This is a genomic window from Bacteroidota bacterium (assembly GCA_016722375.1).
Taxonomy (GTDB): Bacteria; Bacteroidota; Bacteroidia; order Chitinophagales; family LD1; genus Bog-950.
The window spans coordinates 288358-346028 of the sequence record JADKJG010000002.1 but is presented as its reverse complement, the minus strand read 5'-3'; the positions used below and the strand labels follow the sequence as shown (position 1 = coordinate 346028).

Genomic DNA, 57671 nt, shown 5'->3' with positions numbered 1-57671 from the left:
AGATCAGTATTAGAATAAAAATAACTACCAACTGCGCTCCGCAGGTTTCTGTTGTAGGGAATATACCGGCTATTTCCCAACGCATGATAGGCAAACCGTGTATGGGTACCATACCTAATTCCTGAAAAGAATGAATTCCCTTTCCAGCCAAAACAACAGCTAAAATACCCATCACCATAGATGAGATTTTGAAAAGCTTAGGAATAGGCAACCGAGTGGAGAATCTCAAAACAAAAAAAGCCAACACAATTACGGTTATAAAAGCAACCCAAACCCCCATAGCAATAGCCTGACTTTGAGCGCCCCCGACTCTATATTCAGTGCAGAGAGAAACAACACCGACTCAAACACTTCGCGAAAAACGACGAAGAAAGAAAGACCGGCTAGTCCCCATAAACTTCCACGCTTTAGCGCGCTTTGCACCATCCGGTTCACATAGTCTCGCCACTTATCCATCTCGCTTTTTCCGTGTAGCCAAAAGCCGATATAGAGCAACATCCCTACTGCCAAAAGCGAAATACTTCCTTCCAACAGCTCTATGTTTTTCATTTGATATTGCAGCAGAGCGCCACCGCCCATCCACAACAACACCCCAACCAAAACTGCCGCTATCCATCCTCCATGAACCCAAACCGAGGCATACTTTATTTTTGCGGCTTTGATGATGGAAAGAATGACCATGATAACAAGAAAAGCCTCTAACCCTTCGCGAAGCAAAATACCCATCGCCATAAAAAAAGCGATCTCAAAAGAATATTCCTTTTTCTTTAAAATTTCTGCGGCGGTCAAGATGCTCTTCTTTGCGGCCTCTAAAGTGGCGGTCACTTCTGCTTTGGGCCGCTCTTGCTGAAAGGACTTTCGGACCTGCTGCATTTGTTTTTCCAGCAACGAAGCCAAAGCGGGGTCGCTCGATTTTAAATGTATTTCTATCGGCTCTATACCTTCCAAATAGGCCAACACCGAGCGCTGTGCCGCCTCCTTAGGTTTTCCCTGCTCGTATAAAGCCATCGCCTCATCCAGATATTGCAGAGTAATATTTATAAAACTACTTTGCGTGGTTTCGGGCTGATGCAAACGAATAGCCGCCAACATTTTTTCGGCTTCTTCGCTTTTGTCAGTTTCAAAACGTTTTCTAAATTCCTCATCAATAGTTGTGGCTATTTTCTCCAAAGAGGTAGTATCCAATAAGGCCTTCACTGGTTCTGATTGCAGGAAAGAAGCGCCCTTATATTTTTCATACCGAAGGGAGAGAACATAAAAAGCTACATCCCATACCTCATTGTCATTCAGTTTCTCGTGAGCGCCCATGCCGGTTCCCGGAATGCCCAAACGGATAGTATTGAAGGCGAAAAAGGGAGACAGCACCTTCATTCTTTCTTCATTAAAAAAATCACTGGGTTTAGGATTAAACTGCGCCCCGTCCTTTCCATCGCCGTGCCCTTCAGCACCGTGACAACTGGCACAGTTGGCTTTGTAAATGGTTTTTCCATTTTCTAAACTGGGATATTTGGCAGGGCTAATCTTTAAACCGGAAGCGGCCAAAACCAAGCCCCGGGCTTCAACGGCGATAGGAGAGACTACTTCAAAAGCTGCCTTTTTTCCAATCAGGCTGTCGAGCCTATAAATCAAAGCCCCAATAACCAGCGTGTCCGCCCCTTTCCAAAAAGGAGCGCCCTCATGAAAATATTTCACTGCTGCTGCGCCAAACTCTTTGGCTTCGCCATATTCTATTTCGTTAATCACCTGACCGTCTTGAACGGCAAACTGGTAATCATGGCTGATGTAGCTGAGCGTATGAACCAAAATTCTCGATGTTTCTTGTTCCTGCGAAAACAAAGGCAACGCCATTTGAAGTGAGCAGAAGAACAGAAATATACGTTTTGCCTGTTTGAATGAGTTCATTTGACTTATTTAGTATGATTCTAAACAGGCGCGAATGTAGGATGTTAGGCCAAATGAAGAAGAACTGAAGCCCAAAGTTTATATATAAATGGCAGAACAAGCCGGTTTGGGGCAAAAGGTTGCCTATATAACTCAGCACCCCTATGAAAAAATCAACTAAAATACTATGCACTTTTAGTGCATAGTATTTTAGTTTCGGATAGCTACCAACAATGCAGCCGAGTCAAGCGGCTTTGGTTCATGGATCTCTTGTCGCACTAACTAAATTGTTTTAGACTTTTCTTTTCAAGCTATACCTAGATGTACCTCTTTCAATATCCATCGGTAATTAATCTTTTCTTTGCCGCGTATGTTACATTTCGGAAAATATCAGGTATTACAAATTTCGCGGAAAACAGATAATGGATTTTATCTGGCAGAAACAGCAGGAGAGGGGCTTCTGGAAGAAGTTCTTTTACCCAACAAGTTCATAACTCCCGACATGAAGGAGGGCAAAGAACTAAAAGTTTTTGTTTATAAAGATTCGGAAGATAGGCCAGTGGCTACCACTCAAACCCCTTTGGCCATTGCTGGCGAAGCAGCTTACTTGCTCGTGAAAGAGGTGAATAATGTGGGGGCCTTTCTCGATTGGGGTCTTGATAAAGATTTATTCCTCCCTTTCCGCGAACAGGCTGAAGAGGTAGAGCAGGGCCGGCACTATTTGGTCTACGTTTATTTTGATTTTGCCTCCAAGCGGGTTGCGGCCACCACCAACATGAATAAGTTTATCAAAAACCGTGAGGTAGATTTGCTGCCAAATCAAGAGGTGGATTTGCTGATTACTTATGAAAATGAAATTGGCATTCGCGTAATTGTAAACCAAATGCACTGGGGCATCTTATTTAAGAATGAAATTTTCCACCCTATCGTAAAAGGGACGCACATCAAAGGCTTTGTTAAAAAGATTCGTGAGGATGGAAAGATTGATGTGGCTTTGCAGAAACAAGGTATCGTAGCGGCCAAAGAGGTGAAAGATATTCTTCTCCAAAAATTACAAGAACAAAAGGGAATACTATCGCTTAGCGACAATTCAACTCCTGAAGAGATTCACCGGCAGTTGGGCATGAGCAAGAAGGTATATAAGAAAGCGGTTGGGATGCTATATAAAGAAGGAAGAATAGAACTGGGAGATGATTTTATTAAGCTGAAGAAATAAAGGCACGGTCATAAAAAGAAAAGCCGCTTCCTTCGAAGCGGCTTTTCTTTTTTGCATGAGATAAGGAGGATCTTATTCGGCTACAGCAAATCTTTTTGTGACAGAGCTGGTGCCGTCAGACAGAGAAAGAAAATAGATTCCTGCGGGAAGTCCATTTCTGAGAATAGTTTCTTGGTGTGAACCTGCATTGGTTTCAATAGCTCTTTGGCTCATGATTTTTCCGGTCAGGTCTGTGATGCGCAAAGTATAATTTCCACCTTTGAGGCTGGTAAAAGAAAGAACAGATTTACTGTTGACCGGGTTGGGAACCAAGGTGATAGAAGAAATCGTTTCAGATAGGTTATTGACTCCGGTTGCGCAGTTGGTGGGATTAGTACTCAGGTTGTGCGCACTCGAAGAAGTATCTACTGGGTTGCAGGCACCGGCAGGCGTTTTTACGCGGATAAACAATTTTATCCCCGCATCATCTACCATATTGGCAGCAACAGGAATTCCAGTAGGCGTATTATTAATCCATGCCTTGAGATTGATATTGAATTTATACTGCCCGGCAGCATCGTTAGAGGTTCCTTTAATACGGATACATCCAAATTCGTTTGCGCTGAATCGGTTGTTCGATTTGTTAGTGCTCCAGCAAAGCCCGCATGGCAGGCTGTCTAACTTCAAAAACTCAATACTATCTACCTGCGCTTGGCTTCCGACAACGTCGAACAGATCATACATTTTAAATTGAATAGATTCATCATAAGCCTGTCCTTGAACAACACATGCTAAAGAATCTGGGTGCATAAAGCCAGACTGAGTCATGGTTCCTGCTGGGGTACATTCTGCCGACGATGAACTGCCGCAGTATTGAGCCGAAAGAGATCCACAAACAAGAAGAGATAATAACATTAGGAGAGAAGAGTAAGTTTTTTTCATAATGGTTTTTAGGTTTAGTGACGTAAAAATAAAAAAGTCTTTCCCAGAGGAAAGACTTTTAAAAGAATTTGTGTTGATAAGCCTATTCAGAAATAACGATCCGCTTAGTTATATTGGTTTTGCCATCGCCGATGGAGTAGAAGTAAATACCCGGGGAGAGATCATTTCGGTTGATTTGAGAAACGTTATTTCCGGTCTTCACATCAATCTGCTTTCTGTAAACTTCACTTCCTAACATATTAGTCATCCGTTCAGTCATCACGCCTGATTTAACTGAAAAAAAGTTGACCTGCGTTTTGGTGTTCATTGGATTGGGAGTTACACGAAGAGTGGTGATAGAGCTCGTTGGTTCGTTGATAGCCGTATTGCAACCGGTAGGCCCTCCACCATAAGCAAAGAAAGCTCCTTGAAGCGTATCTACTGCAATGTCGGCATCTCCGTCATTCTTCACCCGAAGAAAATATTTTAGACCTTGACTTTCTGCATCCACAGTCAATGCGCCATTTAAGGTGATGATAATTCTAAGTTTATACTGTCCCGGAGGGGCGCATGCAATCCCTGATAACTTGATACATCCATTCTGCTGATTGGCAAATGTGTTGTTAGATAAGTTGGAAGACCAACATACCCCCGAAGGAAGATTATCAATGGTATCAATACGAAGACTGCTGACCGTGATAGCTCCGTTGGCAACTTTGTCATAATTTTTAAAATAGAGAATGGTCGGGGAATCTAAGCCGTTAACTAACGGCGGCAAACTGTCCCTAGAAGGGCTGAACCCGGGTAAAGTCAACACCACTGAGTCACAGACACTCGCACCGGAGTTGCCACAATACTGCGCATCGGCATTGGCAAAGAACAGACCCACAGAAAGAAGAGTAAAAATTATCTTTTTCATAGTTTTTATATTTGGTTTCTAATAGTACAAAAGTAAACAATTATTTTGTCATTCAAGCCAGATATTCACGCTTTGGTCTTAAGTGGATTGTTTTCTGAACATTTGGGAACCAAGTTGGAAAGTATCGCAAATTCCTTTTTTATGAAACTCTTAACTTTTTGATTTTAGGATGATTCGCGGAGCTAATTACTTTTGGCGCCATGAAAAAACAGATTTTACTCCTCGCGGCATTATTTATTGCTGCCTTTAGCCAAGCTCAGGAAGCCAAAATGATGCGTTTCCCAACCATTCATGATAACCTGGTGGTCTTTACTTACGCCGGTGATTTATATTCAGTGGATAAAAGTGGTGGCATTGCCCGCAAGTTGACTTCCAACATAGGTTATAATGTCTTTTCTAAATTCTCACCTGATGGAAAGAACGTAGCTTTCACGGGCCAATATGACGGAAATACAGAAGTTTGTCTTATTCCTGCCGAAGGGGGTGTTCCTAAAAGGCTGACCTATACTGCCACCTTGGGCCGAGATGATGTTTCGGATCGTATGGGGCCTAACAACATTGTGATGGCTTGGCGCGATAACGAGCATATTGTTTACCGCAGCCGCAAGCAATCGTTCAACGATTTCACCGGCCAGTTGTTTGTAGCCAATGTAAATGGAGGTTTGAGTGAAGAGTTGCCTCTGCCTGCTGGCGGTTTTTGTTCCTATTCTCCAGATAAAAAGAAACTGGCTTATAACCGTATTTTCCGTGAGTTCCGCACTTGGAAGTATTATAAAGGCGGAATGGCCGATGATATATGGATCTATGATTTCGACACTAAGAAGGTAGAGAACATCACTAACAATCCCGCTCAGGATATTCAGCCCATGTGGTTTGAAGGCAAAATCTATTTTCTGTCTGACCGCGACAGAACGATGAATCTTTTCTGTTACGACCTTGCCAGCAAGCAGGTAAAAAAGGTGACGAACTATACTGATTTCGACATCAAGTTTCCTTCTTTAGGCAACCAGGCCATTGTTTTTGAAAAGGGCGGACAACTATTCGTGATGGATTTGCCTTCGGAAAAGGTTTCCCCAATACCGGTGCAAATAAAATCAGACGAAATCTACAGCCGTTCAGAGTTGGTAGATGCTTCAAAGAATATTGAGTCTGCTTCTCTGGGTTCTGATGGCAACCGGATGGTATTTGTAGCTCGCGGAGAAGTATTTACGGTTCCGGCAGAAAAAGGCCTCACCCGCAATCTTTCCCGTAGCAGTGGTTCGCACGAGCGCAACGCTATATGGTCTCCTAATGGAAAGCATGTGGCGTATATCAGCGATCAGTCTGGTGAGGATGAAATTTATATTCAGGTTCCCGATGGTCAAAGCCAACCTGTTCGCCTGACGAACAACGGGGATGTATATAAATATGCCATCTCTTGGAGTCCGGACAGTAAGAAAATTATGTGGGCAGATAAAAAGATGCGTCTGCAGTATGTGGAGGTAGCTACTAAGAAAATTACAGAGATTGATCATTCTGGTGTTTGGGAGTTTAATGATTATGACTGGAGTCCTGATAGTCGTTGGGTGGTTTACTCTCGTCCCGAAAGAGATTCCAAAGGCATTATTTATATCTATAATCTCGGCGACGGAAAGAAGATACCTGTCACCGATGGTTGGTATGATTCCGGCAACGGAACTTTTAGTGCTGACGGCAAATACCTATACTTAGTTTCTAATCGCGATTTTAATCCGACCTTTTCTAATACCGATTTTGAGATTGCCTATTTGAATATGTCGAAAGTCTATCTCATTCCTCTTTCCAAAGAAACAGCGAATCCCTTTGCCCCGGTGAACGATGAGGTTGCAGTTGGTAAAGACACCGCCGATACTAAGGACTCTTCCAAAACAGCAAACAAAGGCAAAGGAGAAAAATCTGATTCTCTTAAACTGGTAAAAGTAGATGCCGATAACATCATTTCTCGTCTGCTAGCCCTGAATGTAGATGCCGCCAGCTATTATGGTGTTACAGCCTTAGAAGGGAAGGTTTATTATATGAAAAGTGTGCAAGGACAGGGCAAAGCCAATCTTTGCTTGTTTGATTTGAAAGATAAGAAAGAAACTGTTCTGGGTGAGGCAAATGGTTTTGAAATCAGCGCCAACCGAAAGAAGATTCTTATTAAGAAAGCCAATTCTTATTATGTGATGGATGTTCCATCCGCCAAATTTGAATTGAAAGACGCGGTCAATCTCTCCGAAATGAAGACAACGGTGAACAAGCGCGAGGAGTGGAGCCAGATTTTCAATGAAAGTTGGAGGCAGATGCGCGACTTTTTCTATGATCCGAACATGCACGGGGTGAACTGGAAAGCTATGCACGATAAATATGCTGCTTTGCTTCCTTATGTGAATCACCGTGCCGACTTGGGCTATCTGATTGGCGAAATGCTTGGCGAACTCAATGTTGGCCATGCCTATGTGAACGGTGGCGATATGCCGAAGGCCGAACGAATCAAAGTGGGCCTGCTTGGTGCCTCGCTTTCCCGTTCTTCTAATGGCTACTTCCGAATTGATAAAATCTTAGAAGGCGCCAATTATGATGCGTCCACCCGATCTCCTTTGACCGAAGTGGGAGTGAATATCAAAACGGGTGATTACATCATCAGTATCAATGGCATTTCGGTGACCACCACCAATGACATATATTCTTTGCTTATAAACACTGCCGACAAACAGGTAGAAATGATGGTGAACAGCAAAGCATCACCAGATGGTGCGCGTAAAGTAATTGTGATTCCAACTGGTGATGAAAAAAATCTTTATTACTATAACTGGGTGCAGCATAATATCCGCTTTGTAGATTCCGTCAGTGGTGGAAAGATCGGTTATCTGCACATTCCCAATATGGGAGTAGATGGTTTGAATGAATTTATGAAGCATTTCTATCCGCAAATCAGAAGAGAAGCGCTCATCATTGACGACCGGGGCAACGGTGGTGGATTTGTTTCGCCGCTTATAGCAGACAGATTGGCCAAGCAACTAGTCTATTTTAATATGACTCGCAACACCACAGAAGGCAGTCCTAACCCCGAAATGCACCTCGGACCCAAGGTTTGTTTGGTGAACGAGTACTCTGCCTCTGATGGAGATATTTTCCCTTACCGTTTCAAAACATACAAGTTGGGCAAAGTAATCGGCAAGCGCACCTGGGGCGGTATAGTTGGCATTCGCGGCTCACTTCCTTTTGTGGACGGTGCCTCGATGACCAAGCCTGAATTTACATCCTATAAAGAGAATGAATTTGTCATAGAGGGATATGGTGTAGATCCGGACATTATTGTAGATAACGATCCGGCCCATGAATACGCCGGAACCGACGATCAACTTAACCGGGCTATTGACGAATTGTTAAAGGAACTGAAATCAAATCCTCCTAAAATTCCGGCCATTCCACCATTCCCGAATAAGAGTCATTGAAAATGGCAATTGGAGTAATTACCTATTATCAATAGCGAACAGATTTATACCTGATTTTGATTTTTCTACGAGTAAATAATATTTTCTCGACCGTGAAAAAGATTTTTACACGCTTGGATTATATTTTTTCAGGCATCAAATAGATATTTCTAAGAGTGGAAAAGATTTCTTGAATCATGAAGAAGATTTTTTCTTGTATGGTTTTGATTTTTTCAATCATGAAAAAAATTATTCCAAGCCTAGAATAGATTTCCCCAATCATCAAAATGATTTTTTCTTGGGTGTAATTGATTTTTCCTCTCTCCAGAAAGAGGGAAATGGATAAATCCATTAATCCGAACTCATCTATACGATAGTCCACGGTTAAAACCGCGCCCGCCTGCGGATTTATCCGTGGGTAATAAAATGTCAACCCGTTGCGAAACCGTTTTAACGGTGTTTTGAGCAATAAATCCCGGGCGCGGCAGAACCCCACACCCCGCCGAACTTGGGTAATGCCAACCCGTTGCGAAACCGTTTTAACGGTTTTTTTTAGCTCGGGAAAAATGACAATAGAATTTCAGAGCGGATGCAATAAAAGAAATGGTGTTTACGTTTATCATTTAAACAAGCCGCATTTTGCGGAATAGAAACAAAAAAAATAGAACGCATGAAGCAGAGTAGCAGATAAAAATTCCGGACGTTTCCGAAATATGAAATCAGCCGGGACGGGTTAATGGCTCTTCGCCTGAAAATAGCAGGGAAGGATAAAGGCACCTCGTCACAACAACCTTCGATGGCATTTATTTTTAACATTTCTAAATCTATGTTTTATGAAAACAGTTAAAAAGCACTCGAAAAAAATGAGCAGAGTGCATAATCAAAACCGGGTAAACCGGAATAGAAACAAAGTCAGGAGGGCGCAATTATTAGCCAACCCTTTGATGATGTTGGTCACTATCACTTTTGCTTTCCAAGAGCTGAGCACACCAGAAAAGGTGCTGGCCAGAATCCGAATGCATATTATGAAACTGACCGGCAATGCTTACTTTCCTTCGGTTGACCCCACCTTGGCAGATCTATTGCTTAAAGCCGACCAGTTAGAGGCCCTGATTTCAGCAGCGGCCAGTGGCGATCATGATTTAATCCTTCAGCGCGACGAAGTCATCCGGGAAATACTGGCGATGATTACTCTTTTGGGATATGATATCCAGAAGCAAAGCGGCGGAGACCGGATTAAGATTGAGAGCGCAGGCTTTAAAACCCGTAAAGTTGCTGGCACTACCCAGCCTTGCACTAAAGTGGTAATCAAGACGGTGGAGTCACTCGAAACCATCGAGATATTGCTGGAGTGGGGTAAAGTCAAAGGCGCCAAGGTTTATTGGATTGAAATCAAAACAGAGCCGACTGGTAAATGGAAGGTAATAGACCTTGCAGGGGTGCTGAATTATAAACTCAATGGCTATTTGATGGATGATGAGTTTATTTTAATTCAGCCTGGACTGCGTTACTTTTTCCGTATCCGAGCTTGGAATAATTTGGGCTTTGGCGAATACAGCGAGATTGTAGATGCTATTTGCATAGACTAAAATCGAGTTTCTTTTTAAGGGCGTTCCCAGATACCGGGAACGCCCTTTTTTTATTTCTATCTGGTTTGGAACTGGTAGTGTTCTGTGAAATAAAAGCGCATAGAGTAACCTATAAACAGAATTGCCGGAGATAAATGCTTAAGATATTTTTAGAGTTGACAGTTCTATACAGACAAAGAGCCTATACAGTATCGGATTCAAATGCTTCTGTATTATAATTAACATTATGTAAAGTATAATAGTAAAAAGAACGGGTACCCAATTGAGCACCCGTCCCTTTCTAACTTCTCTTAGTCCTTCGTGTAAAGTTCTATCTGTTTAAGAATCCTTGAAATCTGTTCATCTTCAGGAGCGATTATTTTTGCTCTTTCAAGGTACGGCTTTGCTTTAAGATATAACTCGCGGCGTTGCTTTTTATATTCCTCATACTTTTTGGTGTCATCTGTGCTGTTGCCTAATTTGTTCATTGCATCAACCATAGCATTTGCCTTATTGACATATATAGCGCCCAGATTGTTCAGGGGCTTCACATTTTTAGGATTAGCGGCGGCAGCCTTTTCATAATAATAGATAACTGAATCTTCCTTACCTAACTTATCATAAGCCAGACCTTTAATAAATAGAGCACCGTCGTTATTTGGCTCCACCTGCAACAAATTATTGACAAAAGTGAGCGCTTCAGCGTATTGAGCGCCTTCCAGAAAGAAATTTATCTTCTCAACCAAGAGGTTGGCATCATTTGGATATTTGATCAATGCCTCATCAACCACCTTCTTGGCCTCCTCTGTTTTGGAGCTATTTTTAAGCAAGATTGCATAGCTTCTATACGCAGATGCCTCTGGTGCAATAGCGATCCACTCTTTATAAACCTGAAGTGCTGCTTCATTGTTGCCTGCATTTTCAGCACTAATAGCAGCGTTCTTTAGCGCAGTAGCCAAATCTATGTTTGGGGTTTTCCCTTTTGCTTCCATGACCATGTTAATGTCTTTAATAGCATAGAAGAACTTATAAGCATCGGCATAGTTCTTGGCTTGAAAAGCATCTACTCCAGCATTGAACGTGTTGGTGCTAGTGGTATCATATATTTAAAGGCATCTTCCCAATCGCGGAACTTTGGCTCGGCGAGATCGTATATCTTCTTGAATGCTTTAACCGCTTCAAGCAAGGCAGTTGGGTACTTTGTTTTAAGTACTTTATCGGTCGAAATTGTAGTGAATAGCTGCCCCCTGTAAAGCCAGGTTTTAGACTTTAGTGAAGTCCCCTCATGGACTGAGGCTTCGTCTGAACATTTGATGGCAGTTTCCAACTCTTCGGGTCCTCCCCCAGTATTATAGTTGTTCATTGCGTTCCAGACACAGATGTTGTTGCCTTCTTGAGCATGAACAAGGGTCAAAACAAGGGAAAAGATGAATAAAACAATCGGTTTTTTCATATTAATGGTTTAAATGTTTAAGATTTAAGTAGTTGGTCCTTCGGTGTTTCCCGTTTCTTCGGTAGCTCCTAAATCACCATCTTCTTCCGGGTTATAACTCAATTTGCCGTTTTCTATCTTGGCTACCGCCGCTATGGCATCTTTAGCATCCAGTTTAATGATGCGGACTCCTTGGGTAGCACGACCCATCACTCGTAGTTTGTCCACAGCGATACGTATTGCAACTCCCGATTTGTTAATCACCATTACGTGGTCATCGTCGGTTACGTTGAGAATGGCAATCAGACTTCCCGTCTTATCGGTTACGCTGATGGTTTTTACACCCTTTCCACCTCGGTTAGTGATCCGGTAATCTTCAATATCGCTTCGTTTGCCATATCCTTTGGCCGACAAAACCATGATAGTTTCTGCCTTGTTTTCTGGATGAACAGTAATCATTCCAATCACCTCATCCTTTTCATTTGCTAAGGTAACACCCCGAACTCCGACTGAGTTTCTACCTACTGAACGAACTGTTTCATTGTTAAAGCGAATGGCCTTACCAGCCTTTGTCGCAATGACTATCTCGCTGTTACCTGAAGTAAGAGATACCTGTACTAGTTCATCTCCTTCTCTTATATCTATGGCGATAACCCCTCCTGCCCGAACGTTGGAATAGGCTTTTAAAGTGGTCTTTTTGATGGTTCCTTTCTTGGTACAGAAAATCACGAAATTACTATCCAGATATTCGTCTTCTTTTAGGTTTTGAACCGGGATGTAGGCCATAATCCTATCCTCCTTCGGGATACTGATCAGGTTTTGGATGGCTCTTCCTTTACTCGACTTCTCCCCTTCAGGGATTTCATAAACCTTTAGCCAGAAACATCGGCCAAGTTCTGTGAAGAAAAGAATGTAGTTGTGGTTGGTGGCCAAGAAGAGGTGTTCGATGAAGTCTTCATCGCGGGTGGCGCTACCTTTGCTACCTCGTCCTCCCCTGTTCTGGGTCTTGTATTCGCTTGAGAGAGTGCGCTTTATGTAGCCTAAGTGAGAAATAGTTACAACCACTTCGTCGTTGGCAATCAAATCTTCCATATTGAAATCACCGGCGGCATATTCAATATTTGTTCGGCGCACATCACCATACTTCTCCTTCACCTCAATCATCTCATCCTTGATAATCTGCATCCGCAAAGGCTCTTCGTTCAAAACGCGGTTCAGCCAATCTATTTTCTCCATCAATTCCTTATGTTCGGCTTCAATCTTGCCTCTTTCCAGACCAGTAAGGGTCTGTAAACGCATTTCGAGGATGGCTTTTGCCTGAATTTCAGACAAATGGAACTCGCTCATCAAACCTTCTCTGGCAATATCGCGGTCGTTGGAGGCGCGAATCAACTTGATTACTGCGTCTATATTATTGAGGGCAATCAAAAGCCCTTCTAATATATGGGCACGCTCTTCGGCTTTCTTCAGTTCCCACTTAGCTCTTCTTATGACCACCTCATGGCGAAACTCCACAAAGTGCTTAATCATATCCCTGAGATTGAGCAACATAGGGCGGCCATGCACTAGGGCCACATTATTAACACCAAAAGATGTTTGAAGAGAGGTCAATGCAAACAACTGGTTCAAGACTACATTGGAAATAGCGTCGCGCTTCAATTCAATCACCACCCGGATACCGTTTCGGTCTGATTCATCGCGAACCTCGCTGATACCTTCTATCTTCTTCTCATCTGCCAATTCAGCAATCTTTTTTACTAAATCGCTTTTCACTACTTGGTAAGGAACTTCGGTAATGATGATCTGTTCTCTCCCGTTATCCTGTGTTTCAATCTCAGCTTTTCCGCGAAGAACTACTCGTCCTCTTCCGGTCATAAAAGCCTGCCGCACACCGTCGTATCCATATATGGTTCCACCGGTTGGGAAGTCAGGAGCTTTCACTACCGTCATCAGTTCGTCAATCGTAACATCTTTGTCGTCTATATATTTAATGACACCTTCCACCACTTCCGTCATGTTGTGCGGCAACATATTTGTTGCCATACCTACGGCAATGCCCGAAGCGCCATTCACCAAAAGAGTAGGGATTTTTGAAGGCAGAACAGTAGGCTCTTCCAAACTATCATCAAAGTTCAGACGCATGTCCACCGTATCTTTTTCAATATCGGTCAAAATGTCTTCTGCCACCCGGCGCAATCTGGCCTCTGTATAACGCATGGCCGCTGGTGGGTCATTATCTATACTTCCGAAGTTACCCTGTCCATCCACTAAAGGATATCGAAGACTCCAATCTTGAGCCATACGAACCATCGCATCATAAACCGAACTATCGCCGTGGGGGTGATACTTACCTAGCACCTCTCCCACTATTCTCGCCGACTTTTTATAAGGTTTGCCCGGACTGAGACCCAGTTCGTTCATGGCGAACAAAACCCGGCGATGCACCGGCTTCAGCCCATCACGCACATCGGGGATAGCGCGAGAAACAATCACCGACATTGAATAATCAATGTAGGCGGTTTTCATTTCCTCTTCTATATTAATAGGTATTATCCGGGGTTGATTGCGCAGATTCTGGTCTGCCCCCTCATTGGGGTTGTCTGGTGTTAAATCGTCACTCATTTTTTGGTTTTAGCTATTAGCCGTTTTTTTAAGCGCCCAAATATACTCTTTCGACACCCCCCTTACAAAGTATTGCGGCATCAAATTTTCAACATTTAACGCAGAAATCTGGATTCAATACCCACAAGTTGGCGAAATCAATAAGGCGGGGATGGGGAGATTAAACTATTTCCTTTAAATTAATGAGTTCGCCGACGCCGTCCGACACTTTCAAAACAAACTCACCATCCGTAAGTGGAACGGAAATGCTATCCACCAAAAATATGACATCTTCTCCCATATTTATCGTGGTTTTACCGTCCTTATAGGCTAAAAACACAGCTATTGTGTCTGGTTCCAATTTAGTTTTGCTGCTACTCTCCATTGCTGACCATTCGGGGTTTGGAACGAAATAAAGGGTTCTCGGAAACCGATAGTTTCTAAATTTCCTCTTGGTCAGAAACTTCTCTATCATCACTACAAATTCTCTAGTCATACTGCAAATGTAACAAGTGAAGCAATTTTAGAAAGAAAGCCTTTTTTCTATAAGGGTTCGAAATATTGAACGCCTACAGCCTATCCGAACAAAAATACCCGGCTTGAATCCTATTCAGGAAACAACGACCTACGGAGGAATAATTATTAGAACTTCAGCAACAACCTTACCCCATCCCAAAGGTTATGAAGAAAACCTAATCGAAAACAAGCCTCCTATTCTTTATGCATGTGCTACTTTTCATTTTGAAGTAGCTCCTTTTCTTTCTATGGTAGATACTTTTCTTCGTGGGGTAGCTCCTTTTCTTTCTATGGTAGATACTTTTCTTCGTGAAGTGGCTCCTTTTCTTTGTAGAGTACCTCCTTTTCTTGCAGAAGTAGCTCCTTTCTTTGTAAAGTATGTCCTTTTCTTAGAAAAGTAGCTCCTTTTTTTCGAATAGTAGATACTTTTCTTTGTGATGTAGCTCCTTTTCTAAGAAAAGTAGCTCCTTTTTTTCTTGTATGAACTACAGGGTAGGATATTTTTTCACTCCATCCGGCTCCGGTACCTGTTCCGATTATACATATAATACAAACCAGTGGAATATTGCTGACCGGTACCGGTTCTGAAAATATTTTTCGTATTTCGTGTGACCTTTTTCTAACCGGCTCGTTTACTATGGCATCTTCGGTACGCAACCGGTCCTAATCGGTAGCGCAGCAGTTATATACCAGCCGCGACGTGATCAGTTGCATGAATGGCAATCCTAATTTCGCTACACCCCTCCCAACCTTGGTAGATGCCATCCCACGACTGTAAGATGTCATACCTTGCTTGTAAGCTGCCATTTTGTCTGTTCGGCTACTTTCTCAGCACGGGCTTAGAGATTTTCGTTTTATTACCAGCCAGAGCCTCATTCCTTCTCCCTCCCCCTTTCCTTCCGAATCAATTCAAAAGCATGTTGCACCTCGCGGAATTTAGCATGAGCCTCAGCATCTGTGGTGCGGGCGGCATTTTTATCGGGGTGCGTTTGCAAAATCATCTTGCGATAGGCGCGCCGCACCGTTTCCCAATTGGCGGTTTCATCAATTCCCAGAATACTATAAGGATTATGATGATGGATAAACTGCTGTTTGATTGCTGCAAAGCCCTTTTCGTCCACACCCAGATAGGTCGCTATCCGTTGTAAACACCGCGTTTCTTTTGCATTCACAAAATCGTCCGCGCCCGCCACATTGAATAGGAACTGAACAATAGACAAAAGCGATTCATCGGTGGTCAGCATCTTCAATTGCTTGCAAGCTATCTTGATGAATGGTTCGGTGCCCGCTTGCAGATGAGAATGGACCTGTTTCATTCTTTGTTGCACCCCCTGCTCACCAAACTGCTCGCCGAGAAACTTCTGCAACTGAGTTTCTGTTTCAGAAGTATAATTTCTATCACAACGAATCACCGCCGAAGCCAGAACCAAGATGGCATTTTGTATCTCCTCGTCATGCGACTGTTGCTTCGGACTCTTTTGCGCCTTCTTCTCCACCACATCCTCAGCCGACATCATGTTGGCTATAGTGTTGCGCAAACGCTCCAGAGGTTTTTTTCTTGTCGTCATATAAATACCTCGTGCTTCACCGAGCAGCTATTTCACGCTCATTTTTAAAATCTCATTCCACTCCTCTTTGCTCACCGGTTGAACACTCAGCCGGCTGATACGCACCAAAGCCATCTGGCTCAGCTTCTTATTGGCCTTCACTTCTGCCAAAGTCACCGGTCGTTTCATGTCTTCCACATACTCCATATCTACATATACCCAGCTATCCTCTGTAGTCGGGTCCTGATAGTATTCTTTCGCCACCTTCACTATTCCAACAACGGAGGGCAAACCATTCATGCTCTCATAAAAAAAGCAGAGGTCACCCTTCTTCATCGCCTTCAAATGATTGCGAGCTGCATAGTTTCGCACGCCATCCCAGAATGTTTTCTTTTCCTTTTTCATGCGCTCAAACGAATAGGTTTCGGGATCAGATTTAATCAGCCAGTGGTTCATGATTTAGAGTTTAAATTACTTGTCAGCTATTTGGTGTACGATTTTAACTTCGCTGCACAAATTTAATATCAATCAAGAGAATCACTATTCAATCAACTCATGCTTTAATTATGTCAGACTTGAAACCGCGCTTTATCGAAACCATTTCGCCAGACAAAAGAAGGACTTTGGTGGCTATTGATGAAATAGTCACAATTGAAGAAAATGAAGTGCCATCTCAAACAATCATTACCCTAAAAACAGTTCTAAGATCACCGATCGAAGAATGTATAATCAGTTCATTAAAATCTTGGACGGTATCAAGGATATTTTGGATTAATTTATCATTACCATCCATTTCCATTCTACTTTATAACGTGCAGGACATTCACCGCATACTGAAACAATATTGGGGCTTCGATTCCTTTCGTCCGGGGCAGGAAGCAATCATCCGTTCGGTGTTGGAAGGAAGAGATACTTTGGCGCTACTACCCACCGGTGGCGGAAAATCCGTATGCTTTCAGGTGCCGGCTTTGCTTAAAGAGGGGATTTGTCTGGTCATTTCTCCCTTGATTGCCCTGATGAAAGATCAGGTCTATCAACTCAACAAGAAAGGCATTAAGGCTTTGGCTATTTATACCGGGTTGTCGCACCGACAAATTGATACGCTGCTCGACAATTGCATTTATGGAGATTATAAGTTTCTATACATCTCGCCGGAGCGCTTAGCTACTGAAGATTTCAGGGTGCGCATGGAGAAGATGAAGATTTCGCTGCTTGTGGTGGATGAGGCACATTGCATTTCACAGTGGGGTTATGATTTTCGTCCCCCATATTTGAAGATTGCAGAGGTGCGCGACCAACTGAACAATATACCGGTCATTGCTTTGACTGCCACCGCCACCCCGGGCATTGTAGATGATATTCAGGAGCATCTGCATTTCAGAAAAAAGAATGTATTTCTCGAAAGTTTTGTGCGGCCCAATCTGAGTTACGTAGTGCGCAAAACAGACAGCAACAAAGAATTGGCGCTGTTGGATGTATTGCAGAAGGTGAAGGGTACGGCTATTGTGTACGTGCGTAGTCGCCGCAAAACCAAAGAACTTTCTGACTATTTGAACAAACATAAAATCAAAGCCGATTTTTATCATGCCGGTTTGGAACCCAACCAGCGCTCACTGAAACAGGATAACTGGACTAAAGATAAAACCCGCGTCATCTGCTGCACAAACGCTTTTGGAATGGGTATTGACAAGGCAGATGTTCGTTTGGTGATTCACGCAGATATTCCCGATACGGTTGAAGCTTATTTCCAAGAAGCCGGACGCGCGGGAAGAGATAGAATAAAATCTTACGCTGTTTTACTGTATGATGAAAGTGATTTATTTCAACTGGAAAGGAAGATCAAAGAAGGCTACCCACCGATTGATTTCATCAAAGATATTTATGAATCGCTTTGCTCCTATTTCCGGATTGCATACAACAGCGGCTTGAATGAGACTTATGGTTTTGATATCATAGATTTCACGAAGCAGTTGAATCAACCAACTCACCTAGTGCTTACTTCCCTCAAAATTCTGGAACAACAGGAACTGCTCTACATGACAGAGGGTGTTTATGATTCATCCCGGATAAAGGTTGTTGCCACTAAGGATGTTCTGTTCAAATTTCAGGCAGAAAACAAAAAGTTGGAGCCGATGGTGAAGTTCATATTACGTAGTTCGCCAGGAGTATTTGAAGATTTTGTGACGATAGCAGAAGAAGCCGTTGCCCGTAGAATGAAATTAGACGTTGAAGAGGTAGTACATCAGTTGGAGACACTAAGCCGGTTTAATATTTTCCAATACCAGACTCGCCGGAACACACCGCAAATCATTTTGCTTCGACCGAGGGTGAAAAAAGAAAACTTACTGCTGGATCGTGACTTCATTAAAAAACGAAAAGCTATTTATGATGAAAAGCTACGCTCCATTCTGCAATATATTACCAACAAGAAACTGTGCCGCAGTCGACAACTAGTGGCCTATTTCGGGGAAACAACTACGAGCGACTGCGGTATTTGCGATGTGTGTGTGGCGAAAAAGAAAAGCAAATTGTCGGTTCCTGAATTTTCCGCCAATGTGTTGAAGATTGAGCAAGAGTTAAAACAAATACCTCAGGTATTATCGCTACTCCAGCAAAAGACAAAGTTGCGTTCAGAAGAATTTAAGGAGGCGATTGATTATCTTTTAGATTCTTCCAAAATCAGAAGAAACGAAAAGGGAGAAGTGGAGTGGGTGAACTAGAAGGCTTTAGGCTTGCACCATACTACTTTATATACGACAAGAAATATTGCAATTGAATCTCTATTAAACGCGCTATACTACCTCCGCATTGGGATTCGTCCAATACTTCCTCCATTTTTCCAGCACTTGCTGAAATTCTTCGGGCAGGGGAGATTCAAAGAATAACTCTTCGCCGGAAGTGGGATGAACAAAACCGAGTGTAGCGGCATGGAGCGCCTGGCGAGGCATAAGTTGGAAACAATTTTCTACAAACTGTTTGTATTTGGAATAGATTGTTCCTTTAAGAATTTTGTTGCCGCCATATCGGGCATCATTAAAAAGCGTGTGTCCGATATATTTCATGTGTACGCGGATCCTGGTGTGTTCGTCCGGTTTCTAGTCTACATTCCACCAGAGTTACATAATGCAGCCGCTCTAACACTTTATAATGCGTAATAGCATGTTTGCCTTTGTCGCCTTCCGGGTAGGCTTCCATCTGCATTCGTTCGCGGGTGTCGCGCCCAATGTTTACTTCGATTCTCCCTTCTTCATCGGCCACATCACCCCATACCAAAGCCAAGTACTTGCGCTTAGTGGTGCGTTTGAAAAATTGCTTGGCGAGATGATTTAGCGCAAATTCTGTTTTGGCTACTACAATCAATCCACTGGTGCCTTTATCCAACCGGTGAACCAAACCGGGACGGAAATCTTCTTTAGCAAATTGTGACGCTTTCAAATATCCCAAAACAGCATTCACCAAGGTGCCGCGATAATTACCCAAACCGGGATGCACCACCATTTCGGGGGCTTTATTGATGACCAATACATCATCGTCTTCATAAACAATATCAATGGGAATGTCTTCTGCAACCAGATCAAAGTTCTCTTCATGTTTGGGCATGATGAGTAGAATTTCATCGCCTGGTTGAATTTTGTAGCTGCACTTGGCCGGGACTTTATTGACAAGTATGTTTCCCACATCGGCAGCATCTTGAATTTTGGTGCGGCTAATGTTGTGCCCTAGAAAGGCGTGTAAGAATTTATCAATTCTTATCGGAGTCTGCCCCTTGTCCACTGTTAACTTTATTTGCTCAACCAGATCTTCACCTTGGTCCGCAGCACCGGTCAGCAATTCATCGTTTTGTAGGATTTCTTTTTCATTTTTTGGAGGCTACGAAAGTCCTTAAGACTATCGTGAATATTTATTGAATGGAACTCATGTGCGACTTGAGGCTCACGAGCACATCAATCTCTATGGGGTCATAACCTTGCAGCATGGCTAGATGGTAAGAAAGCCAGTCGCCAATATGAACAAGATAGAAGTGCTTTTCAAAGGTGTCACTTCCTTTTGCATTAATTTCATACACGTTTTCAGAAACTTTCAACACCACATCTTTCTTGAAAAGAATTCGGGCAGTATTGCGGTGGTATTCATCTAAGGAGCGAAGAATAATAACTGCAATATTGTTAATTGGTTCACGCCAGCCCACCAACTCATTGTGATTCATTTCTGGAACTACATTATACCAGCAGTGCATCTTCGAATTCTCATTAATTTGCTGCTTTAGGCGCAGAGCGGTACTTTCATATTTATCCTCCGTGTAGAGAATTAAAATTTTGTTCAACAGTTTACCGGCTAAGAATTCGGCATCAGCCATAATCTTGTTCTGTTCCATCTCCAGAAAAGATGCGGTACGAAGGATAGACTTTTTAAACTCGTCTCCGATGAGCCCAAAATGCTTTAAAACAAAAAATAATTGTACGGTTGAATAACCCAGCGCAGAGCGTGGAGGGAAACCAGCGGGGATCTTTATCAAATTCCAGTTTTGCTTATCTGCAATAGTCGCCAAGGTGCCGCCTGAAGTAATACATACTGCGCTCATCCCCTTTTTAGCGGCATCGTTGGCACAGGAAATTGTCTCTTCTGTATTCCCGGAATAAGAAGAAAGGATCAGCAGGGTAGATTCGTCTACAAAAGCAGGAAGAAAGTAGCTTTTATTGACGATGACCGGGATTTTTAATTCCCCACGGAATAATTCAGAAAGCAAATTACCGCCAAAGCCCGAAGCGCCTAGTCCGCAAACCACAATGTTTTTTATTTCAGCTTTGGCCTTGTTCTTGAACTTAGCTTGCTCGCCGATTTCCACAGCGCGCAACAACTGGGAAGGAAATTCTTTAATGAGATCGTACATAATAAATGGAATAGACGTGAAGCGACAAAGAAAGATAAATTTTTCTATCGGCTGATGCTCTGTTGTGTTCCCCTGTAGCAGACCCGTTTTTTGATACATTTGCCGCTCAATAAAATTTTAATGGAGACATTCATTCGCGTTGCCCAGTTCTTGCTTAGCCTTTCTATCTTAGTTGTACTCCATGAATTTGGTCATTACATCACCGCTCGTATGTTCAAAACACGGGTGGAGAAATTTTACTTGTTTTTTGATTTTCTCTTTCCCTTTCCAAGTGTGCTCAATTTTGCTTTGTTCAAAAAGAAAATAGGCGATACAGAATACGGACTAGGTTGGTTTCCCTTAGGCGGCTATGTCAAAATTGCCGGTATGATTGACGAAAGTATGGATGAAGAATTTCTGAAATCGGAACCTAAACCCGATGAATTCAGAAGTAAGAAGGCTTGGCAACGTTTAATTATCATGTTGGGAGGGATTATCGTTAATGTGTTGTTGGCCTTTTTCATTTATTCCCAAATGCTGTACTGGTGGGGTGAAAGTTATCTGCCGGCTGAAAATGCCAAATATGGATATGCGGCTGACTCCACTGCGCGCAAGATTGGCTTGGAAGATGGGGATCGGATTATCTCATACAATGGGGGACAAAAATTCATGAACTATGCTGGTATCAGTATAGATATGTTGCTGAACAACGCCACTACATTGGAGATTGAAAGAAATGGCGAACCCAAAACGATTGCTGTACCGAAAAGTATTTACAAGGAAATAATGGCCAATAAAGCCACCCCGTTTGTGGAGCCTATTTTTCCCTGTTCTATAGAAACTTTAATACCCGGAAAGCCACTTGAAAAGGCGGGAGCAAAGGTGGGAGATCGAATTATACAATTGGACACAATTCCAATTCAATATTTCCATGAGGTAAGAAGAAATCTACCGGCCTACCGAAATACGACAATTGATATTCTTGCTTTGAGAGGAAAAGATACACTTCGTTTTAATATTCATATACCAGATACGGCTATCCTGGGATTTTCTTCGTTAAGTGACAAATATTTCCCTAGCGTAGATAAGAGCTATGGCTTATTAGCGTCCTTTCCTGCAGGAGCGCATAAAACATATAAAACGCTCGTCGGCTACATTAAACAATTCAGAATTGTCTTCGATCCGGAACTGAAAGGTTATAAGGAGTTGGGTAGTTTCTTTACCATCGGTAAGCAGTTCTCTCCTACTTGGGACTGGCATAGGTTCTGGAATCTGACAGCCTTCCTTTCTTTGGCACTTGCATTCGTGAATTTGCTTCCTATCCCTGCTTTGGATGGTGGCCATGCTTTATTCACCTTATATGAAATAGTCACAGGCAAAGCTCCAAATGAAAAATTTCTGGAACGCGCTCAGGTGGTGGGTATGGTAATTATCTTTGGCTTGATGATATTTGCTTTGGGCAATGATATTTTCAAGATATTTTTCAGTGGGAACTAAATAAACTCAAGACTATGGCAACAGGATTTTTTAAAGTTCCAACTGCATATAATGAACCCATCAAATCTTATGCACCCGGCTCAGCGGAAAGGACCGAGTTGAAAAGCATGATAGAAAAAATGCGGGCCGAAGTGCGTGACATTCCCATGTTCATTGGCGGTCAAGAGGTTAGGACTAAGAAAAAAACTGCTTTAAATCCGCCTCACGACCGAAAACATCTGTTGGGCTATTATTACAAAAGTGAAAAAGCACATGTAACGCAGGCAATTAACGCAGCACTATCTGCCAGAGATGCTTGGACCGAGATGAACTGGGAACACCGAGCTTCTATCTTCCTTAAAGCAGCTGAGTTAATCGCTGGTCCTTATCGGGCGGAATTGAATGCCGCTACTATGCTTGGCCAATCTAAAAATGCCTACCAAGCAGAGATAGATTCAGCCTGCGAAATCATTGACTTTCTGCGCTTTAATGTTCAGTTTATGACTGAGATTTATTCGATGCAGCCACATAGCTCACCGGGTATCTGGAATCGGTCGGAATGGAGACCACTGGAAGGATTTATTTATGCTCTTACTCCCTTCAACTTTACTGCTATAGCCGGCAATCTCCCTTCCAGTTGTGCGATGATGGGGAATGTGGTAGTCTGGAAACCTTCAAATGCACAAATCTATTCGGCCTATGTATTGATGAAGATTTTTCGCGAGGCGGGCGTGCCGGATGGAGTGATCAATCTTATTTATCCATCTGGTCCGGATGCGGCGGAAGTGGTTTTTAAACATGCCAGTTTTGCCGGGATTCATTTCACAGGTTCAACGGAGGTGTTTCAGAATATTTGGAAAACCATCGGCAATAATATTCATCTTTATAAAACGTACCCACGCATTGTGGGAGAGACAGGCGGTAAGGATTTTATCATCGCTCACAAATCGGCAGACGTGAAAGCACTGGCTGTAGCCATAGAACGCGGTGCTTTTGAGTATCAAGGACAGAAATGTTCTGCTGCTTCTAGGGCTTATGTACCTTCTAACCTTTGGAGTGAATTGAAAAAACATCTTATTCCTACTATCAAAAGTATGAAGATGGGAGGTGTAGAGGACTTTGGCAATTTCATTAATGCCGTAATAGATGAAAAGAGTTTTGACAAGCTGGCGGCATATCTGGAATCAGCTAAGAAAAGTAAGAATGTAGAGGTCTTGGTAGGTGGAAATTATAACAAGACAAAGGGCTATTTTATTGAACCTACAATCTTGGTAACCAAAGATCCCAAATACGTGACTATGTGCGAGGAATTGTTTGGCCCTATACTGACGATTTATGTTTATGACCAAAATAAATTTGAAGAAACCCTAAACTTGCTGGACTCTACTTCGCCCTATTCGCTCACCGGTTCCATTTTTGCACAGGACAGGTATGCCGTAGAACTGGCTACCCGGAAACTTACCAATGCAGCCGGCAATTTCTATATCAACGATAAACCTACCGGTGCTGTTGTGGGGCAACAACCTTTTGGAGGAAGCAGAAGTTCGGGAACAAACGACAAGGCCGGAAGCATGATTAACCTACTACGTTGGGTTTCGCCTAGAACGATTAAAGAAACGCTGGTTCCTCCTCATGACTACCAGTATCCGTTTTTACAGCCGGACAAATAAATTCAAATCTGATTATTCGGTTTCTGTAGTTGCAAGCAGCAGATAGCCTTTAAGAGGTCATCAAACCTCTAATACAGACTTACTGCCGTCATTTCCTCCGGTTGTGGAATGCCCATCAACTTTAAAATTGTTGGGGCAATGTCAGCTAGTTTTCCGGTGTGCAGAACGGGCTTCGTATTCTTATCTATCAAAAAGAACGGAACAGGGTTCAGTGTATGGGCGGTGTTTGGACTACCATCGTCATTAATCATAAAATCTGCATTGCCATGATCTGCTGTGATCAGAATAGTGTAGTCATTTTTCATCCCGAGGTTGGCAATTTTTTCCACGCAGGAGTCCACCGTTTCAACAGCCTTGATGGCCGCAGAGAAAACACCGGTATGACCTACCATATCGGCATTGGCAAAATTGAGGCAAACAAAATCAGGAAGATTTGTCTCGATTTCTTTCAATACCTTTTCGGTGAGTGGTAAGGCACTCATTTCAGGTTGCAAATCATAGGTCGGCACTTTGGGCGAAGAAGCCATTAGTCTGGTTTCGCCTTCAAACTCCAATTCTCTTCCACCGGAAAAAAAGAATGTGACGTGAGGATATTTTTCTGTTTCAGCGGCACGCACCTGTGTCTTTGTTGATGGAAAGAACTTCTCCCAGAGTCATCTGGAGGTCGTCATTATCAAATATGTTTCCTACCTGTTGAAACGTATGATCATAAACAGTCATCGTAGTATAGTGAAGCTGTTTCTTTTTCATGTTCTGTTCCGGGTAATCGAATTGGGTTAATGCCTTGGTAATTTCGCGGCACCGATCCGTACGAAAGTTGAAGCAGATCACCGCATCATCATCCGAAATTGTAGCATAAGGTTCCCCTTTGTCATTCGTCCTCACAATCGGTTTGATGAACTCATCTGTCACACCGTTTGCGTAGCTTTCTTCTATTGCCTTAAAAATATCTACCGCCTTCTCTCCTATTCCGTTGACCAACAAATCATAAGCCAGTTTAACCCGTTCCCACCGATTGTCGCGATCCATGGCGTAATATCTTCCGCAAACGGAAGCAATTTGCCCGACAGATTGTTGCAGATAAGTATCTAGTTCTTTGAGAAACCGAAGGCCGCTCTTGGGATCACAATCTCTCCCGTCCGTAAAAGCATGGATGAACACATCCTTCTTCTCTAAACCATTTGCCTTTGCAATGTCACACAATGCTTTCAGATGATTGATATGAGAATGAACTCCTCCGTCAGAAACCAGCCCGATGAAATGCAGCGGCTTTTTGTTCTGTTTACAATAGTTAATAACGGAAAGAAGTGGTGCATTTTGCGCAAGTGAACCATCCTCAATGGCATTGTTTATGCGCATCAATTCTTGATAAACGATTCGACCAGCACCGATATTGAGATGGCCAACCTCCGAGTTTCCCATCTGCCCGGCGGGCAGCCCCACAGATTCGCTATGAGTCACCAATTCGGTATATGGATACGTTTGATAAAGATGGTCAATAAACGGAGTGTCTGCTTGCGCAATCGCACTCCTATCCGGATCCGGTCCATGACCCCAACCATCCATGATGATGAGGATAACTTTCTTGCTCATTGGGGCAAAGTTATCCTAATTAGTATTTTTACAGGATGAAATCGGTCAGAAATTTTTGGCACAATTCTCGCTTTGTTCGTTGTACAATGAATAAGATGATTAACAATAGATTAAAGAGAGCGTTTTTCCTCTTTCTTATATTGCTTTCTGGGACAATAAGTCTGAAAGCACAAGGGTTTGAAAGCATAATGAATTCTTTTAAAAGCGGTGATGCTTCGGCTCTGGCATCTAATTTTGATTCGTATGTCGAAATCACAATTAAAAGTTCCGGTAATTCATATAGCAAGAACCAGGCAGAGATGGTGATGCGAGATTTTTTCAATACAAACTCACCCAAATCTTTTGCCTTAGTGCACCAAGGAACTTCACCCGAAGGGGCAAAGTATTTTATAGCTAATATGTCTGCTTCGACGGGGATATATCGAACCTATGTATATGCCAAGACTATGGCAGGCAAATTAGCCATTCAGGAAATAAGGATAGATCAATAAAAAAGACGGAGAAATAAGAAATTTGAAAATGGCGAAGCATTTGCTTCGCCATTTATTTTTTAATTCACACCTCAATCAATTGGATATGAATTTCCCAATAAATCAGTTTATTGATCAAGCACTTGCTGAGGATGTGGTGGATTATGAAGGCATGATTCCTTCCGGCGACCACTCATCTCTGGCTTGCATCCCAAATAAGAAAGAGGGGAAAGCGCATTTATTGTGTAAGGCAAATGGAATATTGGCCGGCGTGGCTTTGGCAGAGATGGTTTGTCAGAGAGTGGATGAGCAGTTGCGATTTGAAAAATATCTGGAAGATGGCGCAGTAATACAGCCGGGCGACATCGCTTTTAAATTATACGGCGAGGTGAAATCAATTCTAAGAGCGGAAAGGGTGTGACTTAATTTCATGCAACGGATGAGCGGTATTGCCACTAATACTTCCAAGTATGTAAATCAAGTAAGTGGCACTCATGCCACAATTCTTGATACCCGTAAAACAACTCCCAACTTCCGTTTCTTTGAAAAATGGGCGGTGCGTATCGGAGGAGGGCAGAACCATCGCTATGGTTTATATGATATGATTATGCTCAAGGATAACCATATAGATTTTTGTGGAGGGATTCGTCCTGCCATTCTTGCGGTGCGAGCATATCAGGAGAAGAACCAACTGAATCTACGAGTAGAAGTAGAAACCAGAAGTTTAAAGAACGTGGAAGAAATTTTAGCCGTCGGAAATATTCACCGAATAATGTTTGACAATTTCGAAATCGAAGACATGAACCAAGCTGTCCAAATGGTCAACCATCAATACGAAACAGAGGCATCGGGCGGAATCACGATGGAGACGGTACTACCATTTGCAGAGACCGGTGTAGATTTCATTTCTGTTGGAGCACTGACCCATTCATCATCCAGCTTAGACCTGAGCTTGAAAGCCTTTTAAATTCTAACTGGAATAATATCTTCGTCACCGATGTCTTCAGCCTCTAAGAAAATACTCTTCATTATAAATCCGGTGTCAGGTGTTTATAAAAAGGACCATATACCTGAGAAGATTGCAAAGTATATAGACCAGGAAAAATACCATTATACCATCCGCCTCACCGAATATGCCGGACATGCAAAACTGTTGTCAGAGCAAGCAGTAAAGGAAGGGTTCGAGGTGGTAGTGGCTGTGGGTGGCGATGGCTCTATTAATGAAGTAGCACAGGCTTTGGTTGGCACAAAACTATCCTCGGAATTATCCCCTGCGGTTCAGGAAATGGCTTTGGCACTCATCTCAAGATCCCCCCGCGCTATACCAAAGGGTCTATTGAAGTATTAAATACCGGTAAGGTGGTTAAGATGGATTTAGTGAAATCCAATCTCCGATATTTCGTCAGCAATGCTGGTTTCGGTATTGATTCTTCCGTAGCCCGTCGGTTTAGGCACCACCGGATTCGCGGATTCTTTTCCTACGCAGGTGCCGTCATCACGGAGATACTATTTTACTTCAAGCCGGTGGATGCCAAAATAGAAATAGACGACGTACTGATTGAAAAGCCGATCTATCTGTTTACGGCTTTTAACGCCAACCAATACGGCTATAACTTTGGCATTTTCCCTTTCACCAGTTTGAAGGATGGTATAATGGATGTGATTGTATTGAGCAAGTTTCCTATCTGGAAATTGCCTTACATACTGTTTTGCCTTTTTCTGAAACGAGCAGATTTAATTAAAGAAGCCGAGTGTTATCGAGCCCGAAAAGTCACTATCTTCGGAAATAAGAAAATGAACTATCAGTTTGATGGAGATTCAGTTATCCATCATGGAGATATTACCTTTGAAGTGATGCCCAATTGCATTGATGTCATTGTGCCCAAAAACCTAAACGCCTATTAGATTATTCCGACACCAGAAATAGGGTATGTATTATCTGCCACCAACTATTTAGATTCTACCGGAGGACGCTTATGAAAAACCAACACGATAAAAACAGAGTAGTTTATTCAACGAACCCTGACCTTAATAAGGCAGAAGAAAGTAGGGAAGAGGAAAGCATTTCCGCCACACAGCAAACACTTTATGTTTCGCTTGAAAGAAACAAGGGAGGAAAAGTGGCTACCATCATAGATAATTTTAAAGGAAAGGATGCTGAATTGAATGAATTGGGTAAACTCCTAAAAACCAAATGTGGCACTGGCGGCACCGTGAAGGATGGAATTATTTTAGTGCAGGGAGAAAAACGGGAGCAGGTCATAACTATTCTGAATACTTTGGGTTATAAAACCAAAAGAAAAGGCGGGTAGGCAAGAATTTCAGATTATGTTTCGGACGAAACTCCTCTGGCTTTGGCTTGTTTGTGGAATTAACCGCATGAGACATACAGTTTTGCCTGTTTTTTGAATAAAACATATCCATTTTGGCCTCCTTTCACATCTATTGTGCTTCAATTGGCAAGTCAGGAATCTAATTTAATACCAGTTCTGTACAGGAATTTCAGGTTTCTGTCCGGGAATTGACCATTCCTGTACAGGATTTATCGTTTTCTGTACAGGAATTTATGATTCTTGTACAGGTTTCATTAGTTCCTGAACAGGATTCGTCAATTCTTGCTCAGGATTTATCAAAATCTGTACGGGAATTTATAATTCCCGTACAGATTTTGAAGATTCCTGTTCAGGATCTATAGATTCCAGTACAGGGCTGGTGAAATTTTATGAAAATCAACTCATGCTATGCCTATTGCGAATAGCTACTTGACTCCTGCTCGTAGCTAAAACACACAAAATAGCTGCTGATAAGCATTTGCTTCTCACCAATAAGTGACGAATCGTTGTAGATAGATACTAAATCGAAATGGGGCGGCTAAATACATAACGAGAAGGGGACAATCTTTCAGAATGCAGTAAAACAGAAAAGCCAGATCCATAACTATAGTTGTATCCTTTTCGATGTAAGTCTTCGGACAAGGATTATGATCAGCCTAACTAACCTAGGAGGGTGGAGCGATAGATAAGAAATAGCAACTCTATCCTGCCAAATAGGTTTTTCTTTCATCGGCTAAACAATCCTTATCAGCCTAGATAAATACCAAGAAGTCTCTATAAAATTAACAATTGGGAATAATTGTAGAAATTAATTTCGAATAAAATATTTCATAGTGATTAAACCTTATTCCTTTGTATTGGTCATAAGCCAATTACTAAAAAAAAACCAGAAATCATGAAAACAAAAATTCAAACCTTGCCGCTGATGCTGATTGCCTCAGCCGTGCTATTTTTCACTAGTTGCCAAAAAGAGTCTTCATTACTCGTTGACGACAGTTACAGCGCTGAAGATAACTCCGACGTTTCTTCCGCCTTAGATTATTCTGTTGATGATGCAGGAAATGTTGCCGACGGTGTCGAGGCTCTTTCAGGCAAAACAGATGGGATGATCGGTATTTGTGGTGCTGATATTGACACCAGCCAAAAATCGGCGGGTATTGTCGTTATTAATTACAATGGTACAGTTTGTCCAAACGGGATCAAGCGTACTGGTTCTATCACCCTTACTGTTCAAGGATATGCCAATGGTAGCCGTTGGAAAGATCAGGGAACGGTTCTAGAAGTTTTATTCGATTCTGTAAACGTAAGCAAGCTGAACGGCAAATCAGTAACCTTGAATGGCACCCACTTTCTTACCAACGAAACCGGTGGCAGACCCGGGAAGGTGATGAGTGGACTGGAGCCCGGCCCAGTAGCTATTCGTCACACCGCCAATAATTTCTCCCTGACCTTGCCCAACGGCGCTCAAAGGACTTGGAGCGTGAATCGCTTGCGCACCTATACATTCGCTAACGGAATAAAAACTATCACTCTTTCCTCTGACCATACAGAGGGCGGCGTGGTCAACGCCGATTCATGGGGAACGAACCGGAATGGCGTATCCTTTATCAATTCGATCACTACTCCTTTGGTGTCGAATAACAATTGTGGATGGCTCAAACCTGTTCAAGGCGAAGTCAATCATAACGTAGGAACGAAAAATGTAAATGTGGTGTTTGGAGTGGATAACAATGGCAATCCAATCAGCAGCGGATGTGCTTATGGATTCAAAATTACCTATACTAAAAACGGTATTGTAAAAACCAGAGTGGTCTCTTATTGGTTCTAATAGATTTGAAGATTTAATTGAAAAAGGTCGTCCGCTTTGCGGGCGACCTTTTCTTTATTAGGGAAGGTTCGGAATGTGATTGGTGTACTATTAATATCTTCTATTTTCACCACCAATATGGCAGGAAATAGTATTGGGGAAATTTTCAGAATCACCACCTTTGGTGAAAGTCACGGCAAGGCAATAGGTGTGATTATTGATGGCTGTCCTGCCGGGCTAGAAATTAATCTAGACTTTCTTCAAAATGAACTGGACAGGCGCAAACCGGGGCAGTCGTCCATCACTACTCAAAGAAAGGAAAGCGATACTTTCCAGATTCTCTCCGGTGTTTTTGAAGGGAAAACTTTGGGCTCTCCAATTGCAATTATCACTCCCAATGAAGACCAAAAGTCGGATGACTACGGTCATTTGAAGGATGCTTTTCGTCCATCTCATGCAGACTATACTTATGAAATGAAATACGGCATCCGAGATCATCGGGGCGGCGGCAGATCCAGTGCCCGCGAAACCGCAGCAAGAGTAGTTGCCGGAGCTATTGCTAAAGAGCTATTGCAGAAGAAAGCAGGGATTGAAATTTACTCCTTTGTCTCAGCAGTAGGCCAAATACGGCTTAGCAAAAACTACTCAGAGCTTGATTTAAGTAAAATAGATACCAACATCATTCGCTGCCCCGATGAAACCACGGCTAACCGAATGATTGATTTCATCAAAGAAACCAAGGCAAAAGGCGATACCGTAGGTGGAATTATAACCGGAGTGATAAAAAACTGTCCGGTAGGATTGGGAGAGCCGGTTTTTGATAAACTTCATGCAGACTTAGGTAAGGCTATGCTTTCCATCAACGCGGTTCAGGGTTTTGAATATGGAAGTGGCTTTGAAGGAGCCTCCCATTTCGGCAGTGATAACAACGATATTTTTATCGCCGATTCCAAAAATAGAATCAAGACAAAAACGAATCATTCGGGCGGTGTACAAGGTGGAATTAGCAATGGTGAGGACATCTACTTTAACGTAGCGTTCAAACCGGTTGCTACCATTATGCAATCACAATCTTCTGTGGATAAGGAAGGCAATGAAGTAGAATTGAAAGGAAAAGGCAGACACGACCCCTGTGTGGTGCCCCGGGCTGTTCCCATTGTTGAAGCAATGGCCGCCTTAGTGATTGCTGATCACTGGTTGAGAGCGAAGACCGCTAAGGTCTGATTTAATAATCATTTTACTGTTCTTCCAATCCAGTAAGCTGAGATTCAATATGAGCAGTTCGAAGGAGAAAATGCTCATCACCAAATAATTCGCGATACAGAATAGGATAGCTAGCCAGAATAAAATACTGTCAAATCTTTTCGTAAAGAATCCAACAACAAAACTCAGTTGCAATACCACGTTAGCAAGTAACAACGCATGGGATATTTGAACATTGGCTATCAAATATTGAACCAATCGTGCATGAAGAGAATCTGGTTGCTGAATTAGCAGATATAATTGCTGCGATTTCAGAATTTCAGAAAGTTGTGGTTCATAAAATGCGGAGCCTCTGGTGATTTTCCATAGAGCAGCCGAAGCAAAAATGTAAAGTAGATAATACCTTGCCAATTCCCAGGCTACATGAAATTTCTCCTCTTTTCGAAACCAAAAAGGAATAGTTATTACAATCAAACCGGTAAGAGAATGATAATGATGCCCGGTTACCAAATTAAAGGTCATAAAGTAAAACAACAGCAATATTGAAAAAAGGACACTAAAAACTCTTCTTTGACTAAGAAGAAACAACATTGGAAAAAGGAATAGAGCTGAGTCAAAGGTCACCGCAGCTATGGTGTTCGAACTAATCCACTGCGGCACTCCGGAGGAAAGCAACCAGAGATAGGCGCTTTCCCTTTCTTTAAACAAAAACAAAGGTTGTTCCATTTGACTCAAGAGCGAGTCACTCATCCACCGATAACATAAAATCATGAGCGCTCCTGCAAACACGAAGTTTGCTTTCCAACGATATTCTTTTAGAAACTCAATAGTCTGCATAAGAGAATATGGCTTCGTGATGAACTAAATTAATTCTCCCACTTTCATCATAAAGAGCTTTCATCTTATAAATATTCACTTCATCGTGGTGCATTTTATTACCAATAGCACCACACCGCAATAGCCATCTTGCAAAAGACTCCTTATCCTCTCCCTTCAAAACAGAATCCATCAACGGAACAACATGAGCCGTAGTAGTCATCAACAATTCTTTCTTAGGATTTAGCAACGAATTCTGATCCAACTCCTTTCCATTAAATTCAATGGAATAGGTGGAATAAGTTGCCTTGGACTCTTCTTTCAACGAATACATTCCATAAAGAAGAAAAGGAAATTCCTCCCGGTCTAAACGCCATCCGTAAGCCAAGCCTAGAACATATATGCCAACAACAGCAAAAAGAAGTTTATCAGTCTGATAAAGTCGGTAAGGAAAAGAAGTTCTAATCCATTTCATAGCTGCGTAGTATTAATGGACCATTAAGTTACATCCCCTTACTTCTGTATAATCCATTCGACCAGTTACTTCAAAACTTCCGTCGTCATAAACTATACCTGTATCACCGGTTGCTATAAACGAACAGGAATAGATGTTCGCCAGATCCACTACGTTCAATGCTCCTGCACTGCCTCTTATTCCGATACCTAGTGGATCATCCATATCTCTCACAAGAATTTTCATCCACGGTGGTGTATTGAACCGGCCATCTCCCAGTGAATAGGCCTGACTCAATAATTCAGTCATTCCATATTCCGAATGAATTTTGTCCACCCCGAAAGCCCTTCTTAAAATTTGGTGTACCTCTAAACGGGTTATCTCCTTTCTCCTACCCTTCATTCCTCCTGTTTCCATCACAATAAGTTTTGGAAAATGTGTTGCATATTTTTCGACGAAATCTAACAAGGCAAAGGTAACCCCCCAGAGTATTACCTTTTTATTTTGTTGCTTTAATTGTTCCAACGTAGATTTTAATTTCTCAAAATCATGTAGATAAAAACCACTCTCTTTATTTCTGCCTATCTCCATCAGTTGCTTTACCATATACACCAGAGATGAGGTTTCTCGCTCCAAATAGGAAGGCAGCAATGCCAGAATAATGTAATCCTGTAGTGTTCCGTAAAATTGCGCAAATCCTTTAAGGAAACTTTCTTCATAAACGGTCAAATCTGCGACATAATGACAGGATGGAACCGTGTCAGTGGTACTACTGCTTTCAAAGATTTTCTGATCTGCCATTTCGCCAGCCAACAAACGATGACGTTTGAAAAAATCAATCGGGATGAAAGGGATATCAGCCAGAGTCCTTACATTCTCTGGCTTTTTTTTAAACGAATCGCAGAAAGCCCTATACATAGACACCTGTCTATACTGATAGGCAAATAGCTCAATAGCCAAAGTCTCAAAAGAGAATTCATCTACAGCAAATATTCGGTCCTTTAGCGTATACATTCCTTTGTAAAAATGCGATAAATCAAATCATTTTGAGTTTCTTTGACTTATGTCTAAGACTGTTTTAATCTCACTATTGGCCAGTTTCACGCTATTCTCCTGTCTCAAGGCTCCTGAATTTCCAGTTGAGCCGCACCTTGAATTTGTTTCGGTTTCTTCCTCATTTCTCAAAAGTGGATATGAAGACACTATCACTTTTTCCTTCACCGATGGTGATGGTGATATCGGAATCAAGATATCAAAAGATACGACCCTATGCGAATGTTGTAGGCTCACCAGCGATGACTCCACCGTTTTGCGTAACAGCAACTTCAATATCTTTCTGATTGATAACCGCGATGGCTGTGTGCAATCCTTTGCTTCAGCAAACGTATCTTCCAACGGAAAATTTCCAGGAATTGAAGGTGAAATAGAAGTGATTCGCGCAGTTGATACGAAGAAGTGTCTAGCACCTCCTCAAATCGGCTGCCCGAAAGATACTGCAATCTTTTACGTCATGATGCGAGATCAAGCCGGCCATTTCAGCAACTTTATACAAACTACTCCGATAGTGGTGGATGGAGAGTAGAGAATTTATTATTGCTAGGGTTCAACCAGATTACCTGATCAGTGTAACATCACCCATCGTTTTTCTGGGTTGTCCTTTTTTATACGACATGCCTTCCCACACTATATTATCGAGGAAAACAGCTTCCACTTTCCAAACATATACATCCTGTTGGCAGGCTTTGCCTCGATAGGTTCCATCCCATCCATCGACAGGTTTACCATCCTCAGTTAGTGCGGTAGATTCCCAAATCAACTCACCCCAAGTGTTATACACTGAGGCACGATACTCCTTCAAACCGATACCTACAGGCTTCCAAATACGAACTAAGCTTTCACCGACATAATGATCGGGCGCAAAAGCATTAGGAACATAGAGCGACTTCTTCACTACATAAAAAGAAGCCGTGGCTGAGTCGCGGCAACCGTAATCAGTAATTGCGTAAAGAATTACATTGAATTCATTGATGTCAGAATAGAGATGCGTAGGGATTTCTTCAACAGAAAAAGAGCCATCTCCAAATTCCCATTCATAATGGGTGGCGTTTAAACTTTGATTGGTGAAATCAACGGTTCCATCTATTAGGTCACCAATGGAGTTCAGAGTATATTCAAATGCTGCAACCGGTGCAACATATACTTTTACGGTATCCCATAGCACTACATTATCTGCACAGTCAAGGAATGAAATAGTTTTCAGCCGAAGAGTGAAACTACCTGTATCGGTATAGGTGTGTGAAACAGTGGGGTTCTCGGAAACAACCGGAACAGAGCCATCGCCAAAGTCCCATGTATAAGAAGTCCCATTAGTTACATCTGCAGTAAAAGATAAAGTAAAAGGAGCGCAACCTTCCAGAGGATCTAAATAGATGTGGTTAGTTTTCGGATAAGGATAAACGGTGATGGAATCACTCACCGTATCTCGACATCCGAATTGATTTTGACCGGAAAGTTGAATCACATAAACTCCGGGTTGCATAAAAGAATCTACAGCGTTTAGTTCAGTAGAATAAATCCCGTTTCCAAAATTCCAAAAAAAGGAATGAGCGTCGGTACTAGTGTTGGTTGCCGCAAAAACAGCGGGCGGGCCACAAAGAAAATTGGAATTTAACTGGAAAGAAAGATTGGGTAGATCCTGAATACGTACAAAAGCTGAAGCAGAATCATAACAGTATTTATTATTCACGGCTAAACGAACCTGATAGGAACCAGTGTCAGCAAAAGTATGTTTGGGTTGAAAGACTGTAGAGGATGAGCCATCACCAAAATCCCATCTGTAATGACCAGCATATAAAGAGGAGTTCTGAAATATGATGGGTTGGGAATTTAAACAAGTATCGAATGCCGAAAAGGCTGCTACTGGTTGTTCAAACAAGGTAAAACCAGTAAACGCCGTGTCCGTGCAACCATTTACATCTACCACTATTAGAGAAACCGGATGATAGCCAGGTGTCGAGTAATAATGAGACGGGTCGGGAAGGCCGGAGAAATTTTCATTACCGCTGATCGGGTCACCAAAACTCCAGAAGCGATAATTGTATGGGGCGAGATGAACGGTTTTGTCAGTAAAATAAACAGTATCCGGTCCACAGAAAGCTGTATCGCTTAGTGTAATGTTAAGTATTAAAGTAGGATGAACAGAAATTACTTTTTGACTGGTGTTGGAGCAACCATCTGTGGTCATAATTCGATGCGTAACGTTATATGAGCCAGGATTAGAAAAATGATGTGAAGGATTTAGTTGAGAAGAATTATTAGAGGGACCGCTGGTTGAATCACCAAAGTTCCAAGAGATGGATTGGATAGCAGAAATCCCGTAACTAGAGTCCGAAAACAAGATGGTTTGAGGCCCGCAAATATGTGCTGGTTCATTATTGAAGTGGGATACTGCTCCACCCACATGAATAACTCCCAGGGGTTTAGCATACACACAGCCCGCAGTATCGGACAGGATAATTTCCGGGAAAAAAATTCCGGTAGATTCATAAGTATAACAAATTGTATCTCTTCCTGGCTTTACTGTTCCATCGCCAAGATTCCAGGTATAACTTACCGCATTTGGAGAATTCACCGCCATGCAAATCCGGTGCGGAGCACAACCTGATGTAGGTGCTTGGGTGATAGTAGCCACCGGACCACCGATGCGGATATAATCGTTTAATACAAGCGTATCGGTACATCCTTTAGGACTGACAGCAATCAGGCTAACATTAAATGACCCCGGAGCATTATAAATATGAAAAGGGTTAACCAACGTAGAAACCTGTGCATCGCCGAAGCTCCATTTGTACATAGTGCCCGAAGTCGTATTTCTGGAAATATTTGAAAATTGAACCGCTAATGGTGGACAATTGCTAGTGGTAACGTCAGCCATCAGCGCCGCAGTAAATTTTTGAATGTTAATATAACTAGACCGAGTAGTTGTATCCCTACAACCTACTTCATCCATCACACTTAAACTGATATTAAAAAGGCCTGAATCTACAGCGTATTGACGGCAAGGGTTAGCTACCGTGGAGGTAGTTCCATCACCGAAATCCCATGAATACTTTAATCCATTACCGCTGGAAGTATTTTTAAAACAAATGGTGCTTCCATTACAAACTACGGTATCGGGTGAAGTAAACCTTGCTTTTGGATCGCCTACTACCACATAAAAATTTCTTGTTTTGGTGTTTGCGCAACCAGTTGAATCCGTAACTGTTTGCGCAATGGTATAAGAGCCGGGAAAGTTAAATATATGGGAAGGGTTTTTAACGGTGGAGATGTTTTGACTTCCACTGGCCAAATCTCCGAAGGTATAGTGCCAACTGACAATCGGTGCTGAAGATGCCGGAACACTAGAAGAATCAGAGAAAGAAGAAGTAAGCGGAACACAACCGGTAAGCGGCGCACCGATAAAATTTGCGGCCGGTTTATTGACTTGAATATAATCGGGACGGTAGAGGGTATCCTTACATCCGCCGGCATCGGTCACTATTAATCTCAAACCATAAATTCCGGCTGTATTAATATTAAAACATGGTTGTCTCGCTGTTGAAGTGGTCACCACCGAACCATTTGCAGAACTGATTAGCTGCCATAAATGACTGATAGCGTCTATTGAAGTGTTGTTGACACAAATATTTGAAGGCGCACAGGAAAATAGCGGACTGGCAGTGAATTGGGCATGGCCAGCAGTAGGCGAAAAAGAAATATCTCCAAGGTCTGAACAGCCTGTAGAGTCATTATAGACGATTAAGGTAGCCGTATAACTTCCTGTAGCCGGATAGGTAACGATGACTACCGCAGAAGAGGCCACTGCCGGAGAACCACCGGGAATGATCCATTTGTAACGTTGTCCTCCGGTAGAGCCACTCCCGTCTAATACTACCTGAAGCGGATTTTTGCAATCGGTAATTACTTTGGGTAACGCCACAGGTGCTAGAATTTTTACGTAATCATCCTTAGTAATCGTATCCGCGCAACCATAGTTTGACACAATCAAGGTGATATCAAAGACGCCGGTATCTCCATAAGCATAAACCGGGTTTTTATCATTGCTCATATTGTCATAAGGTGGGCCGCCATAAAAGTCCCATACATATTTAGTGTACTCAAAGGTACCGGTTGAAGAATCGGAAAAATATACGGGCTGGTTAACACAATTGACGGGAGGATTGGCGCTAAAGTTTGGATGAGGACGATGACCGCCACAAACCGCATCGCCCATTGTCGTTGTGACAGAACAACCTTCTGTCGTGGTAGTGGTTAATGTGACCTTATAACAGCCGGGGTCATTAAATGTATGGCTTGGGTTTTCAAGTGTACTGATATTATTTACTCCGCTGGCTGTATCGCCAAAATCCCATAACCAAGATACAGGGGAGCCATCATCCATGCCACTAGTAAATCCGGCAGATAGCGGAATGCACCCATATCGGGGAGCTACCACAATTGAGTTTTTCGGACAAGTAATAGTCATAAACGCAGGCAATGTATGGATAGAGGAACATCCAAAATCATTCGTTACTGTTAAACGTGCTGTATAAGTTCCACAGCTATCATAAACAACCATGGGCGGTTTCGGAGTATTTGCTGACGCAGGAATACCTCCGTTAAAAGACCAGTCATAAGCCAAGTTAGTACCTGACGAAGAATCAACAAAAGAAATCAGATTTGGCTTCTGACAAGTATTAAACAGACCTTCTGCTCGAAATAGGGCTAACGGGGCAGGATTAATCACCACAGTGCTACAACGGCTGCCAATACAGTTATTCCCATAATCAACAAGCAGGCATAAATCATAAGTTCCTGTGTCGCTGAAAGTAAATGTTGCGTTCTTTGAATTGGGGTTTGTTATAACCGCTGAAGGTGATGCTGTCCAGTTATACGATAGAGGCGTTGAGGTAGTAACAGCACTAGTTGTAATGGAACCCGGCGCACAGCCTGTGTTGCTGCTCAAAGTAAAATTCACATAGCTACTAACTGTGTTGATATAATTTTGCTTTTCAATAGTATCTGAACAACCATTGGCATCTACCACAACCAGATACGAGGTAAAACTACCATACGAATTGTAGGTAACCTGCGGTGTAGCCTGGGTAGAAGTAGGCGGCACTCCTCCTTCAAAAATCCAGCGATAGTTATATGGCCCGGTGCCACCAAAAGAGGAATTACTATAAGTTACTTGTAAAGGAAGGTTACAAGTTGTAGTTATAGGGGAACTGAACGCCGCGGTAGGTCGTGGATAAGCGCAGAGAACATTATTCATCGTAGTATCCTTGACACAGCCAAAAGAATTGGTTGCTATCAATGTTATGTTCTTACAGCCAGAGGATGTATAGACATGCTCTTCGCTTAGCCCTCCACCGCTAGATCCGTCTCCAAAATCCCAAATCAGATTGGTGATTGTGCCACTTCCGGGCTGCGAGGTGCTGATAAATTTAACCGGCATAGGAAGACATCCGGTTAAGGTAGAAGTGGTGAAACTGGGCTTAGGAGAACAACGAATCACTACCATTTTTGTTATAGAATCTTTCAGACCTAATCCATTGGTGGTAATCAGTTTTACGGCAAAACTTCCACAGGTTAAATACGTTGTACTCGGGTTCGCAAAAACAGAGTTAAGTCCAGGATAAACCCCAAAGTTCCACTCATAAGTCAAAGGAGGAATACCGATGGAATTATTGGAAAAACTATAAATGGCAGGATTGCAGTTATTGGTGGGAGCATTAATAGCAAAATCCGCGGTCACCTGACCCGAAAGCCGGACGACACAAAGCAGCGCAAACACTGCTATGAAAAATTTCAATCTTAATATCCCGTTCATTACGATTACTCCGATTATACATACCAGAATTGGTATTATACCTATATACGTGTAGATGAAACGGAAGTTTCAGAAAAGTGCAATGCTTCTGCGTATATATAAATATCAGCGACGTAAAACTTATAAATATTAGCTATGAGTTAGCTAAAACCAGCTCTAGGCATTCCATCCAACAGGATTGCGATACCAATCAAGCAAAACTATTTTTTCAGAATCTTTTATGTAGTCTTGCTGGTGTGCTACTTCAATTAAAGTAGGATAGTCAGAAAGCGTAAAGAATGGGCACTTTGCCGCTTCAAAATTTCGCGAAGATTCGGGGAAAGCATAAGTGAAAATTGCGGCCAATCCCAACACCTCAGCTCCTGCCCTTCTCAAGGCTTCTATAGCTTTGAGCGAGCTGCCGCCCGTGGAAATCAAATCTTCTATTACAATCACCTTTTGGCCGGACTCCAATTTCCCTTCTATTAAGTTTTCCAACCCATGCGCCTTTGCTTTATCTCGCACATACACAAAGGGGAGGGTTAATACATCTGCGACTAACGCTCCATGGGGAATTCCTGCCGTTGCCACTCCAGCAATCAATTCACAAGTACAAAATTCATCGGTAATTATTTCAGCAAATGCCGTCTTTATGAAGTTCCTCACTTTAGGATAGGAAAGTGTTTTTCGGTTGTCGCAATATATTGGACTCTTCATTCCACTTGCCCAAGTGAACGGCTCAGAAGGATTTAATACCACGGCTTTAATTTCGAGTAGGTATTCTGCAACCTCCCGGGCAATGGTTTTATTTATCAGCATATTTTAAATTGAGGACACATAATTAAATGAAACAGAAATTGTGATAAGTTTGAACTTCTTATTAAGAGAACCCAATGGATTTAGGCTATAAAATTTATTTTAACCATTCTATTTTGCAACTATCCAACTCCTCGAAGCAAAGTAAGGAATTTTCAGATTTACTCCTGACCAAAGAGGCCTCTATCGAAAAGTTTTTTTCAGATTCTGTGGGATTATTTGATGGTTCACTAACCAGAAATGTCCATATACTTACCAAAAAGCCGGAGTATTGGATGCAAGAATTAAAAAAGAAGGTAAAACTCATTATTGCCGGCGGAGGTATCGTTTGGAATGAACACGGCGAACTTCTGATGATTTATAGAAAAGGTATGTGGGATTTGCCGAAAGGCAAAATAGAACCGGATGAAAATATTCAAGCCGGTGCCCAACGGGAAGTAGAAGAAGAGACCGGGGTTATTATTCAAAGTGCAACGGACAAATTTGTCAAAACGTATCACACGTATCAGATGAATGGAAAGAATTGTTTGAAAGAAACTAGTTGGTTTGAAATGAGTTCATATCCCAACCAAAACAACTTAAAACCCCAAACACAAGAAGGGATCACGGAAGCGCGGTGGGTTAAGAAAGTGGACCTTGAAAACTACCAGAAGGACTCCTACCCTCTTATTTCGGATTTGATTGGAACATTGATCGGCTCCAATATCTAACCGTAAATAGACAGTAGACACTAAGTTTGGAGAAATAAAGGATGTTTGTATCAAACGCTATAGCAAATTCTTGATTTGGTGCAGCAAAAACCCAATTTGGTGCAGCAAAAATCAAATTTGGTGCAGCAAAAACCTAATTTGGTGCAGCAAAAACCAAATCTGGTGCAGCAAAAACCAAATTTGGTGCAGCAAAAATGAAATCTGGTGTAGCAAATACCCAATTCGGTGCAGCGGATTCTAAATTTGCTGGAGCAAATGACTTTTTCGCTATAAAAAGCACCTGACTTGAAGTTTCCGAAGCCATGATTTCTATTTGCTTCCTGAAAACGAAGGAGAAATCTCGCTCGTCAATTACTGAATCACTTCAGCAACCTTCTGTTCCAAGGCTGGGCCGCGCAGGCCATCTTTGGCAATAATAATCCCGTTTCTATCTAAAAGATAAGCAGCAGGTATGCCCTGTACACCATAACGCAAAGCAGCTTCCGACTGCCAGTATTTCAAATCGCTCACGTGATTCTCCCAAACCATACCCAAAGCCGCAATGGAATTTTTCCAAGCATTGGCTTCTTTATCCAATGAAACACTATAGACGGTAAAGCCCTTGTCTTTATATTTTTTATATACAGAGACCACATTTGGCATTTCCACCCGGCAAGGGCCGCACCACGATGCCCAAAAATCTAACAACACTACCTTGCCTTTCAAAGATGAAAGTTTGATATTCTTTCCGTTAGGGTCTTTCAAATCAATATCCGGAGCTTCCTTGCCCACAGCCAAAGCATCGGCCTTGTTCTTTCATTTGCTTTTCATAATTATTATACACTTCGCGATAGTCCTTCGTATAGGATGAATTAGGTAGTTCCTTTTCTAAACGATGAATAATTGCAAGATTCTCTTTTGGGAATTTATCCACGGGTCCATTGGTTACTAAAAACATAGCCACCAAAGGATCCTTAGCTACTTGAGAACTATCCCTGATATAACTTTCAAACTTTGCACCCGCCGTCTGTAATTGTTGCTGAATAAACATCATCGTGTCCATCGAAACCTTCATCTGTCCGTATGCCTGATATGCCTGATTCCATCCATTCAACTCCTGTTGCACTGCATTCATTTCTTTGAACGCCTTCTGAAATTCATCATTACCCTTAGAGCCGCTCGCCTTGAAATTGTTCTCTTGATTGCTCAAGTCTATCTCCACCTGATACTGAACCGGCTCCAGTAAAATCAAAAAGCTGGTTTTGTTGTCCAATTTCAATCGGTAGAAACCTTTTTCAGAAACACCCGACATTTTAAAGTGTCCTTGATCATCAATTGCTGCAGAATCTACCATTGTCAACTGCTTCAACCCTAGCTTTTCTAGCACTACAGATTTAGCGGGGTGATTCTTCACCGTTCCCTCTATGGTGTATTTATCGGTGTTGCCATTCAGGTTACAAGCAGAAGCAATGGAGAAGAAAAGGACTAAAGCAATAATTTTATGCATGATTTGTTTTTAAAGAAATGAGGGGCGAAATTAAGATTCTAATTTTTCGGCTACGAGTTTGTTTGTCAGTTTCGGGTCGGCTTTGCCTTTGGATAGTTTCATCACCTCTCCGACGAACAAACCTAACAATCCTTTCTTCCCGGCCTTATATTCAGCTACTTTTTCAGGATATTTAGCAAGCACCTCAGTTATCAGGTCGTTTATCAAGCCCTCATCACTGCTTTGCAGCAAATTGAGTTCCTGCGCTATAGTTAGCGGCTCCTTGTCAGGGCTGGAAACCATGACCGGAAAGATATTGGTAGAAGCCACCGAGAAATTGGTTTTGCCAGCGTCAATCAGTACAATCAACTTAGCGAGCATGGCTGGAGCCAGATTGAAGTCGCTTATCTCTTTGCCGTGTTCATTCAGGTAGTTCTTCACCGGGCCTAAAATCCAGTTGGCTGCGGCTTTATAATTTTTTGTTTCGGCCAATAGTAGGTTGAAATATTCTGCCAAGGCCTTGTCGTCTGTAATGATTCTCGAATCATACTCCGGCAAACCATAAATCGTCATGTATTCTTCCTTCAACTCAGAAGCAAGTTTGGGCATGTTCTTCTTTACCGACTGAATGTATTCTTCAGAAACATATACCGGCGGCAAATCCGGTTCTGGGAAATAGCGGTAATCATGCGCCTGTTCTTTGCTGCGCTGCGAAAGAGTGATTCCTTTCACAGCCTCAAAGCCCCTTGTTTCCTGAACCAGCTTCTCTCCTGCTTCCATCCCGTCAATCTGGCGCATGAATTCATATTCAATGGCGCGTTTCACGTTGCGCATCGAGTTCATGTTCTTCACTTCGCTTCGCGGATTGAGCACATTCGTCCCTTTCAACCGAACGGAGACATTCGCGTCGCAACGCATCGAGCCTTCTTCCATGTTGCCATCGCAAATGCCCAGATAGCGGACCAACTTTTGAACTTCGTTCAGATAGGCCATCGCCTCATCTCCACTTCTGATATCCGGTTCTGATACAATTTCTATCAAAGGCACTCCGGCGCGGTTCAAATCCACCAAAGTAAAGTAAGGATCAATATCGTGGATGCTCTTTCCGGCATCTTCCTCCATGTGGATGCGCGTCAGGTTCACTTTCTTTTTCCCTCCTTCAAATTCAAACTCTATATATCCTTCGGTACAGATAGGCGTTTTGTCTTGTGTGATCTGGTAGCCCTTCGGCAAATCGGCATAGAAATAGTTCTTCCGAGCGAATTGATTCTCATTCCGAATATTGGAATGTGTAGCCAGTCCCAACTTCACGGCATACTCAATAGCGGTCTCGTTCACCACCGGCAATGTACCCGGATGTCCCAACGAAATCACACTGACATGCGTGTTCGGAGCGCCGCCAAACTCCGCCGAATCGCCGCTATACATCTTGCTTTGAGTAGAAAGCTGGGCATGGACTTCCAGCCCCACCACTACTTCGTATTTATCGTATTTACTATCGCTCATTATTCTATTCTTGTTTGCCAGACTCTCGGATTACGATGCCCATGAAAAAAAGCAACGACTTCTATCATTTCGCCTGTTATCCGATAAATTATTTGGTATGGAAATCTACGTATGTTCAATATCCGAATCTCTTTCTCTCTTTCTTCAAAATATGGATGACGACTTATTATTTCTAATCCCTCATCAAAACAAAGACCTAAATCATCTCCCAACCCTTTCCTTTGTTCTTCGTACCAGTAATATGCTTCTTCAAAGTCTAGAAGAGCAAATTCTGAAACCTTAATCCTGAACATCTTTCTTCAGAGATTTAATTCTCGCCTTTGCTTCCTCCAGTGTGTAATACTTCACCTTCCCTTCTTTGGCAAGATCCAGCCGTCTATCAACCTCCTCCTTTTGGGCTGCTGTTAACTCCCGTCTTTGTGTCTTTCGCTATTTCATCCCAAATCTCTTCTACCAGCAAAATCTTTTCAGACTTACTTAGCTTCCCTATTTCCTTACGAATATCCATAACACAATTTTATTCAAAGATAGCTTACTTAAATCGCTCTTTCAATTTCACCATCAACTCCTCCACCTCCTTCATACTTCCCGCGCTTGCCTGCACAAAGTCCGCAGGACCGCCGCCCTTGATGGTGGATGACAATTCCTTCAATATTTGATTGCCATTCCCCAATGCCGGAGCCACCCGAAGATGCACCACATTCTTTCCGTTGATAGCCGAAGCCAGAACGAAAACATAATTCTCTTTCACTTCGTTCACCAACTGAATGCCCAGTTTGCGCAGCGAATCTACCGAAGTCACCTCCACATCTTTCTTACCGATAAAACTGACATTCCCCACCTTCTCAATGAAAGCAGATTTGTACTGCTTCACCAAACCCGCCACCAACTTATCCTGTAACTGCTCGTTCTCTTTCCTCAGGTTTTCAGATTGCTCCTGCAAGGCTTTCACGGATTGCACTACATTCTTCGCGCCCTTGAAGGCTTCGGTAATTGAGTGCAGTTCATTCAACTTGGCATTGACATACTCCATCGCCTTTCTTCCCGTCACCGCCTCTATTCTTCTCACACCCGAAGCAATCGAACTCTCCGAAGTAATTTTGAACAGACCTATCTCTCCGGTCGAACGAACATGATTGCCGCCGCACAATTCGCGGGAGAACTTTTCATCGAAGGTGATAACGCGCACCACCTCCCCGTACTTCTCACCAAACAACATCATGGCGCCCATCTTCTCAGCCTCCTTGATCGGCACATTCCGCTTTTCATCCAAAGCAATGCTCTCCATGATTTTATCATTCACGATTTGCTCCACCTTTGCTATCTCCTCATCCGTCATCTTCGCAAAGTGTGCAAAGTCAAAGCGCAGATAATCGGGATTCACCAAAGAACCTTTCTGCTGCACATGATTTCCCAACACCTGCCTCAAGGCCGCCTGCAACAAATGCGTAGCCGAGTGATTCTTAATCGTATCGTTTCTTCTCGCCGTATTGATTTTTGCATGAACCTTGACATCCACCTTCGTCGGCAGCTTCTTCACGAAGTGAACAATCAAATCGTTCTCCTTCTTCGTATCAATCACGTCTATTTTCTCGCCGCCAAAATCCAGATAGCCCGTATCGCCCACCTGTCCGCCGCTCTCGGCGTAGAAAGGCGTTTTATCCAAGACCACCTGAAACAGTTCCTTATCCTTCTGCTTGATGCTCCGGTACTTAATCACCTGCGCATCGCCCTCTACAAAATCATAACCGATAAACTCACTCTTGCCGTCTGCGCTGATATTCTTCCAGTCGCTTTGTTCCGTTGCAGCATCGGCACGGCCTCTTTCTTTTTGGGCGGCCATTTCTTTATTGAAGCCAACTTCATCAACCGTCCAGCCTTTTTCGGCAGCGATGAGTTTGGTTAAGTCGAGAGGGAATCCATGCGTGTCAGATAATTCAAAAGCAGTCTTCCCAGAAACATTGTATGATGGATTCTCTTCAATTTTTTTGTCAACAAACTCTTTCTTTTGAAGAAGAAAATCCGTTGGTGTAATGTTTAGAAATTTCTCTGGGCTATTTGGATTTTCCTTAGACTTCTTTAAAGCCTCCCTAGTCAAATATGCGTCGGCTTCAGCTTCATATTCATTTCGCTGTGCGTTTTCTAACCTATTCAACCCAATGGAAAGTGTGCGAAGGAACGAACTCTCTTCTTCCCTCACCACATTCCCCACAAAACTCTCCTGCTTTTTCAACTCCGGGAATATATCGGCAAACTGCCCCGCAATCATCGGCACCAGTTCACAAAGAAAAGGAGTATCAAATCCCAAATAAGAATATCCATATCGCACCGCCCGGCGCAAAATTCTTCTAATCACATAACCGGCTCCGGTATTCGATGGCAACTGCCCATCAGCAATCGTAAACGAGATAGCCCGGATATGATCTGCAATAACGCGAAGCGCGATGTCCGTCTTTTCATGCTCCCCATATTTCACGCCCGCCTTTTTCGCCACCGCCTGAATCACTGGCTGAAAAACATCCGTATCATAATTGCTCGTCTTCCCCTGAATCGCCACACACAAACGCTCAAAACCCATCCCCGTATCCACATGCTTCTTGGGCAGCGGCACCAAAGAACCATCCGCCTTGCGCTCAAACTCCATGAACACATTATTCCAAATCTCAATCACCTGCGGATGCCCCGTATTGACCAAATCTTTCCCCGGCTTCGCCTTTCGTTCCTCGTCGCTCCGCAAGTCAATATGAATCTCCGAACAAGGCCCGCAAGGACCCGTGTCGCCCATCTCCCAAAAATTATCCTTCTTATTTCCCTTCAAAATTCTTTCCTCCGCCACATACTTCTTCCACTCCCAAAAGACTCCTCATCAAAACCCAACTTCTCCTTCGCATCGCCCTCAAACACCGTCACATACCGGTCCTTCTCCAGCTTATAAACACCGGTCAGCAACTCCCAACTCCACCCAATCGCCTCCTGCTTAAAATAATCGCCAAAGCTCCAATTGCCCAACATTTCAAACATCGTGTGGTGATACGTATCCACGCCCACCTCCTCCAAATCATTATGCTTCCCGCTCACCCGCAAACACTTTTGCGTATCCGCAATCCGCGGATATTTCACCGGCTGATTACCCAGAAAAATATCCTTAAACGGCGCCATACCGCTATTGATAAACATCAGCGTCGGGTCATTCTTCACCACAATCGGCGCCGACGGCACAATCTTATGCCCCTTACCTTCAAAAAAATCAAGAAATGCTTTGCGAATCTCCGACGACGTCATTTTATCTGCTGCTTATTTATTTTCAAGAGAGCGGCGAAAATAAAACAATAGAGAAGATTTTGGGCGCGCCCCCGTCCCGATTCCTCTAAAATATTTTGGAAGAATCGGGACGGCGTCAGGCTTTCGGCTATAGCTTTTTCGACTCGTTTATTATTAAAGGATGAAAAAGGATGCCGCCTCTATCCTTCGCGCTTGCCCCCTTGCTCCACGCTTCGCCCAACATCACCAAAGGAGCAACAAAACCAAAACTTCCACGCCGTCTCTATTCCCCCTTCAAGGGTTAGAGGTCTCGGCTGAGCGTCCTTATTATAAGTACTCTTTCATTGTTAGGTGGCTGTTTCTCCCCACTTCTTCGGAGGGAGGCTGGGGGTGAGGTCGGCTGTTTATCCTCCGCCGGGGGAGGTGGATTTTTCTGCCGAAGCAGAAAAAGACGGAGGTGGATTTTTTACAACCCCTGTCAAATGCCATCTTTTCATTGTCAGACGCATTCTGAACACTGACAGATGCCATTTCTTCACTGTCTCATGCCATTCCTTCACTGTCTGATGCGATCCCACGACTGTCTGACGCTATTCCTTGACTGTCTGTCGTCATTCCTTCACTGTCAGATGCCATTCCTTCACTGTCAGACGCCATTCCTTCCCTGTCAGACGCCATTCCTTGACTGTCAGATGCCATTCCTTGACTGTCTGACGCTATTCCTTGACTGCCTGACGCTGTCCCACGACTGTCTGACGTCATTCCTCGTATGTAAGCTGCCATACCTTGCTTGTAAGCTGCCAATTTGTCCGCTCCGCCCCTTCTGCGGCTTCGGCTCTGGGGTTACGCCCAAATTTCTAAAAAGCGAAAACTCCCGAACCCGAGTGGGTGGGAGTTTTCTATGGAACCGAGATGAAGGACTTGGAAAAAACAGAGCGCTTTATCATCGCGCCCCGTTTGTTCCTCGACCGGACCGCGGTTATTATTTTACGTACGCCTGAAGCAAGAAAGGGCTGGTGCTTTCTTTCAACTGGCGGATACATTTTTCTTTAATCTGCCGAACGCGTTCGCGGCTGAGGTCATAGCGCTGCCCTATTTCTTCGAGCGTGAGGGGCACTTCGCCATTCAATCCAAAATAGCTGGCAATGATTTCTGCCTCGCGGTCCGATAGTTTTGACAGCGCCTCATTCAATTGTGTTTGGACGGTCTTCTTCATCACCTTGTCTTCGGCTGTTTCTTGATGTTCGTCGTGAATGATATCGCTCATCTGGCTGCCTTCGCCCAAGTTCATCCTAGATTCGGTGGTGACGTTCAGGTTGCTGATTTGAAAGTATTCGTCAATCTCTTCTTTCGTCATACCGAGCATTTCCATCAGTTCTTCTACATCGGGTTCGCGTTGATACTCCTGCTCGAAAGCGGCAAAGGCCTTGCTGATTTTGGTGTAGGCACCGATTTTGGCAACCGGTAGACGAATGATTCTTGATTGCTCCACAATGGCTTGCATCATAGCCTGACGAATCCACCAAACAGCATAGGAGATGAACTTAAATCCTCGAGTCTCATCAAATTTATAGGCAGCGCGAATCAATCCGAGGTTCCCTTCGTTGATCAGGTCGCTAATGGCCAAGCCTTGGTTATTATATTGTTTCGCCACACTCACCACAAACCGGAGGTTGGAAGTGACGAGCATCTCGAGCGCTTCTTGGTCGCCGTTGCGGATGCGCTTTGCCAACTCACCCTCTTGTTCGGCAGAAAGCAAATCGCTCTTGCCGATGTGCTTCAGATATTTGTCTGTGTCCGTATCTCTTCCTGCAACGTGTGTAATTCTTAATGGTCTCATAAATCTCGGTTCGGTTCGTAGAATTTTATCTTCTCTACTTTACGGCGAGGAGAACAAAAGGTTTCAGGAACCGCTGCGCAAACGGGCTGGAGAGCGATATTCTTGTCAAATACAAGGTGTATGTTTTGGATAAGAGGAAGTTCTCACCACCTTTGTCGCCATGGATTTATACCCTTTGATTAAATCGCTGCTGTTTCGGATGAACCCGGAAGAGGCGCATGATTTCACGATTCATAACCTACAGTTGGCAGGCAAGTTCCCTTTTCTGCTTCGGCTGATTGCCGGCGAACCGGTAGAACATCCCAGCCTGAACCGGAAGCTGTTTGGGCTTGACTTTAAGAACCCAGTGGGCCTGGCTGCCGGACTGGATAAGAACGGGGAGGTAGTAGATGAAATGGCGCAAATGGGTTTTGGATTTATAGAAATCGGAACCATCACACCCAAAGCACAACCGGGAAACGACCGACCTCGTTTGTTCCGCTTGGTTAAAGAGAAGGCGCTCATTAACCGGATGGGGTTTAATAATGTTGGAGCCGAAGTAGCGGCGCAGAAATTGAAGCGGCGCAAAAGCGATATAGTGGTAGGGGTGAATATTGGAAAGAACAAACTGACACCCAATGAAGAGGCTATCGGCGACTATGAATATTGCTTCAAAACCTTGTTTGAGTATGGAGATTACTTTGTGGTGAATGTCAGTTCGCCCAACACTCCCGGACTGAGGGCCTTGCAGGACAAAGATTCGTTGACGAGGATATTGAACGGTCTGCAGGACATCAACCACTCGAAAGAAAAGACCAAACCCATTCTGCTTAAAATTGCTCCCGATTTGACGACCGAGCAACTGGATGAGGTGATTGACGTAGTACTGAAATCAAAGATTGCCGGAATCGTAGCGACGAATACGACCATCAGCCGCGAAAGACTGGATTATTCAAAAGAGGAGATAGAAAGATTCGGTGCCGGAGGACTAAGTGGCCAACCGTTGACGCAAAAAGCCACCGAGATAATCAAGCATATTTCTATTCGTTCCAAAGAATTGAATGGCGGCGTGAAGATTCCGGTCGTAGGCGTGGGCGGAATTATGAATGTTCAAGATGCTATGGACAAACTGGAGGCGGGGGCTGATTTGTTACAGCTTTATACGGGCTATATCTATCAGGGACCTAAACTGATTCATGATATAAACCGCGCACTGCTTGTCGAGAAGTAATCAGTTGGAGAAAACGTAGCGGATAATATTGGCGCCCATCTTCAGTGCCTTTTCGCGGACCGGTTCGGGATCTTTATGCACTTCGGGGTCTTCCCACCCATCGCCTAAATCACATTGATAGGTATAAAGCACTACTAATCTTCCTTCATGAAAGATGCCAAAAGCTTGCGGAGGCAGGCCATCATGTTCATGAATCTTAGGTAGGCCATTTGGGAAGTCATATTTCTGGTGAAATATTGCATGAGAAAAGGGAAGCTCAATCAACTTAGAACCCGGGAATAGTTTCTCTAACTGTGGCCGGATGAATTTGTCCATACCATAGTTATCATCTGCATGAAGAAATCCGCCACCGACCAAATAGGCGCGAAGATTGGACAGCTCCTGTTCGTTAAACACCACGTTGCCGTGGCCAGTCATGTGAACAAAAGGGTAATTGAAAATTTCGGCACTTCCCACTTCCACACTTGGAATGTCGGTATCTATATTAGTACCTATGTTTTGGTTGCAATACTTAGCCAGATTGGGAAGTGAGGTAGGGTTGGCGTACCAATCTCCTCCGCCGTTATATTTCAAGAGAGCAATCTTTATAGGCTGATCAACTACTACAAATGCGCAACAGATCCAAAGAATCAAACCGGTAATCAATACTCTTTTCATGCCGCGTAAAACTATCATTCATTCGCCATATTAAAAGCGGCGGCTGCATAAACTCCGGCAGTTTCCAACCGCAAACGGCTTTTGCCCAATATAACGGGTTCGAATTCGCGTTGGACAGCGAGCGCTATTTCCTCCGGCGTAAAGTCCCCTTCGGGGCCTATAAGCATGACCACATCAAAACCTCCATGATATGCTTGTTTAAAATGCAGAGACTTTTCATCCAAGTGAGCAATGAATTTACGACTCTCACCATTGAACGAACGAAGGAGTTCATCATACTTTATCATTTCATTCAGCACTGGAATTTGATATTTCAGACTTTGCTTGCAGGCGCTTAGCATTACCCGCTGCAGTCGGTCAATCCTCAATTCTCTCCTTTCGGAACGGGTACATAAAAGCGGAGTGATTTGGCTAATACCAATTTCAGTTGCCTTTTCAATAAACCACTCGAAGCGCTCTATGTTTTTGGGTGGAGCAATAGCGATATGTAGAGAAGATTTATTCCCCGCATCAGCTTCCAACAGTTTTGCGACACGAACCGTCACTTCCTTCTTGCCAACAGAAATAATCCGTGCATCAAATAGGTTTCCTTTCCCGTCAAAGACAAATAGCTCCTCTCCCTCTCGTTTGCGTAAAACGCTCACAATATGTTTGGATTCTGTTTCGTCTAGAACACATAGTTCATTTAACATGGCATCCGGACAATAAAAGACATTCATAAATCGCTTCTTTTATAAATTATCAAGGCATGCACCACCTGCTTATTACGTTTGCGTTTATTCATCCTGTTTTCATAGCATAGGTCATAAAGAATTTATTTTCATCTTTCCTACTTTAGATGTCAAAGTAAATAACTTGTTGGTGACCTGCGCGAAGTCCAGCGGAATACGGCACTCGAAAACATTGTCTGTCCCGTCTCTAGTTGAAGGGTTTATATCCCTCTATCAATTTAATTTCTGCGCAAATATTTTGGTCATAATCTCATCAAGCCTTGCTATTTCCATTTTATTCATTCATATTTGCGCTCCTTTTTCAAGAAATATATTTCATAACCAATCCTTAAATTAATTTTAAGACATGGCAGTAAAAATCAGATTACAGAGACACGGCAGAGGCAAACGCCCTTTTTATCACATCGTTGCGGCAGACAGCCGTGCACCACGCGACGGTAATTACATTGAACGTATTGGTGACTATAATCCACTGACCCGTCCCGCTACCATCCATTTGGATGTAGATAAAGCGGTGAACTGGCTTCAGAAGGGTGCGGAGATTACAGATACCGTAAATGCTATTTTTAAGTATAAAGGCATCCTTTATAAGAAGCATCTTCTACGCGGAGTAGCAAAAGGTGCCATGACCGCCGAAGAGGCTGAATCAAAATATCAGTTGTGGATGGACGAGCATAAAAACAAAGCGCTGGACCACGAGAAAAAACATCATAAGGATAAGAGTGAAATCAAAGCCAAGTTGTTGGAGCAAGAACAAAAGAAGGCAACTGATCGCGATGCAAAACGTATGGCTGCATTAACTGTTGCCGAAGAGGCTAAGAAAGCCGCTGAAACGGAGGCGACTGCTCAAGAAGCTCCGGCTGCCGAGACAAGCGCTAGTGCTGATACCCAAGAACCTCCTACAGAAGGATAGTAATTTATTAATCAATGGCCGAATCGTACATAACTGTCGGCAAACTCGGAAAGCCTCACGGAATAAGTGGGGCTTTTCGGTTTCTATTATCCTTGGAACTGAAAAGTAAAAACAGATTTCCAAAATACTTTGTTCTGACTTCAGGGAATCACTCCGCACCTCAGTTTATTAATAAAATAGAATGGATAGGAGAAAAAGATGGAATCATAACCTTTGAAGAAATAAACTCTCGGGAAACTGCAAAGCGATACAATGGCTCTGCAATCTTGCTTCTTGAAAAAGACATTACAAGCTATTTCAAAAAAGAAGATACCGGGGAACATGACTTGACCGGGTTCCTTGCTTCCGACGAAACCGAAGGGCTTATCGGACGAATTCATGAGATGATCGAAAGCCCCGGGCAGATCCTCTTATCAATAGAGGACAAGGATATTCTTATCCCTTTGGTGGACGAATTCATTGTAAAAATCAACAGGCCTAAAAGAGAAATTCTCTTTCGTTTGCCCGAAGGATTACTTGACTTATGAGAATAGATATTATTACGGTTCACACCTCTTTATTAGAAAGTCCTTTTAACCACTCCATCATTAAAAGAGCTAGGCAAAAAGGTCTATTAGAAGTGAACCTGATTGATCTTCGCGACTTTACACCGAGTAAACAAAAGCAAGTGGACGACTATCAATATGGTGGAGGCGCAGGAATGGTGATGATGTGCGAACCGATAGCTAATTGCATAGATCACCTAAAAAAGGAAAGAAGCTATGACGAAGTAATTTACATGACTCCTGACGGAGAGATGATGAATCAAAAAATGGTGAATACCCTTTCACTAAAAAAGAGTTGCATCATTTTATGTGGACACTATAAGGGTGGATGATGCATTCGCGAATTGTACATTACTAAGGAAATTTCTATAGGTGATTATGTTTTGAGTGGTGGTGAGTTAGCTGCTGCCGTCTTTGTAGATGCTATTGGTCGTTTGTTGCCGGGCGTGTTAAGCGACGAAACTTCCGCACTAACAGATTCTTTCCAGGATAATATTTTGTCCCCACCGGTTTATACTCGTCCTGAAAATTTCCGTGGATTAATAGTACCTGAAGTATTGCTTTCTGGTCATGAGAGAAACATCATGGAATGGAGGCATGAGCAGGCTTTGGAACGCACAGAAGCCCGGCGGCCAGATTTATTAGGAGAAGAATAATAATATAAAGATTGCTTCCCACTATTAGTTTTCGCATAAAATCATATTTTTGCGTGCCTTTTTAAAAAAATATATAAACCAATAGGTCATGAATCCAAAACTGAAAGCCGTTGAAAATGCGCTTTTCGCAGCCAACAAACACCCGAATTTCGGTCCTGGCGATAATATCACTGTATCATATAAAATCACTGAAGGAACGAAAGAGCGTATTCAGGAGTTTCGTGGAGATGTTATCCAGATACGAGGTGAAGGAGCTTCAAAAATGTTTACAGTTCGCAAAATCTCTAATGGTGTAGGAGTAGAAAGAATTTTCCCTCTTAGCTCTCCGTTTGTTGATACCGTAACAGTTAATAAGGTAGGACGTGTGCGTCGGGCAAAGCTTTTCTACCAGCGTAAGAGAAGTGGAAAAGCCTCTCGTATTCAGGAAAAGAAAATGGCAGAACCAAGCGCCGCTAAATCTACAGCAGAATAAATCGGGGCTTTTGCCCTGTTTATCTCCTTTAAAAGCAAAACCCATCGTAATCACGATGGGTTTTGCTTTTCTGTATATCAGTAGAACTGAAGCTACTTTCCCTCCAGAATTTTTTGCATGTTTGCCCTCCCAAAAAAATAATCAGGATGAAAAAAATATTGGTTGCCAACCGGGGCGAAATTGCGCTCCGCGTCATGAAAAGCGCCAAAGAAATGGGGATCAAAACGGTCGCCGTATTTTCAGAAGCTGACCGCAGTAGTCCACATGTGCGGTATGCTGATGAAGCCGTTTGCATAGGCCCTGCTCCGTCTAAGGAATCTTATCTAAAGGGAATTAAAATTGTCGAAGTAGCCCGCGAGTTAGGCGTGGATGGCATCCATCCGGGCTATGGCTTTCTAAGTGAAAATGCCTATTTCGCCCGACTGGTTGATGATAGCGGTATTACGTTCATCGGCCCTACACCAGAGGCTATGGAGATGATGGGAAGTAAACTGGCCGCAAAAGTAGCCGCAAAACGATTCAACATTCCTATGGTTCCGGGAAGTGAGGGAGCAATTACGAGCGTGCAGCAAGCTCAACTTCTGGGGGAGAAAATAGGTTACCCTATTTTGATTAAGGCTTCCGCCGGTGGTGGCGGAAAGGGGATGAGAGTGGTCAGATCATCTGAGGAATTAGAAGAACAAATGCAGCGCGCAAAAAGCGAAGCGCAAAACGCCTTTGGCGACGGAAGTGTCTTTATCGAAAAATATATCGCCTCGCCAAAACATATAGAGGTACAGGTTCTGGGCGATACACACGGCAACATTGTTCATCTTTTTGAAAGAGAATGTTCCGTGCAGCGTCGTCACCAAAAGGTAGTGGAAGAAGCTCCTAGTTCCTGCCTAACGCCGGAAAAAAGAAAAGCGATTGGCGAAGCGGCAGTAGGAGTGGCTCGTTCCTGTGATTATATCGGAGCTGGAACGGTTGAATTTCTAGTGGACGATCAATTGAATTTTTATTTCCTTGAAATGAATACCCGCCTTCAGGTAGAGCATCCGGTAACGGAAATGATAACCGGATTGGATTTGGTGAAAGAACAAATCAAGGTGGCCCGGGGTGAAAAGCTATCCTATTCACAAGATGACCTTTCTATACGTGGACATGCAGTAGAATTACGGGTTTATGCAGAAGATCCGATTAATAATTTCTTACCGGATATTGGCAGATTGGTGGAGTATCGCAAGCCCGAAGGCCCGGGCATTCGCGTAGATGATGGTTACGAGCAGGGTATGGATATTCCTATATACTATGACCCTATGCTTGCCAAATTAGTCAGTTATGGAAGAGACAGGAATGAAGCGATGGCAAGATTAGTAAGAGCGATTGATGACTTTAAAATTGCCGGAGTAAAGAATACGCTGAACTTTGGAAAATTTGTTTTACGACACCCTGATTTTATCAACGGAACTTTTGACACCAATTTTGTGGAAAAGCATTTCCGCCCAGAACTTTTGAAAGAACAATCCCCAGACGAAGCAGAAATTGCAGCACTCATTGCCGGACACTACTATAACGATAAAGCAAGGACCGTGCGGGCAAATGGAAAAGAAGAGAAGTCTTCAACTATTGGAGAAAGCAACTGGATCCGTCAACGAACTATCTAAAGAAATTTACTCGAAATAACCGGATATGGTTTACCTCACAAGAAGAGAGCATTTCAACGGCGCGCACCGTCTCTACCAGCCCAAGTGGGATGAGGAACAAAACCGGAAAGTCTTTGGAAAGTGTGCCAATAAAAATTGGCACGGCCATAACTACGATTTATTTGTAACCGTGAAAGGCGAACCGGATCCCGACACCGGCTTTGTAATCAATGCACATGATCTCAGCAAAATTCTGAAAAAGGAAGTGATTGACAAGTTAGACCACAAGAATTTCAACTTGGATGTACCTGAATTGAAAGACCAAATGCCCAGCATCGAAAACGTAGTTCGACTGATTTGGAGATGGATAGAACCTCAACTGAAAGGATGCAAGCTACACTGTATCAAATTGACCGAGACAGAAAATATCTATGTCGAATATTACGGAGAAAAATAGTTAACGGCTCGCAGATGACCGTTAGCAGTAAATACAATAGATTGACTTGGCTTTTTTCATTTCTGTGAAGCGCTAAAGGCCAAACCAAAAACCTTTATCATGAAAAAATATCAGAAAACAGAAACCTATGATCAGCAATCGCTAGAGTTGCTGAAAAAGAACTACAGTGAAATCATTAAAACGCTGGGAGAAGACCCCAACCGCGAAGGACTCGCGCGCACCCCGGAGCGCATTGCCAAAGCCATGCACTTTATGACGCAGGGTTATCAGTTAGACGCCATAGAAATATTAAAGTCAGCCATCTTTGACGAGCATCATAGCGAGATGATTATCGTGAAAGACATTGAACTATTCTCTCTTTGCGAGCATCACCTCCTCCCCTTCTATGGCCGCGCTCACATCGCATATATCCCCAATGGAAAAATTGTCGGATTAAGTAAACTGGCCAGAGTAGTTGACGTGTTTTCTCGTCGCCTACAAGTGCAGGAAAGACTCACTTGCCAAATAAGAAACTGCGTGCAGGAAGCTCTTCAACCATTAGGGGTAGCAGTAGTTGTGGAAGCCAAACATCTTTGCATGATGATTCGCGGAGTGGAGAAACAAAACTCCACTACTACTACTTCCGCATTCACCGGAGAGTTTGAAAATCATTCCACAAGAAGCGAGTTTATCAATTTGATTTCGACGAAGTTAAGCTAGCAGTTAACCGCTTTGCCATCTGCTAACCGCCATCTGCCAACCATTAACCTAACACCATGAAAGCATACATATTCCCCGGACAAGGCTCCCAGTTTACCGGAATGGGAAAAGATTTATTTGATCAATCTGAAACGGCAAAAAATGTTTGCCACCGCCGATGAGCTACTCGGATTCCCTATCTCAAAAATCATGTTTGAGGGAACGGATGAAGAATTGAAACAAACCAAAGTAACCCAACCCGCCGTTTTTATCCATTCGGTGATAGCAGCTGCATTGATGCAAAACTTCCAGCCGGATATGGTAGCCGGTCATTCTTTGGGCGAGTTCTCTGCTTTGGTGGCAAACAAAACTTTAGGTTTTGAGGACGGATTGAAGTTGGTCTCCATTCGGGCGCGAGCCATGCAAAAGGCCTGTGAGTTGCAGCCTTCCACCATGGCTGCGGTGATTGGTTATGCCAGCGAGGAGCAGGTTGAAAATATCTGTAAAGAAATTTCTGATGAAATAGTAGTGCCTGCCAACTATAACTCACCGGGACAGTTGGTTATTTCCGGCACG

At 43.0% G+C, this 57671-nt stretch carries 49 protein-coding genes and 8 pseudogenes (2 of these 57 only partly in view); 25 read left to right on the top strand and 32 right to left on the bottom strand.

Going from position 1 to position 57671, the window contains the following annotated elements:
* Together IPP77_03410 and IPP77_03405 are read right to left on the bottom strand one after the other, a co-directional pair.
* Positions 1–178: the 5' portion of a hypothetical protein gene (locus IPP77_03410; protein ID MBL0308745.1), read on the bottom strand. It extends 29 nt beyond the left edge of the window; the window shows 178 of its 207 coding nt (coding positions 1–178); the start codon lies at positions 176–178; the stop codon falls past the left edge of the window.
* 77 nt (positions 179–255) lie between these two features.
* The gene (locus IPP77_03405) at positions 256–1902 is read right to left on the bottom strand and encodes an FTR1 family protein (GenBank protein MBL0308744.1); all 1647 of its coding nucleotides are present in this window, start codon (positions 1900–1902) and stop codon (positions 256–258) included.
* 349 nt (positions 1903–2251) lie between these two features.
* Between IPP77_03405 and IPP77_03400 the strand changes: the two genes are divergently transcribed.
* Entirely contained in the window at positions 2252–3097 is an 846-nt protein-coding gene (locus IPP77_03400) for a GntR family transcriptional regulator (protein MBL0308743.1), read from the top strand.
* A gap of 72 nt (positions 3098–3169) precedes the next feature.
* Here IPP77_03400 and IPP77_03395 read toward each other — a convergent pair whose 3' ends face one another.
* Together IPP77_03395 and IPP77_03390 are read right to left on the bottom strand one after the other, a co-directional pair.
* On the bottom strand, positions 3170–4018 hold the full coding sequence (locus IPP77_03395; GenBank protein MBL0308742.1) for a T9SS type A sorting domain-containing protein: 849 nt from the start codon (positions 4016–4018) through the stop codon (positions 3170–3172).
* A gap of 82 nt (positions 4019–4100) precedes the next feature.
* On the bottom strand, positions 4101–4916 hold the full coding sequence (locus tag IPP77_03390) for a T9SS type A sorting domain-containing protein (protein ID MBL0308741.1): 816 nt from the start codon (positions 4914–4916) through the stop codon (positions 4101–4103).
* 200 nt (positions 4917–5116) lie between these two features.
* On the opposite strand from IPP77_03390, the gene IPP77_03385 reads away from it, so the two are divergent.
* Complete coding sequence (locus tag IPP77_03385) at positions 5117–8371, top strand: PDZ domain-containing protein (GenBank protein MBL0308740.1); 3255 nt, start codon at positions 5117–5119, stop codon at positions 8369–8371.
* A 118-nt stretch (positions 8372–8489) separates the two neighbouring features.
* Here the strand turns inward: IPP77_03385 and IPP77_03380 are convergent, their stop codons facing one another.
* Positions 8490–8783, bottom strand: coding sequence for a hypothetical protein (locus IPP77_03380; protein ID MBL0308739.1), 294 nt, complete (start codon positions 8781–8783; stop codon positions 8490–8492).
* Between the two features lie 400 nt (positions 8784–9183).
* Here IPP77_03380 and IPP77_03375 point away from each other — a divergent pair, with 400 nt between their 5' ends.
* On the top strand, positions 9184–9939 hold the full coding sequence (locus IPP77_03375) for a fibronectin type III domain-containing protein (protein ID MBL0308738.1): 756 nt from the start codon (positions 9184–9186) through the stop codon (positions 9937–9939).
* 290 nt (positions 9940–10229) lie between these two features.
* On the opposite strand, the gene IPP77_03370 is transcribed toward IPP77_03375, so the two are convergent.
* The 4 genes from IPP77_03370 to IPP77_03355 all read right to left on the bottom strand — a co-directional run bounded on the left by IPP77_03370 (position 10230) and on the right by IPP77_03355 (position 14447).
* On the bottom strand, positions 10230–10916 hold the full coding sequence (locus IPP77_03370; protein ID MBL0308737.1) for a tetratricopeptide repeat protein: 687 nt from the start codon (positions 10914–10916) through the stop codon (positions 10230–10232).
* 65 nt (positions 10917–10981) lie between these two features.
* Positions 10982–11371 (bottom strand): hypothetical protein, encoded by a 390-nt coding sequence (locus tag IPP77_03365; GenBank protein ID MBL0308736.1) that lies wholly within the window; start codon positions 11369–11371, stop codon positions 10982–10984.
* 24 nt (positions 11372–11395) lie between these two features.
* On the bottom strand, positions 11396–13972 hold the full coding sequence (gene gyrA, locus IPP77_03360; protein MBL0308735.1) for a DNA gyrase subunit A: 2577 nt from the start codon (positions 13970–13972) through the stop codon (positions 11396–11398).
* A gap of 160 nt (positions 13973–14132) precedes the next feature.
* The gene (locus IPP77_03355) at positions 14133–14447 is read right to left on the bottom strand and encodes a hypothetical protein (GenBank protein MBL0308734.1); all 315 of its coding nucleotides are present in this window, start codon (positions 14445–14447) and stop codon (positions 14133–14135) included.
* A gap of 103 nt (positions 14448–14550) precedes the next feature.
* Here IPP77_03355 and IPP77_03350 point away from each other — a divergent pair, with 103 nt between their 5' ends.
* Entirely contained in the window at positions 14551–14868 is a 318-nt protein-coding gene (locus tag IPP77_03350; GenBank protein MBL0308733.1) for a hypothetical protein, read from the top strand.
* A 471-nt stretch (positions 14869–15339) separates the two neighbouring features.
* Here the strand turns inward: IPP77_03350 and IPP77_03345 are convergent, their stop codons facing one another.
* Entirely contained in the window at positions 15340–16035 is a 696-nt protein-coding gene (locus IPP77_03345) for a DnaJ domain-containing protein (protein ID MBL0308732.1), read from the bottom strand.
* A 27-nt stretch (positions 16036–16062) separates the two neighbouring features.
* Positions 16063–16470, bottom strand: a complete 408-nt coding sequence (locus IPP77_03340) for an EVE domain-containing protein (protein ID MBL0308731.1) — start codon at positions 16468–16470, stop codon at positions 16063–16065.
* 110 nt (positions 16471–16580) lie between these two features.
* Here IPP77_03340 and IPP77_03335 point away from each other — a divergent pair, with 110 nt between their 5' ends.
* Positions 16581–18734: a RecQ family ATP-dependent DNA helicase gene (locus IPP77_03335; GenBank protein MBL0308730.1), complete on the top strand. Its 2154-nt coding sequence runs from the start codon at positions 16581–16583 to the stop codon at positions 18732–18734.
* Between the two features lie 72 nt (positions 18735–18806).
* On the opposite strand, the pseudogene IPP77_03330 reads toward IPP77_03335, so the two are convergent.
* Together IPP77_03330 and IPP77_03325 are read right to left on the bottom strand one after the other, a co-directional pair.
* Positions 18807–19845, bottom strand: a pseudogene (locus IPP77_03330) (RluA family pseudouridine synthase).
* Between the two features lie 70 nt (positions 19846–19915).
* On the bottom strand, positions 19916–21004 hold the full coding sequence (locus tag IPP77_03325) for a bifunctional phosphoglucose/phosphomannose isomerase (protein ID MBL0308729.1): 1089 nt from the start codon (positions 21002–21004) through the stop codon (positions 19916–19918).
* Positions 21005–21025: 21 nt separating this feature from the next.
* Here IPP77_03325 and rseP point away from each other — a divergent pair, with 21 nt between their 5' ends.
* Both rseP and pruA read left to right on the top strand, forming a co-directional pair.
* Entirely contained in the window at positions 21026–22381 is a 1356-nt protein-coding gene (gene rseP, locus IPP77_03320; GenBank protein ID MBL0308728.1) for an RIP metalloprotease RseP, read from the top strand.
* 14 nt (positions 22382–22395) lie between these two features.
* Entirely contained in the window at positions 22396–24030 is a 1635-nt protein-coding gene (pruA, locus tag IPP77_03315) for an L-glutamate gamma-semialdehyde dehydrogenase (GenBank protein MBL0308727.1), read from the top strand.
* 68 nt (positions 24031–24098) lie between these two features.
* On the opposite strand, the pseudogene IPP77_03310 reads toward pruA, so the two are convergent.
* A pseudogene (locus IPP77_03310) lies at positions 24099–25623 on the bottom strand (2,3-bisphosphoglycerate-independent phosphoglycerate mutase).
* 188 nt (positions 25624–25811) lie between these two features.
* Between IPP77_03310 and IPP77_03305 the strand changes: the two are divergent.
* The 7 genes and pseudogenes from IPP77_03305 (at position 25812) to aroC (ending at position 31457) form a co-directional block, all read left to right on the top strand.
* Complete coding sequence (locus IPP77_03305; GenBank protein ID MBL0308726.1) at positions 25812–26114, top strand: DUF4783 domain-containing protein; 303 nt, start codon at positions 25812–25814, stop codon at positions 26112–26114.
* Between the two features lie 85 nt (positions 26115–26199).
* Positions 26200–27060 (top strand): annotated as a pseudogene (gene nadC / locus IPP77_03300) (carboxylating nicotinate-nucleotide diphosphorylase).
* 30 nt (positions 27061–27090) lie between these two features.
* Positions 27091–27441: an acylglycerol kinase family protein gene (locus tag IPP77_03295; GenBank protein MBL0308725.1), complete on the top strand. Its 351-nt coding sequence runs from the start codon at positions 27091–27093 to the stop codon at positions 27439–27441.
* Positions 27348–27998 (top strand): hypothetical protein, encoded by a 651-nt coding sequence (locus IPP77_03290; GenBank protein MBL0308724.1) that lies wholly within the window; start codon positions 27348–27350, stop codon positions 27996–27998. The genes IPP77_03295 and IPP77_03290 overlap by 94 nt, the downstream gene beginning before the upstream one ends.
* A 71-nt stretch (positions 27999–28069) precedes the next feature.
* On the top strand, positions 28070–28405 hold the full coding sequence (locus tag IPP77_03285) for a translation initiation factor (protein MBL0308723.1): 336 nt from the start codon (positions 28070–28072) through the stop codon (positions 28403–28405).
* A 916-nt stretch (positions 28406–29321) separates the two neighbouring features.
* Positions 29322–30254: a hypothetical protein gene (locus tag IPP77_03280; GenBank protein MBL0308722.1), complete on the top strand. Its 933-nt coding sequence runs from the start codon at positions 29322–29324 to the stop codon at positions 30252–30254.
* A 117-nt stretch (positions 30255–30371) separates the two neighbouring features.
* The gene (aroC, locus tag IPP77_03275) at positions 30372–31457 is read left to right on the top strand and encodes a chorismate synthase (GenBank protein MBL0308721.1); all 1086 of its coding nucleotides are present in this window, start codon (positions 30372–30374) and stop codon (positions 31455–31457) included.
* Here the strand turns inward: aroC and IPP77_03270 are convergent.
* From IPP77_03270 to IPP77_03260, 3 genes are read right to left on the bottom strand one after another with little or no spacing between them, the layout of a single operon-like run.
* On the bottom strand, positions 31410–32273 hold the full coding sequence (locus IPP77_03270; protein ID MBL0308720.1) for a hypothetical protein: 864 nt from the start codon (positions 32271–32273) through the stop codon (positions 31410–31412). The two genes, aroC and IPP77_03270, sit on opposite strands and share 48 nt — an antisense overlap.
* A complete protein-coding gene (locus IPP77_03265; protein ID MBL0308719.1) occupies positions 32260–32727 on the bottom strand; it encodes a hypothetical protein in 468 nt (155 codons plus the stop codon). Before IPP77_03265 ends, IPP77_03270 begins: the two co-directional genes overlap by 14 nt.
* Before the next feature lie 12 nt (positions 32728–32739).
* Positions 32740–33720 carry an acyl transferase gene (locus IPP77_03260; GenBank protein ID MBL0308718.1) on the bottom strand — a complete coding sequence of 327 codons (981 nt, stop codon included), beginning with the start codon at positions 33718–33720 and terminating at the stop codon, positions 32740–32742.
* A 49-nt stretch (positions 33721–33769) separates the two neighbouring features.
* Here IPP77_03260 and IPP77_03255 point away from each other — a divergent pair, with 49 nt between their 5' ends.
* Positions 33770–34288 carry a hypothetical protein gene (locus tag IPP77_03255; GenBank protein MBL0308717.1) on the top strand — a complete coding sequence of 173 codons (519 nt, stop codon included), beginning with the start codon at positions 33770–33772 and terminating at the stop codon, positions 34286–34288.
* A 30-nt stretch (positions 34289–34318) separates the two neighbouring features.
* Here the strand turns inward: IPP77_03255 and IPP77_03250 are convergent, their stop codons facing one another.
* On the bottom strand, positions 34319–39577 hold the full coding sequence (locus IPP77_03250) for a PKD domain-containing protein (GenBank protein MBL0308716.1): 5259 nt from the start codon (positions 39575–39577) through the stop codon (positions 34319–34321).
* A gap of 156 nt (positions 39578–39733) precedes the next feature.
* A complete protein-coding gene (locus IPP77_03245; protein ID MBL0308715.1) occupies positions 39734–40357 on the bottom strand; it encodes an orotate phosphoribosyltransferase in 624 nt (207 codons plus the stop codon).
* A 92-nt stretch (positions 40358–40449) separates the two neighbouring features.
* On the opposite strand from IPP77_03245, the gene IPP77_03240 reads away from it, so the two are divergent.
* Positions 40450–41082, top strand: coding sequence for an NUDIX domain-containing protein (locus IPP77_03240; protein ID MBL0308714.1), 633 nt, complete (start codon positions 40450–40452; stop codon positions 41080–41082).
* A 133-nt stretch (positions 41083–41215) separates the two neighbouring features.
* On the opposite strand, the gene IPP77_03235 is transcribed toward IPP77_03240, so the two are convergent.
* The 11 genes and pseudogenes from IPP77_03235 to IPP77_03185 all read right to left on the bottom strand — a co-directional run bounded on the left by IPP77_03235 (position 41216) and on the right by IPP77_03185 (position 49154).
* Positions 41216–41386 (bottom strand): hypothetical protein, encoded by a 171-nt coding sequence (locus tag IPP77_03235; protein MBL0308713.1) that lies wholly within the window; start codon positions 41384–41386, stop codon positions 41216–41218.
* A gap of 47 nt (positions 41387–41433) precedes the next feature.
* The gene (locus IPP77_03230; protein ID MBL0308712.1) at positions 41434–41859 is read right to left on the bottom strand and encodes a TlpA family protein disulfide reductase; all 426 of its coding nucleotides are present in this window, start codon (positions 41857–41859) and stop codon (positions 41434–41436) included.
* Positions 41828–42568 carry a DUF4369 domain-containing protein gene (locus tag IPP77_03225; protein MBL0308711.1) on the bottom strand — a complete coding sequence of 247 codons (741 nt, stop codon included), beginning with the start codon at positions 42566–42568 and terminating at the stop codon, positions 41828–41830. Before IPP77_03225 ends, IPP77_03230 begins: the two co-directional genes overlap by 32 nt.
* A gap of 30 nt (positions 42569–42598) precedes the next feature.
* Positions 42599–44053 carry an Asp-tRNA(Asn)/Glu-tRNA(Gln) amidotransferase subunit GatB gene (gene gatB, locus IPP77_03220; protein ID MBL0308710.1) on the bottom strand — a complete coding sequence of 485 codons (1455 nt, stop codon included), beginning with the start codon at positions 44051–44053 and terminating at the stop codon, positions 42599–42601.
* Entirely contained in the window at positions 44053–44346 is a 294-nt protein-coding gene (locus IPP77_03215) for a type II toxin-antitoxin system RelE/ParE family toxin (protein ID MBL0308709.1), read from the bottom strand. Before IPP77_03215 ends, gatB begins: the two co-directional genes overlap by 1 nt.
* A pseudogene (locus tag IPP77_03210) lies at positions 44333–44467 on the bottom strand (addiction module protein). The gene IPP77_03215 and the pseudogene IPP77_03210 overlap by 14 nt, the downstream one beginning before the upstream one ends.
* Positions 44433–44561 carry an addiction module protein gene (locus tag IPP77_03205; protein MBL0308708.1) on the bottom strand — a complete coding sequence of 43 codons (129 nt, stop codon included), beginning with the start codon at positions 44559–44561 and terminating at the stop codon, positions 44433–44435. The pseudogene IPP77_03210 and the gene IPP77_03205 overlap by 35 nt, the downstream one beginning before the upstream one ends.
* Positions 44562–44585: 24 nt before the next feature.
* Positions 44586–45392, bottom strand: coding sequence for a hypothetical protein (locus tag IPP77_03200; protein MBL0308707.1), 807 nt, complete (start codon positions 45390–45392; stop codon positions 44586–44588).
* A 147-nt stretch (positions 45393–45539) separates the two neighbouring features.
* Positions 45540–46214 (bottom strand): annotated as a pseudogene (locus IPP77_03195) (alanine--tRNA ligase).
* A pseudogene (gene alaS, locus IPP77_03190) lies at positions 46194–47335 on the bottom strand (alanine--tRNA ligase). The pseudogenes IPP77_03195 and alaS overlap by 21 nt, the downstream one beginning before the upstream one ends.
* A gap of 961 nt (positions 47336–48296) precedes the next feature.
* Positions 48297–49154, bottom strand: coding sequence for an RNA polymerase sigma factor RpoD/SigA (locus IPP77_03185; GenBank protein MBL0308706.1), 858 nt, complete (start codon positions 49152–49154; stop codon positions 48297–48299).
* 160 nt (positions 49155–49314) lie between these two features.
* On the opposite strand from IPP77_03185, the gene IPP77_03180 reads away from it, so the two are divergent.
* Positions 49315–50364, top strand: a complete 1050-nt coding sequence (locus tag IPP77_03180) for a quinone-dependent dihydroorotate dehydrogenase (GenBank protein MBL0308705.1) — start codon at positions 49315–49317, stop codon at positions 50362–50364.
* Here the strand turns inward: IPP77_03180 and IPP77_03175 are convergent, their stop codons facing one another.
* Entirely contained in the window at positions 50365–51021 is a 657-nt protein-coding gene (locus tag IPP77_03175; protein ID MBL0308704.1) for a DUF4159 domain-containing protein, read from the bottom strand.
* Between the two features lie 14 nt (positions 51022–51035).
* The gene (locus tag IPP77_03170; protein ID MBL0308703.1) at positions 51036–51740 is read right to left on the bottom strand and encodes a 16S rRNA (uracil(1498)-N(3))-methyltransferase; all 705 of its coding nucleotides are present in this window, start codon (positions 51738–51740) and stop codon (positions 51036–51038) included.
* A gap of 358 nt (positions 51741–52098) precedes the next feature.
* On the opposite strand from IPP77_03170, the gene rpsP reads away from it, so the two are divergent.
* The 8 genes and pseudogenes from rpsP to fabD all read left to right on the top strand — a co-directional run.
* Entirely contained in the window at positions 52099–52665 is a 567-nt protein-coding gene (gene rpsP, locus IPP77_03165; protein MBL0308702.1) for a 30S ribosomal protein S16, read from the top strand.
* 14 nt (positions 52666–52679) lie between these two features.
* Entirely contained in the window at positions 52680–53192 is a 513-nt protein-coding gene (gene rimM, locus IPP77_03160) for a 16S rRNA processing protein RimM (protein MBL0308701.1), read from the top strand.
* Positions 53189–53866, top strand: a pseudogene (gene trmD / locus IPP77_03155) (tRNA (guanosine(37)-N1)-methyltransferase TrmD). The gene rimM and the pseudogene trmD overlap by 4 nt, the downstream one beginning before the upstream one ends.
* Positions 53867–53954: 88 nt before the next feature.
* Positions 53955–54338 carry a 50S ribosomal protein L19 gene (rplS, locus tag IPP77_03150; GenBank protein ID MBL0308700.1) on the top strand — a complete coding sequence of 128 codons (384 nt, stop codon included), beginning with the start codon at positions 53955–53957 and terminating at the stop codon, positions 54336–54338.
* Positions 54339–54484: 146 nt separating this feature from the next.
* On the top strand, positions 54485–55981 hold the full coding sequence (gene accC / locus IPP77_03145; GenBank protein ID MBL0308699.1) for an acetyl-CoA carboxylase biotin carboxylase subunit: 1497 nt from the start codon (positions 54485–54487) through the stop codon (positions 55979–55981).
* A gap of 25 nt (positions 55982–56006) precedes the next feature.
* Positions 56007–56417: a 6-carboxytetrahydropterin synthase gene (locus IPP77_03140; protein MBL0308698.1), complete on the top strand. Its 411-nt coding sequence runs from the start codon at positions 56007–56009 to the stop codon at positions 56415–56417.
* Between the two features lie 99 nt (positions 56418–56516).
* Entirely contained in the window at positions 56517–57116 is a 600-nt protein-coding gene (folE, locus tag IPP77_03135) for a GTP cyclohydrolase I FolE (protein MBL0308697.1), read from the top strand.
* A 56-nt stretch (positions 57117–57172) separates the two neighbouring features.
* Positions 57173–57671 (top strand): annotated as a pseudogene (fabD, locus tag IPP77_03130) (ACP S-malonyltransferase) (it continues 357 nt past the right edge of the window).

Coding starts and splice junctions, on each gene's coding strand:
- IPP77_03405 (MBL0308744.1), bottom strand. CDS start 1,902: ATGAACTCATTCAAACAGGCAAAACGTATATTTCTGTTCTTCTGCTCA.
- IPP77_03400 (MBL0308743.1), top strand. CDS start 2,252: ATGTTACATTTCGGAAAATATCAGGTATTACAAATTTCGCGGAAAACA.
- IPP77_03395 (MBL0308742.1), bottom strand. CDS start 4,018: ATGAAAAAAACTTACTCTTCTCTCCTAATGTTATTATCTCTTCTTGTT.
- IPP77_03390 (MBL0308741.1), bottom strand. CDS start 4,916: ATGAAAAAGATAATTTTTACTCTTCTTTCTGTGGGTCTGTTCTTTGCC.
- IPP77_03385 (MBL0308740.1), top strand. CDS start 5,117: ATGAAAAAACAGATTTTACTCCTCGCGGCATTATTTATTGCTGCCTTT.
- IPP77_03375 (MBL0308738.1), top strand. CDS start 9,184: ATGAAAACAGTTAAAAAGCACTCGAAAAAAATGAGCAGAGTGCATAAT.
- IPP77_03370 (MBL0308737.1), bottom strand. CDS start 10,916: ATGGTCATGGAAGCAAAAGGGAAAACCCCAAACATAGATTTGGCTACT.
- IPP77_03365 (MBL0308736.1), bottom strand. CDS start 11,371: ATGAAAAAACCGATTGTTTTATTCATCTTTTCCCTTGTTTTGACCCTT.
- gyrA (MBL0308735.1), bottom strand. CDS start 13,972: ATGAGTGACGATTTAACACCAGACAACCCCAATGAGGGGGCAGACCAG.
- IPP77_03355 (MBL0308734.1), bottom strand. CDS start 14,447: ATGACTAGAGAATTTGTAGTGATGATAGAGAAGTTTCTGACCAAGAGG.
- IPP77_03345 (MBL0308732.1), bottom strand. CDS start 16,035: ATGACGACAAGAAAAAAACCTCTGGAGCGTTTGCGCAACACTATAGCC.
- IPP77_03340 (MBL0308731.1), bottom strand. CDS start 16,470: ATGAACCACTGGCTGATTAAATCTGATCCCGAAACCTATTCGTTTGAG.
- IPP77_03335 (MBL0308730.1), top strand. CDS start 16,581: ATGTCAGACTTGAAACCGCGCTTTATCGAAACCATTTCGCCAGACAAA.
- IPP77_03325 (MBL0308729.1), bottom strand. CDS start 21,004: ATGTATCAAAAAACGGGTCTGCTACAGGGGAACACAACAGAGCATCAG.
- rseP (MBL0308728.1), top strand. CDS start 21,026: ATGGAGACATTCATTCGCGTTGCCCAGTTCTTGCTTAGCCTTTCTATC.
- pruA (MBL0308727.1), top strand. CDS start 22,396: ATGGCAACAGGATTTTTTAAAGTTCCAACTGCATATAATGAACCCATC.
- IPP77_03305 (MBL0308726.1), top strand. CDS start 25,812: ATGAATTCTTTTAAAAGCGGTGATGCTTCGGCTCTGGCATCTAATTTT.
- IPP77_03295 (MBL0308725.1), top strand. CDS start 27,091: ATGTCTTCAGCCTCTAAGAAAATACTCTTCATTATAAATCCGGTGTCA.
- IPP77_03285 (MBL0308723.1), top strand. CDS start 28,070: ATGAAAAACCAACACGATAAAAACAGAGTAGTTTATTCAACGAACCCT.
- IPP77_03280 (MBL0308722.1), top strand. CDS start 29,322: ATGAAAACAAAAATTCAAACCTTGCCGCTGATGCTGATTGCCTCAGCC.
- aroC (MBL0308721.1), top strand. CDS start 30,372: ATGGCAGGAAATAGTATTGGGGAAATTTTCAGAATCACCACCTTTGGT.
- IPP77_03270 (MBL0308720.1), bottom strand. CDS start 32,273: ATGCAGACTATTGAGTTTCTAAAAGAATATCGTTGGAAAGCAAACTTC.
- IPP77_03265 (MBL0308719.1), bottom strand. CDS start 32,727: ATGAAATGGATTAGAACTTCTTTTCCTTACCGACTTTATCAGACTGAT.
- IPP77_03260 (MBL0308718.1), bottom strand. CDS start 33,720: ATGTATACGCTAAAGGACCGAATATTTGCTGTAGATGAATTCTCTTTT.
- IPP77_03255 (MBL0308717.1), top strand. CDS start 33,770: ATGTCTAAGACTGTTTTAATCTCACTATTGGCCAGTTTCACGCTATTC.
- IPP77_03250 (MBL0308716.1), bottom strand. CDS start 39,577: ATGAACGGGATATTAAGATTGAAATTTTTCATAGCAGTGTTTGCGCTG.
- IPP77_03240 (MBL0308714.1), top strand. CDS start 40,450: ATGGATTTAGGCTATAAAATTTATTTTAACCATTCTATTTTGCAACTA.
- IPP77_03235 (MBL0308713.1), bottom strand. CDS start 41,386: ATGGCTTCGGAAACTTCAAGTCAGGTGCTTTTTATAGCGAAAAAGTCA.
- IPP77_03225 (MBL0308711.1), bottom strand. CDS start 42,568: ATGCATAAAATTATTGCTTTAGTCCTTTTCTTCTCCATTGCTTCTGCT.
- gatB (MBL0308710.1), bottom strand. CDS start 44,053: ATGAGCGATAGTAAATACGATAAATACGAAGTAGTGGTGGGGCTGGAA.
- IPP77_03215 (MBL0308709.1), bottom strand. CDS start 44,346: ATGTTCAGGATTAAGGTTTCAGAATTTGCTCTTCTAGACTTTGAAGAA.
- IPP77_03205 (MBL0308708.1), bottom strand. CDS start 44,561: ATGGATATTCGTAAGGAAATAGGGAAGCTAAGTAAGTCTGAAAAGATT.
- IPP77_03200 (MBL0308707.1), bottom strand. CDS start 45,392: ATGACGGATGAGGAGATAGCAAAGGTGGAGCAAATCGTGAATGATAAA.
- IPP77_03185 (MBL0308706.1), bottom strand. CDS start 49,154: ATGAGACCATTAAGAATTACACACGTTGCAGGAAGAGATACGGACACA.
- IPP77_03180 (MBL0308705.1), top strand. CDS start 49,315: ATGGATTTATACCCTTTGATTAAATCGCTGCTGTTTCGGATGAACCCG.
- IPP77_03175 (MBL0308704.1), bottom strand. CDS start 51,021: ATGAAAAGAGTATTGATTACCGGTTTGATTCTTTGGATCTGTTGCGCA.
- IPP77_03170 (MBL0308703.1), bottom strand. CDS start 51,740: ATGAATGTCTTTTATTGTCCGGATGCCATGTTAAATGAACTATGTGTT.
- rpsP (MBL0308702.1), top strand. CDS start 52,099: ATGGCAGTAAAAATCAGATTACAGAGACACGGCAGAGGCAAACGCCCT.
- rimM (MBL0308701.1), top strand. CDS start 52,680: ATGGCCGAATCGTACATAACTGTCGGCAAACTCGGAAAGCCTCACGGA.
- rplS (MBL0308700.1), top strand. CDS start 53,955: ATGAATCCAAAACTGAAAGCCGTTGAAAATGCGCTTTTCGCAGCCAAC.
- accC (MBL0308699.1), top strand. CDS start 54,485: ATGAAAAAAATATTGGTTGCCAACCGGGGCGAAATTGCGCTCCGCGTC.
- IPP77_03140 (MBL0308698.1), top strand. CDS start 56,007: ATGGTTTACCTCACAAGAAGAGAGCATTTCAACGGCGCGCACCGTCTC.
- folE (MBL0308697.1), top strand. CDS start 56,517: ATGAAAAAATATCAGAAAACAGAAACCTATGATCAGCAATCGCTAGAG.